The following is a 57,671-nucleotide window of genomic DNA, read 5'->3' on the forward strand; positions in this document are numbered from 1 at the left end:
GGCATAATGTATCCCTTAGGACAAGATTGTTCTTTGTTTATTATCATGTTGTTTGTTAGCGTATTTAAATCTTAAGGTGGTATGTATGCAGCATTCTTTAAATGAATGGCTCTCCTCCAGTGCATTAGGTGGGGCAAATCAATCTTATATTGAGGATCTTTATGAAAGCTATCTTGAAGATCCGAACAGTGTGGATGCCAGTTGGCAGGAAATTTTTAAAACGCTGCCAAAATCCACCGCACTTGAGCAACCCCATTCAACGGTGCGCGATTATTTCCGCCGTTTAGCGCGAGAAAATCATGGACAGAGCGTGAGCGTGATTGATCCGGAAGCGAGCGCGAAATTAGTTAAAGTTTTACAATTCATCAACGCATACCGTTCTCGTGGCTACATTGAAGCCACTCTCGACCCCCTCAATTATTACCGCTGGAAAACTTCCTCGGTGCCTGAATTAGACCATCACCGACATGGATTAACCGACGCTGATTTAGATGAAAGTTTCAATATCGACTATGCTGTTTATGGCAAGGAAAGCATGAAGCTCCGTGATTTAGCCCGTGATTTGAAAGCGACCTATTGTGGCAATATCGGTCTGGAGTTTATGCACATTCATGATATGGAACAGCGTAATTGGTTGCAAAGCAAACAAGAAAAATGGATTCAACAGCCGCTTTTCAGTAAAGATGAAAAAATCAATTTACTGAAAGAATTAACGGCAGCGGATGGCTTGGAACGTTATTTAGGCGCGAAATTCCCGGGTGCGAAACGTTTCTCTTTAGAAGGAAGTGATGCCTTTATTCCGATGATGAAAGAGATCATCCGTCATGCCAGCCGTAACGGTATAGACGATGTGGTCTTGGGTATGGCGCACCGTGGTCGTCTAAATATGTTGGTTAACGTGTTTGGTAAACGCCCAACCGATTTATTTGATGAATTTGCCGGTAAACATGCGGAAGATAATCGCACCGGTGATGTGAAATATCACCAAGGTTTCTCCTCTGATTTTGCGGTAGATGATAAAAAAGTACACCTGACACTTGCCTTTAACCCGTCTCACTTGGAAATTGTGAGTCCGGTTGTGATTGGTTCCGTCCGCGCAAGACAAACCCGTAAACAAGACACCGAACATAACAAAGTGTTGGCGGTCACCGTGCATGGTGACTCCGCGGTTACCGGTCAAGGTATCGTGCAAGAAACCTTGAATATGTCCAATGCACGGGGTTATAAAGTGGGCGGCACGATTCGTATTGTGATCAATAACCAAATTGGTTTCACCACCTCTAACCCGAACGATACCCGTTCTACCGAGTTTTGTACTGATATCGCCAAAATGATTCAAGCGCCGATTATTCACGTGAACGGCGATGATCCGGAAGCGGTTGCTTTTGCGGCCCGTATGGCGGTGGAATATCGTGCGGTCTTTAAACGGGATATTTTCATTGATTTGATTTCTTATCGCCGTCATGGTCATAACGAAGCCGACGAGCCATTGGCGACTCAGCCGATGATGTATGGCATTATCAAAAAACACCCAACACCACCGAAAGTGTATGCCAATCGTTTAATTCAAGAAGGCGTCATTACGGAAGAAGATGCCACTGAAATTGCCAATTTATACCGTGATGCCTTGGATAATGGTGAATGTGTTGTGCCGGAATGGCGTGCGATGGATATGGCAAAAGTGGACTGGTTGCAGTATCTCAACTATGACTGGACGGCGCCGTATGAAAGCAAATTCCCGGAAGAGCGATTTAAAATCTTAGCAAAACGAGTTTCTCATTATCCGGATTATGTGCAACCGCATCCTCGCGTTGAAAAAATTTATGCCGACCGCCAAGAAATGGGGCGAGGCGAAAAATTATTAGACTGGGGGATGGCGGAAACCATGGCGTATGCCACCTTATTGGATGAAGGCATTCATGTGCGTTTATCCGGTGAAGATGCCGGTCGTGGTACGTTCTTCCATCGTCATGCCGTCGTACATAACCAAAAAGACGGTACCGGCTATGTGCCATTAACCCAATTACACGCCAATCAAGGTCGCTTTGAAGTATGGGATTCCGTTTTAACCGAAGAAGGGGTGCTTGCCTTTGAATATGGTTATGCCACCACGGATCCGAAAACGTTGACCATTTGGGAAGCGCAATTTGGTGATTTTGCTAACGGGGCGCAAATCGTGATTGACCAATTCATCAGCTCCGGCGAGCAAAAATGGGGCAGAATGTGTGGCTTAGTGATGTTGCTACCACACGGTTACGAAGGACAAGGCCCGGAACACTCATCTGCCCGTCTGGAGCGTTATTTGCAGCTTTGTGCAGAACAAAATATGCAAGTTTGTGTGCCTTCAACACCGGCGCAGGTGTATCACATGTTACGTCGCCAAGCGATTCGTAAAATGCGCCGTCCGTTAATTGGTATTTCACCGAAATCCTTGTTACGTCATCCGTTAGCGGTGTCCAGTATGGATGAATTGCTTAACGGCACATTCCAAACGATCATTGGTGAAATTGACAACCTTGATCCGAAAAATGTGAAACGTGTGGTGATGTGTGCCGGTAAAGTATATTACGATTTATTGGAGCAACGCCGTAAAAATGAACAGGATAACGTGGCTATCATTCGTATTGAGCAACTTTATCCGTTTCCGCATGACGATGTGAAAGCCGCTTTAGCGCCTTATTCACATGTAACGGATTTTGTATGGTGTCAAGAAGAGCCACTGAATCAAGGCGCTTGGTATTGCAGTAAACATAACTTTGAAGCCGTGATTCCGAACAACGCCAAATTGTCTTATGCCGGCCGCCCGGCGTCTGCTTCACCGGCGGTAGGTTATTTGTCATTGCATGCCAAACAGCAAAAACAATTGGTGGAAGACGCATTGACGCTTTAATCCGTTAAAGTGCGGTGTATTTTTCGCTTGTTTTAAAAACACCTTGAAAAACGACCGCACTTTATGCTTAACAACATTGATACTTAGCTAAATGAATACAAAAAAGGAATGAAATTATGACTATTGAAATTCTTGTCCCGGATTTGCCTGAGTCAGTTGCTGATGCAACAGTCGCCACTTGGCATAAAAAAGCAGGCGATGCGGTGAAACGCAATGAAGTGATTGTGGAAATTGAAACAGACAAAGTGGTGCTTGAAGTGCCGGCGCAAGCAGACGGTGTGATCAGTGAAATCGTGCAGGATGAAGGCGCCACAGTCGTGAGCAAGCAGTTGTTGGGTAAATTGGAAGCTTCCGCAACAGCCGCTGCAGCAGCCATGGAAAAAACGGCAGAAGCGACACCGGCGGATCGTCGTACCGAAGTGCCGGATGAGCCTCATACCACGGATGCGTTAAGTCCGGGCGTTCGTCGTTTATTGGCGGAACACGATATTCAAGCTTCTGAGGTGAAAGGCACCGGCGTGGGCGGTCGTATTACCCGCGAAGACGTTGAAGCGGTTATCGCAAAACGTGTAACAGCCCCTAAACCGGCAGAAACAACTGTCAGTACGATGGCTTATTCAGCACGCAGTGAAAAACGCGTGCCGATGACCCGTTTACGTAAACGTATTGCAGAGCGTTTGTTGGAAGCCAAAAATAATACGGCGATGTTAACCACATTCAATGAAGTGGATATGCAACCGATCATGAAGTTGCGCAAACAATACGGCGAAAAATTTGAAAAACAACACGGCGTACGTTTAGGTTTTATGTCTTTCTACATCAAAGCCGTGGTGGAAGCCTTAAAACGTTATCCGGAAGTGAATGCCTCCATTGACGGTGACGATGTGGTTTATCACAATTATTTTGACGTGAGTATTGCGGTTTCCACGCCACGTGGTTTGGTCACTCCGGTATTGCGTGATTGCGATAACCTTTCTATGGCAGACATTGAAAAATCGATTAAAGCCTTAGCGGAAAAAGGACGTGATGGTAAGTTAACCGTGGAAGATTTAACCGGCGGTAACTTTACGATTACCAATGGCGGTGTGTTTGGTTCTTTGATGTCCACTCCAATTATCAACCCACCGCAAAGCGCGATTTTGGGTATGCACGCCATTAAAGAGCGTCCGGTTGCTGTGGATGGTCAAGTGGTGATTCGTCCAATGATGTATTTGGCATTAAGTTATGACCACCGTTTAATTGACGGCCGTGAGTCTGTCGGTTTCTTGGTCACCGTGAAAGAATTGTTGGAAGACCCAACAAGATTATTGCTAGAAATCTAAAGAAAGAAGAACCGCGTGTGCGTAAGGCAGGCGGTTCTTTGTTTCAACAGACGATAAAAATTAGGGCATTTAACAGAGGATTTTCTATGAATCTACATGAATATCAAAGTAAGCAAGTTTTTGCCGAATACAAATTGCCGGTGGGTAAAGGCATTGCCTGTAAAACCGCAGACGAAGCGGCAGAGGCGATTAAACAGTTAGACGGTGATGTTTGGGTGGCGAAATGTCAAGTGCATGCCGGTGGACGTGGTAAAGCGGGAGGCGTGAAACTTGTACGCAACGAAGCGGAAGTCAGAGAGTTTGCGAATAAATGGTTAGGGCAACGTTTGGTCACTTTCCAAACGGATGCCAATGGTCAGCCGGTAAACACGATTTATGTAGAAGAAGGTTCACAAATTGAACGTGAATTGTACCTAGGCGCGGTGCTCGATCGTGCTTCTCAACGTGTGGTGTTCATGGTGTCCACTGAGGGTGGGATGAATATCGAAGAAGTCGCGGCAAAAACACCGCACTTATTACACAAAATGGCGATTGACCCGCTGACCGGTGGTATGCCATACCAAGGGCGTGAGTTAGCGTTTAAATTGGGTTTAAAAGGCGATCAAGTGAAACAATTTGCCCATGTTTTTACCCAAATGGCAAAAATGTTCGTAGAAAGAGATTTGTCCTTATTAGAAGTGAACCCGCTGGTAGTCACGAAAGAAGGCAATCTTCTTTGTTTAGATGCCAAAATCGTGGTGGATGGCAATGCGTTATATCGTCAACCGGCTTTAGCGGCAATGCAAGATCCAAGCCAAGAAGACCCACGCGAAGCCTTAGCGGAAAGTTTCCAACTTAACTACGTGGCATTAGACGGCAATATCGGTTGCATGGTGAACGGCGCAGGGCTTGCCATGGGGACTATGGATATTGTGAAGTTGCATGGTGGTCAACCGGCGAACTTCCTGGATGTGGGCGGCGGTGCAACCAAAGAACGCGTTGCGGAAGCCTTTAAAATCATCCTTTCTGATAAAAATGTAAAAGCGGTACTCGTCAATATTTTCGGTGGCATTGTACGCTGCGATCTGATTGCAGAAGGGATTGTAGCGGCAGTGAATGAAGTGGGTGTCAACGTGCCTGTGGTGGTGCGTTTAGAAGGTAACAATGCCCCGTTGGGCCGTGAAATTTTAGCGAAGAGCGGTTTGAATATTATTGCTGCCCAAACGTTGACTGATGCGGCGGTAGAATCAGTGAAAGCGGCAAAGGCTAACGCATAAGGAGCAATAGCATGTCAATTTTAATTAATAAAGATACAAAAGTGATTTGCCAAGGTTTCACCGGCGGTCAAGGTACATTCCACTCCGAACAAGCATTAGCTTATGGCACTAAACTGGTGGGGGGCGTTTCACCGAACAAAGGCGGCACGACCCATTTAGGATTACCGGTGTTTGACACCGTACGCGATGCAGTCGAGGCAACCGGTGCCACAGCCACGGTGATTTATGTGCCGGCGCCGGGCTGTAAAGATGCGATTTTAGAGGCGATTGATGCCGGGATTAAATTGATTATTTGTATCACCGAAGGCATCCCAACCTTGGATATGTTGGTGGTGAAACAACGCTTGAACCAAACCGGTGTGCGCATGATTGGGCCAAACTGTCCGGGCGTGATTACACCGGAAGAATGTAAAATCGGCATCATGCCCGGCAACATTCATAAAAAAGGGAAAATTGGCATTGTTTCCCGCTCAGGCACGTTGACGTATGAAGCCGTGAAACAAACTACTGATGAAGGTTTTGGTCAATCCACTTGTGTGGGTATCGGCGGCGATCCGATTCCGGGTTCCAACTTTGTGGATATTTTGAAATTATTCCAAGAGGATCCGCAAACGGAAGCGATTGTCATGATCGGCGAAATTGGCGGTTCCGCCGAGGAAGAAGCGGCGGCGTTCATTAAAGAACATGTAACCAAACCGGTGGTGAGCTACATTGCCGGCGTGACAGCGCCGAAAGGCAAACGCATGGGGCATGCCGGTGCCATTATCAGTGGTGGAAAAGGAACTGCCGATGAAAAATTTGCGGCGCTTGAAGCCGCCGGTGTGAAAACCGTGAGAAGTTTGGCAGAAATCGGTTCAGCGTTAAGAGAAATGTTGAATAAATAATTGGGCTGAGCTAAAAAAAGTGCGGTTGGTTTTAAAAACGTTTTTAAAATAGACCGCACTTTTTCTTTTTATTATAGCCAGCCAAAGTCTAGCTATAAAAACCATACGCTATGCGTATGGAGTCCTTCCTCGTAGCGTGCAACTTGTTGCACGAATAATTAACCTCGATGCGTCATTCACGATTTCATGCGTACCGTACATCTTGATGCACGACTAAATTACGCACGGAACGTTATTTAACGCTTTCGGGCATTCATGATTTCGTGCAACAAGTTGCACGCTACGATTCTAAACCCTACTTAAATATTAGGCTCTGTGTTGCACAGAGCTTAAATTATTTAATTTGGGCATAAGACGAACTGTCTTCGCAAATTATACCTTCCATACCTTCCATACCTTCCATCATCGGCAAGCCTATAAGAACAGCCTTGGCCAGAGTAAATAATCGTTAAATCCGTTTCGTTTAATTGAGCCAATACTGTTTTACCACAGGGGAAAATCCTTTCACTATGTAACTTGCGTAGCATGATGGGGTAACCATCCAGCTTCTGATTTACTTAATAAAGTTCGGAGATACGCTGTCAAATTATGTAATGATCTGCTGTTTCCTGCGGAGTGTAATAGCATGTTAAGCGAGTCAACCCGATAATTTTTAGTAACAAGTGACAATCATGTGTATGAAATGTACTGGCATGTTGTTTTTTCGTCTTTTTCAGTATGTAAATTACCCACATAGTACAGATTACAAACAACAAAACCTCATTTTTTATGTGACTTAAATCACAGAACACCAAAAAAGTCATTTACTAATAAATACGCTACCTATATTTTGTTAACAATTATATAACAAAAGGAGGTTTTCTCATGCAATTCACACTATCAAAACAATATAGCCCTATTCGACAAGCGATCACTGCAAACTATCGTTTAGATGAGAAAAGTGCGGTCGATTCTTTAGTGAAAACATTAGATTTTTCTCCAGAACAAGAACAACGCATCACAGACAATGCTATTAAGTTAATTAAAAAATTACGCCAACTGAAACAAAAACAATATGGCGCAGATGCCTTAATGCAAGAGTTTTCATTAAGCAGTGAAGAAGGGGTCGCGTTAATGTGCTTAGCTGAAGCCTTGTTACGTATTCCTGATGCACAAACCCGCGATGACTTAATTTATGAGAAATTGCAAGAAGGGAACTGGAAATCTCACATTGGCAATTCCAATTCATTCTTCATCAATGCAGCCAGTTATGGCCTACTCTTTGGTAAAAAAATCAGCGAAACCCTGGATGAAAACAGTTTATCAAATGCACTCACCCGTAGTTTCTCCCGTTTGTCTGCGCCTATTATGCGTATGGCAATTATCAAATCTATGCAGATTTTGGGTAAACAGTTTGTTACCGGCGTGACCATGCAAGAGGCGCTGCAAAACATCAAACCACGCTACGAAAAAGGCTTTACGTTCTCTTTTGATATGTTGGGCGAAGCTGCCATGACAGAAGCCGATGCACAACGCTATTTCAACGACTATTTACACGCGATTGAAGAAGTGGGCAAAGACGCAGCCGGCAGAACCATTTATAACGGCAACAGTGTTTCCGTTAAACTTTCTGCGATTCACCCGAAATATAGCCGTTCCAAATATGATCGTACCATCAATGAGCTTTACCCTCGCTTAAAAGAACTCTTCTTATTAGCGAAAAAATACAACATCAGTATCAATATTGATGCGGAAGAGGCCAATCGTTTAGAGCTTTCCCTCGATCTTGTGGAAAAATTATTAGATGAACCGGAATTACAAGGCTACAAAGGCATTGGTTTCGTAGTACAGGCTTACTCCAAACGTTGTCCATTTGTCTTGGATTATTTGATTAATTTAGCCCGAGAAAAACAAGGCTATTTGATGATTCGTCTTGTTAAAGGCGCTTATTGGGACAGCGAAATCAAATGGGCGCAAGCGGACGGTTTGGACGGTTTTCCACTTTACACACGTAAAAATCACACCGATATTTCTTATATTGCTTGTGCGAAAAAATTATTTGCTGCACAAGATGTCATTTATCCGCAATTTGCCACCCATAACGTGCAAACTATGTGCACGATTCACGAATTAGGACAAGGTAAAAACTTTGAATTCCAATGCCTACACGGCATGGGGGAATCTCTTTATGACAATATTGTGGGGAAAGAAAATCTGAACCGACAAGTTCGTGTCTATGCACCCGTGGGCACACACGCCACCTTGTTAGCCTATTTAGTCCGCCGCCTCTTGGAAAACGGCGCAAACTCCTCTTTTGTTCACCAGCTGGTTGATGAAAACATTCCGGTCGAACAACTTGTTACGCCGCCATGGAAACTTTATGCCAAATCTCATGGCGAGCCGAATAAGTCGGTTCTTAAACCGTTAGAATTATTTAAAAACCGTAAAAACTCTGCCGGTTTCGATCTGAGCAATGAATTGGAATTAGCAAGATTAGAACAAGCGCTGAATGCGGCAACCATCGAAAACGCTACCTCTTTGGTTGCGTTTGAAAATGCTGAAAATGCGCCTGCGCATCAAGTCACCAATCCGGCCAACCTCAATGAAACTGTTGCAGAAGTCGCCTTTTTAGCTGTGAATCAGGCGGGAAAAGCGTTTGCCGCTGCCGACAATACCCAATGGAAAGCCAAAAGTGCGGTGGAAAAAGCTAACGTTTTACGCAATGCTGCCGACTTATATGAAGAACATTTTGGCTTGTTGATGAAACTCGCTGTGGTTGAAGCGGGTAAAACCTTGCCAAACGCCATTGCCGAATTGCGTGAAGCCGTGGATTTCTTACGTTATTACGCCGTTCAATTAGAGCTGCTCGCAACACAAAATCACCTTGCCGAGCCCCGTGGAAAAGTACTTTGTATTTCTCCATGGAACTTCCCATTAGCCATCTTTACCGGCCAAATTGCTGCCTCTTTAGCAGCAGGCAATGCAGTGATTGCAAAACCGGCAGAACAAACTTCATTAATTGCGTATGCCGCCGTGAAACTCTTACACCAAGCCGGTATCCCGAAAGAAACCCTACAACTGGTGTTAGGAGCGGGGGATTTAGGGGCTGCGTTAGTCCAACAAGCTTTTGATGGCGTCGTATTTACCGGTTCAACCGAAGTGGCCAAACTCATTGAGCAACGTCTGACATTAGCAGATAACGATCCTGTGTTGATTGCAGAAACCGGCGGTCAAAACGTCCTTGTCGTTGACTCTTCAGCCTTGCCGGAACAAGTCGTTGCTGATGTTCTCAGTTCAGCCTTTGACTCGGCAGGTCAACGTTGTTCTGCATTACGCATCTTATTGTTACAAGAAGATGTGGCAGATCACTATTACAAGATGATCACCGAAGCCATTAAAGAATTAAGTTTAGGCGATCCACGTTTATTGGAAACCGATATCGGTCCTGTGATTGATGAAGAAGCTAAACAAAATCTAGAAAACCACAAGGCAGCCATGCGCAAAGTCGCCCGCGCTTATGCGGAAATCGACACGCCGACTCAAGGGCATTTTGTGGCACCGAGTGTGTATTTGTTGGATAACCTCGATCAAGTACAGCGTGAAGTCTTCGGTCCGATTCTACACATCGTACGTTATAAAAAAGATAACTTACTCAATGTCCTCAAAGCGGTAAATGAAAAAGGTTATGCGCTGACCGGTGGTTGCCATACCCGTATCCGCAAACAGATGGATATTGTGGAACGCCACTTAAACTGCGGTAACTTCTATATCAACCGTAATATTGTAGGTGCGGTGGTTGGTGTTCAACCGTTCGGTGGACACGGATTATCCGGCACAGGGCCGAAAGCCGGCGGTGAATTCTATTTGCAACGCTTAACCCGTACACCTCGCTATTACAGCCAATTTGGTGATGAAAATACGCTAGGCACAACCAAACCGGTATTAGAAAGTATCACCGGTGAACACAACTCCCTAGCTTATCTGCCTTGTGAAGTAGCCATTCTCAACGGCGACTTAGCGGCAGCAGAAAAAGCGGCAGAAAAATTGCTTGCCAAAGGTTTTAGCATTTTGGTGGAACCGCAGCATCCATTAGCCGCCAAAGCCAAACCGGGCATTCGTGTTGATACGAAGTTAGGTCATTGTCAAAAAGGCATTTATTTGACCGCACTTGATAAAGCCAAACGTCAATGGTTGGCTGAAAACAGTAAAGCTATTTTCAAATGTTACGACTGGCAAGATACCCAAGATTTACTGCCATTGTATGATGAATTTTCCCGCAGTTATAACACCACTGCGGCAGGTGGAAACACCTCATTAATGTCCTCTCAAGAAGAATAAAAGGAGTGTTTTATGCAAATCTACATCACCTTTGGCCTCTATTTGGCAATTATTTTAGGCATTGGGTTATACGCCTATCGTTCCACCAAAAACTTTGATGATTACATTTTGGGTGGTCGAAAAATGGGAAGTTTCGTGACCGCCATGTCTGCCGGTGCTTCCGACATGTCCGGTTGGCTATTAATGGGGTTACCCGGCGCGATTTTCTTATCAGGCCTTTCCGAGGCATGGATTGCTGTCGGCTTAACCGTTGGTGCCTATCTGAACTATCGCGTTGTGGCAGGACGCTTGCGGATTTTCACTGAGAAATATAGCAATGCGCTGACCTTACCGGAATTTTTTGCACAACGTTTTCCGCGTCAGAAAAAAGCATTAAAGATTATTTCTTCAGGTATTATTCTCTTCTTCTTCACCATTTACTGTGCTTCCGGCGTGGTAGCGGGAGCGAAGTTATTCCAAAGCTTATTGGGCTTGGAATATTCCACCGCACTTTGGTTAGGGGCATTAGCAACCATTACCTATACCTTTATCGGTGGCTATTTAGCAGTTTCATGGAGCGACACCATCCAAGCCTCATTAATGATTTTCGCCTTGATTTTGGCACCGGTCATGGTATTGCTCAACATCAGCTGGGATGAAATCACAATGTCTTTGGAAGCGAAATCTGCTATCACCGGCATTCCTTACAGCAACTGGCTGCACAATGTTTCCGGTATCGGTGTTATCTCTGCATTGGCTTGGGGCTTGGGTTATTTCGGACAGCCACACATTCTTGCCCGTTTCATGGCAGCAGACTCTGTGGCCTCTCTCGAAAAAGCCCGTCGAATCGGAATTTCTTGGATGTTCCTCTGCCTTGGCGGCGCCGTTGCAGTGGGCTATTTCGGATTGGCCTATTTCACCACCCAAAATATTGAACTATACAATGCAGAAGCGGTTTTCATTGAGTTAAGTAAAGCCATGTTTAACCCTTGGATTGTCGGCATCGTCTTATCCGCAATCTTAGCCGCGGTGATGAGTACCCTGTCCGCTCAATTATTAATGTGTTCCGCCGCAATTACAGAGGATTTCTATAAAGGTTTCTTCCGTAAAGGCGCTTCCAGCCTTGAATTGGTCTGGGTCGGTCGTTTAATGGTATTGTTAATCTCTGTGGTTGCCATCGCTATCGCACAAGATCCAAACTCCAAAGTAATGGGCTTGGTTTCTTATGCGTGGGCTGGTTTTGGTGCCGCCTTCGGTCCGGTGGTGATTCTTTCCCTGTTCAACCGCAATATTAGCTCCAAAGCGGCATTATGGGGAATGTTATCCGGCGCTATCACCGTGGTGGTCTGGAGTCCATTAATGAAATACTTGGGCTGGGAAGATTTATCTCACCTCTATGAAATCGTCCCTGGTTTCTTGGTTTGTTCTTTCATTACCATTACCTCTTCCGTGTTCGCACCGGTACATCCGAAAGTGATGGAACAATTTGATGCCGCTTTAGCTGAATTTGAAGCACGACGCTAAAAAAGTGCGGTGATTTTTAAATGTAAAATAGGGCGGAATTTCCGCCCTATTTTTATACATTTCTTATTTAATTATGTAAATAAAAAATGATCTGCACCCCAAACGTTGGATTCAACATCCAACCATTGAGGTGCAGATTTTTTATGGCTAAATGCAATAATCTTCTTTTAACAGATGACGATAGGCATAAAGGTAAGAGGCACCGACAAATGCTGCGCCGCCGGCGACATTGCCTAGAAAGACCGGAATCATGTTAAAGAAAAATTGGTGCCAAGTAACATTGGCGCCGGCAAAAATGCCTGCCGGAATAATAAACATATTGGCGACAAAGTGTTGTAATCCAACAAGAACGAAGATCATCACCGGAAACCACATGGCAAGGATTCTGCCAGAGGTTTGTTTCGCGCCGAAATAGAACCAAATGCCCATACAAACCATCCAGTTACAGGCGATGGCGGAAAGAAAGGCTCGACCAAAATCCATTTGCACTTTGGCTTCGGCAATGGCGATAGTTTTTGCGGCAGCTACACCTTCTGAAAGCCCGACATAATGTCCTAAGAAATAGGCCATAAATAACGCACCGGCTAAATTTCCTAAGCTGACGACAATCCAGTTACGAAAGAGTTTCTTAAAGCTCACTCTTCTGGTTAAACGGCCTAATGCCATCATCATCATGTTGCCGGTGGCCAATTCACCGCCGCCGATTAAAATACAAATTAAACAAATTGGGAATACTGCCGCGCCTAGCAGGGTGGCTAATCCACTCCATTCTGGTGGAATGCCGCTCACCACTTTTAAATAGGCCATATAACCAAAACTGACATAGCCACCGCCTAAAAAGCTTAAAATCGCCAGCGTTTTTAAGCGTCCTTCTGATTTCGCATAACTTTTTTCAATGACATCTTGTAAGATTTCATGGGGGTAAAGATCACGGTGTTGCATAGGTTTTCCTCTAATGAAATAAGATGGTAAAAATCTAGCAAAGCAAAAGAAAAAAACGAAAGAATTGTTAAGTATATATACGGCGTTTTAGTTATAACGAAATTGAATAAGCGTTGGGCGTGTCATTGTGCGGTGAATTTTTAAAATGTTCGGTATTATGTAGCAGTTGCACAAAGGTTTAACCGATTAAAAATCTTAAAATTCCTATTGAAATTTTAACTCAATAGGGATGTAGTGATCAGCTAATTCAACAGTCCCCGATAGGTTGTTTTTGTTAAAACAGGTGGCAAACCTTGATTGTAACGATGTGGGCGAACAAAATTGTAATACACCACATAAACTCTCACATCGTCCATCGCTTGCCCAAGGTTATATAGTCGCCCTCTTTGCATCCATTCATATTTAAAGCTGCGAAACCAACGCTCCATTGGGGCATTATCCCAACAGTTACCTCGGCGACTCATACTTTGGGATAAAGCACTTCAGCATTAATCCAATTCACCCAAGTGTTTTCCAATAATGGAATTAAGGGGGTGCTATCTTCAACTACAGTATTTAAGGCAGATAATACCTCTTCTAAAGACGAAGGTTGTTCTTGTATATAACTTAATAGCCAAAAGTCAAGTTCAGATAAGCGTTGTTGCAGAATATTAAAATCGCTATCCCGCCATATAACAGCCTGTATAGGGTTTTCATCAAATTGTTTAAAATCGCTTGATAAAAAATCAACTTCATAGCGTTTTAAATAAGCAGCATCAGATAACTGCATTACGCTATGCTTATTCCACTCAAATTTTTTAGGTACTTTTGCTAAAGAAACTTCTGCAAGTAATTGTGTATTTTCAAAATCCATCAATGCCAGTATATTGGTATCAAAACTCTCTTTTTCTTGACAAAATAAGAGAAATTCTCCTGCAATATCTTGAAAATAAGGCGAATGTGGTTTTCCTGTTAATACAAACGCTTCTTTTGTCTGAGACCAACTCTCAGCAGAAACGTGTTTAGGTGCTTCAACAAAACAACGGTCAATAAAACCAAAGATGTTATTTCGAACTAAGCGAGCATAAACAGCAAGGCGATTCGGAGCATAACCATTTAGAGGTTGAGCATGAGCCAACCGAACTGCTGTGGCAAGTGCTTTTTGTGTTTCAATAAGCGAAGGTTTAGGCTGCATAGGATATCACCTCTTTTTGAGCATATTTTTGCTGTAGTTGTGCAATATGTTCAACTTCAGCATAAAGTTCTGCAAATGGAGGGAAATTGAAATCACGCTCTAATAATGTTGGCGGAATGACAGGTAGTCGTTGATAGGCATATTCTAATAAATCCCACACAGTACCTTTTACTGCCTCACCGTGCGTATCAATTAATAACTCTGGTAAATGGCGATATGCCCCTTTTATTTTATTAAATGATTCCCCTTCTAAATCCTCTACAACTTGTGCCGCAGAATGTTCTTCGTCGTGTCCGGCAATATGAATGTAATTGACACGTTTCACATCTACTTGATCTAAGAAAACATAAGGATCAAGTAAACCGTGATTGACGCCATTTACATAAATATTATTTACATCTAAATGAATACCACAATCCGCTTCTTGTGCAATAGCATTTAAAAATTCTACTTCATTCATTGTGCTGGTGGGAGAGTGTAAATAATAAGAGGTGTTTTCTAATGAAATTTGTAATCCTAAAAAATCTTGTACATAGCGGATTCTCTGTGCTACGTGTTTTACAGCTTCTTCTGTAAATGGCATAGGTAATAAATCATATAAATGCCCTTCACATTCACAATAACTCAAATGTTCAGAAAAAAATGTCGAATTATATTGAGTCATTAATGCTTTAGTATTTTTTAATAACTCGCGATCAAGAGGTGCTTGCCCGCCTAATGAAAGTGATAGTCCGTGTACCGCAAGTGGATATCTTTCTGCTGCCTGATCAAATTTATAACGAGCAGCTCCCCCCATTTTTACCCAATTTTCTGGAGCAACTTCCATAAACTGAATCGCATTATTTGATGATAAATTCAAAAAATCATCTGCTAAATCTCGGCGATACCCTAATCCTGCACCTTGTAACATAATTATTGACTCCTTTTAATACAACACTGGTGTAAATTTACACCAGTGTTATGTATGGCATCTAGATTTAAATACGATTATTTAGAACCGCATTTACCTTCACCACATTTACCTTCTGCGGCTTTTGGTTTGCTCGCACCGCATTTGCCTTCTCCGCATTTACCTTCTGCAGCTTTTGTTTTCACACATTTATCACCCACACAAGGTGTTGCAGCTTTATCTGTACTGCTTGATTTTGGCTCAGCGTGTGCAACAGTAGCTACTGTCATCGTTAATGCTCCTGCTAATGCGGCTAAAGTGGATAATTTTTTCATTTAAATCTCCTAGAGTTTGATATTGAATATATAGTTAGAGGAATTTCAACCAGCTTTTAGTTGGATAAACCTTCTTAATAAGCGTGTCTAAAGAGAGTTTCCCTGCTCCCTGCGTAATTAAGATTAATAAAGTTACCACATAAATTAAGGGTAATTTATAACCATTATCACAAACGTTATAACCTGAATCGGCGTGAATGCTATACCACGCGACAGAGATTAAAATCGTTAAACTTAATGCACTAAAACGTGTTAGCACCCCAAATATCAGCAAGAATGGGAAAATTAATTCAGATCCCATTGCAACGTGCCAATTAATATCGGCTGGAATAAGATTAAATGGAAAAGGAAAACGATCTTGTATTTCTGTAAACCAATTTTGACCATTCCATTTTTCTAACCCTGCCTCTAAAAACTCCCACGCAAGAAAAAGGCGTAAAATCAATAAACTCACGCCGCTGCTAATACCTTGCATCTTACAATCTTTCATTTTTTTCCTCTGATTGATTAGCTATTTTATGAAATTATTTAGTTCATTATGGTAGGAAATGCTTCCTTGTTATTCTATTAGTCGGAGATAAGCCTTTTTTCTTACACTTTTTTTTCAAAAAATTGAAAATATTATTTTTTGTAAAAATGCAGATAACATTAAGGGCAAAGATTCTAATAATCTTCGCCCTTTTATCTTTTACTAATTAATGTAGTAATCAGCTAATTCAACAGTCCCCGATAGGTTGTTTCTGTTAAAACAGGCGGAAAACCTTGATTGTAACGATGTGGGCGAACAAAATTGTAATACATCACATAAGCTCTCACATCGTCCATCGCTTGCCCCAAGGTTAGATAGTCGCCCTCTTGCATCCATTCATGTTTAAAGCTGCGGAACCAACGCTCCATTGGGGCATTATCCCAATAGTTACCTTGGCGACTCATACTTTGGGTTACCTGAATGAAGGTTGGGAGGAATAGCTACACCTTGAGTTTGAAAAAATGGAAAATTTATGCGGTAAATTAGTCAATTTTCGGACTTTGTGCAACTGCTACATAATACCGAAAATGTTTTTAAAATCCACCGCACTTTTTATGTGGGGAGAGGGGTGCATTTAGCGTCTAAACATTCCGCCTAATCCGCCGAGCCCGCCGCCCATTAAGCCTTGCATGCCGCGCATCATTTTTGCCATGCCGCCTTTACGCATTTTCTTCATCATGCGTTGCATTTCATCAAATTGTTTGAGTAGCTTGTTTACGTCTTGCACTTGCGTGCCGGAACCAAGAGCAATGCGACGACGGCGAGAACCTTTGATGATGTCCGGATTGGCGCGTTCTTTTAAGGTCATGGAATTGATGATGGCTTCCAGTTTGTTGAACATTTTGTCGTCCACCTGATTTTTTACATGATCCGGCAGGTTTTTCGCACCCGGTAATTTTTCCAACATGGACATCATACCACCCATTTTTTTCATTTCGCGTAATTGTTCGCGGAAATCTTCTAAGGTGAAATCATCGCCCTTTTTGAATTTTTGCGCCATTTTTTCCGCTTTTTCACGATCAACGGAACGTTCTAAATCCTCAATCAAAGAAAGTACATCACCCATGCCGAGAATGCGTGACGCCACACGATCCGGATGGAACGGCTCTAACGCATCGGTTTTTTCCCCCACCCCGAGGAATTTAATCGGTTTGCCGGTGATTTGGCGAATAGACAACGCTGCACCACCGCGGGCATCGCCGTCCACTTTGGTGAGGATCACACCGGTAAGCGGCAAAGCCTCATTAAAGGCTTTTGCTGTATTTGCCGCATCTTGACCGGTCATGGCATCCACGGTGAAGAGCGTTTCAATTGGATTTAACGCCGCGTGAACCTGCTTGATTTCATCCATCATTTCACTATCAACGTGCAAACGACCGGCGGTATCCACGATCAGCACATCGTAGAATTTTAATTTCGCGTCTGCCAACGCGGCTTTCGCAATATCTACCGGCTTTTGTTTCACATCTGACGGGAAGAAATCGACATTAACCCCTTGTGCGAGGGTTTCTAATTGTTTGATCGCCGCCGGACGATAGACGTCGGCAGAAACAACAAGCACTTTTTTCTTATGACGTTCACGCAGAAATTTGGCCAGTTTACCCACGCTGGTGGTTTTCCCCGCCCCTTGCAGACCCGCCATTAAAATCACGGCAGGCGGTTGGGTGGCTAGATTTAAACTTTCGTTGGCTTCACCCATTGCCGCTTCTAATTCGGCTTGGACGATTTTGACGAATTCTTGTCCCGGCGTGAGGCTTTTATTGACTTCCACCCCAATGGCACGTTCTTTTACATTGTTAATAAAATCGCGCACGACCGGCAATGCCACATCGGCTTCTAATAATGCCATGCGCACTTCGCGCAAGGTTTCTTTAATGTTATCTTCGGTTAAACGACCTCGACCGCTGATATTGCGTAAGGTTTTGGAAAGACGATCGGATAAATTCTCAAACATAATATTTCCTGTGGTTAAATCGGAAAGGTATCATCGGTAAAATGCCGTTCATTATACTGAAATTCCGCGCATTTTCACGTCAAATAAAGTCATGGCGATTTTCTCCTGATCTCGTTAGAATAAAACGCCAACAAAACAAAGGAAGCATCATTATGTGGTTTGCGGTTTTATCAATTCTTTTTTACCTCATTAGTGTATTACGCATTGCCCCGATTTTATTAACCTCGCAAGTGGCGGGCGCGGATGTGAAACGTCAAAAAACACCGTTTTTTTTGACCGCACTTTTGGCGGTGGTTTTTCACCTGATTAGCACTTTCCCACTATTGGGAGACTTGGCGGAAGGGCAGAATTTCAGCATTATGGAAGTGGCTTCGTTGATGAGCGTTATGATTGCTATACTCGCCACGATCGCCATGTTGCGCGTCAATACCATGTGGTTTGTATTACCGATTGTTTATTGTTTTTCCATTATTAACTTGATTTATGCGACTTTTCTACCAAGCCACATCATTCAATTGTTGAATCAAAATACATCAATGCTTTTTCATATCGGCTTGTCGATTTTTGCTTATGCCGTCTGCTGTATCGCGACCCTGTATGCGATTCAGTTGGTCTGGATTGATCGTCGTTTGAAAAGCAAGAAAATGACTTTTTCACCGATGGTACCGCCGCTTATGACAGTAGAACGACATTTTTTCCGTTTATTGGTCAGTGGTGAAGTATTGATGACATTCACCCTTATCTCCGGTACCTTTCATTTGGTTAATGCGATGACGCCGGATAATATTCATAAAGGTTTATTTTCGTTATTCGGCTGGGTTGTATTCGGCATTGCGATTTTAGGCTATAAGCACTACCGCTGGCGTGGAAAAAAGATGATTATTTACACAATTTCAGGTATGATTTTACTTACGGTTGCTTATTTTGGTAGTCGTCTGATTGTGTAATATCAGTAAATGAGAGAAAAGTGCGGTGAGTTTTTCCCGCCTTTTTTATTTTTAAATTAATGCAAGGATTTCGCTTTGGACAGTATTCCCCTTAGTACGTTATTTATCATTTTAATTGCCTGTTTAGTCCTTTCTGCCTATTTTTCCGGCTCTGAAACAGGTTTACTTTCTCTCAATAAATATCGCCTGCGTTTTTTAGCAGAGCAGGGCAATAAAGGCGCCAAAAAAGCGGAGATGTTGCTTGCTAAACCGGACAAACTACTGAGTTTTATTCTTATCTTTAATAACCTTGTGAATATTAGTGCTTCGGCGATTGCGACCGTAATTGGGATGCGATTATATGGCGATGCCGGTGTGGCGATTGCCACCGGTGCATTAACGTTCGTGATGTTGATTTTCTCTGAAATCTTCCCCAAAACGGTGGCAGCGATGCACCCGGAAAAAGTGGGATTGACCTCGAGCCATCTATTAACCCCATTACTCAAGGTTTTTGCTCCTTTAGTTTGGGTGATGAATGTGTTCACCAAATTTTTAATGCGTTTAGTGGGCTTAAAACCGGATCTGAAGAAACAAGTCATTAGCCGCGAAGAATTGCGCAGCATCGTTTCCGAAGCGGGAGAAGCCACACCGGATGAGCAACATCCGCAAATGTTGCTGTCTATTTTGGATATGGAAACCGTTACCGTGGATGACATCATGGTGCCGCGCAATGAAATCGGCGGCATTGATATTGATGATGACTGGAAATCTATCATGCGCCAGCTCAATCATGCGGCACATAACCGTGTGGTGTTGTATAAAGGCAGTATGGACGAAAACGTGCTCGGTATTTTGCGTGTTCGCGAAGCGTTCCGTTTGTTACTGGAAAAAAATGAATTTACCAAAGAAACCTTGATTCGTGCTGCCGATGAAGTGTATTTCATTCCTGAAGGCACGGCTTTAAAGACGCAATTAGCTAATTTCCGTAATAAAAAAGAGCGTATTGGCTTGGTGGTGGATGAATATGGCGATATTAAAGGTTTGGTGACGTTGGAAGACATTTTGGAAGAAATCGTGGGCGATTTCACCACCTCTAACACGCCGACCATTGATGAAGAAGTGATGACACAATCTGATGGTTCAATGATTATTGAAGGTTCTGCCAATTTACGTGATTTAAATAAAATGTTCCATTGGAATTTGGATACCGAAGATGCCCGCACATTTAACGGTTTGATTTTGGAACATTTAGAAGAAATCCCTGAAGAAGGCACCGTCTGTGAAATTAATGGCTTACGCATTACCATTTTAGAAGTGGGTGAAAATATGATTAAACAGGCAAAAGTCGTGAAATTATAGCGCGCCTTGATGAAGAAAAATCCGCACCTAAAACTATCTTAACAGAGAAGACAAGGTACGGATTTTTGTTTTTTTAAATCAATATGGCATGTCATCAGCCGCAGAATACGCGAGATTATTTTTCAATAATCTGCTTCACCAAGGCTTGTAATGTTGGAATAACTTCCTGTGCAAACCAAGGGTTTTTCGCCTGCCAGAGTTGATTTCGCGGGGAGGGGTGCACTAAGGGCAAAAAGTGCGGTAGAAATTCGCGGTAGTTTTTAACGGTATCTGTGACATTTAGGCGATTTTCAGGCAGGTAATAGCGTTGCGCATATTGCCCGATGAGAATGGTCAATTCAAGTTGGGGGAGTTGTGTCAAAATTTGAGGATGCCATTTTGCGGCAAAACCTTTACGTGGCGGTAAATCACCGGATTTGCCTTTGCCCGGATAATAAAAATCCATAGGAATCACGGCAAATAAACCGGAGTGATAGAACAGATCGCGATCCACGCCAAGCCAATGACGAAGTCGATCACCGCTTTGATCGTTCCAATACAAGCGGCTATTTTGTGCTTTCAATCCCGGTGCTTGCCCCACAATGTTAATACGAGCGGTGACAGGTGCCGCGAACAAGGGCGCAATACCTCTGTCGGTGAAAGAACGATTTGCCGGATCCGCCATGATGGCTTGGGTGATTTGCTCTAGTGTTTGCATACTTCCTTGAACCTCGTTAAAGACTACGCATGTTTCTTTTCTAATGCGTCTAACAATTTCTGATGAATGCCCCCAAAGCTGCCGTTGGACATCACCAAAATATGATCCGTTGGTTTGGCTTCCGCAACAATGAGATGAACAAAGTCATCCAAATTATCGCTGTCATACGCCGGCTGAGTTAAATGCGCAGCGATTTCTGCCACTTTCCATGGAATGGTGTCAGGTTGAAATAAAAATACTGCATCCGCTTTTTCTAAAGCTGGCGCGATTTCCTCTTTATGTACCCCCATTTTCATGGTGTTAGAACGCGGTTCCAGCACAGCCAAAATACGCTCATGAGGTCCGACTTTATCGCGAAGTGCGGTCAACGTAGCTTGTATTTCTGTTGGATGATGGGCGAAGTCATCGTAAACCGTCACGCCCTGAACATTGCCCTTCACTTCCAAACGGCGTTTTGCGTTAATAAATGTCCCCAGCGCCGCACAAGCATTTTCAATACTCACGCCCGCATGATGCGCCGCCGCAATCGCCATCAAACCGTTCCGCATATTGTGCTCGCCTACAATATTCCAATGTACTTCTGCCACTTTTTCACCATTATGGAACACAGCGAATTCCGTGCAATCGTGTTTAATGCGCTCCGCATACCATTCCTGATCGCGACCGATATATTGGCATTCAGACCAACAGCCCATTGCCAAGGTTTGTTGCACGCTTTCTTCGTTTGCAAAAGAGAGAATTCGCCCATTATTTGGAATGGTGCGAATCATGTGGTGGAATTGGCGTTGAATGGCTTTCAAGTCGTCAAAAATATCCGCATGGTCAAAACCGATATTATTAATAATCAACGTTCGCGGGTTGTAATGCACAAATTTAGAACGCTTGTCAAAAAATGCCGTGTCATATTCATCCGCTTCAATCACGAAATACGGGCTCTTACCTAAACGGGCGGAAATCCCGAAATTGCCTGCAATGCCACCGATTAAAAAGCCCGGTTGCAAACCGTTTTGTTCCAAAATCCACGTCAGCATACCGGTGGTAGTGGTTTTCCCATGAGTGCCTGATACCGCCAAAACCCAACGATCACGCAATAGATGATCATGCAACCATTGTGGCCCGGAGGTATAAGGCAGGTTGTTTGCCAACATATATTCAATACAAGGATTACCGCGTTTCATGGCATTGCCCACAATCACCATATCCGGCGCCGGTTGCAGTTGGCTTGGGTCAAAGTGCGGTATGATTTCAATGTTGTTTTCCGCAAGGAACGTGCTCATCGGCGGATAAACGTTCGTATCAGAGCCGGTGACGTGGTAGCCCATTTGTTTGGCGATCATGGCAATACCGCCCATAAACGTGCCGCAAATACCTAAAATATGAACATGTTTGGTTGTCATTTGGAGTCCTTATGCATTCCAATTTCTGATGTAAAGGCGAAAAATGTGTTGTGAATCACAGAAATAGGAATCTTTTTAATCATCTGAAAACGGAGCTGTTATAATAAGGCAAGTTACGATTTGAGTAAATTTATTCATCAAATAAGGAAAAAGTATGAAAACGTTAGGCGAATTTATTGTAGAAAAACAAGCGGAATACCCAAATGCTAAAGGGGAGTTAAGTGGCATTTTGTCCTCCATTCGCTTAGTGGCAAAAGTGATTCACCGTGATATCAACAAAGCCGGCTTAACTAATAACATTATCGGTAATTCCGGTGTAGAAAATGTGCAAGGCGAAGCGCAAATGAAATTAGACTTGTTCGCTCACAACACGATGAAACAAGCCCTTATGAGCCGCGAAGAAGTCGCCGGTTTTGCTTCCGAAGAAGAGGAAAATTTCATTGCCTTTGATACGGAGCGTGGTCGCAACGCGAAATACGTCATTTTAACTGACCCATTGGACGGCTCCTCCAACATTGATGTGAACGTTTCCGTTGGTACCATTTTCTCCATTTATCGCCGCGTTTCACCGGTAGGCACACCGGTCACCTTAGAAGACTTCATGCAACCGGGCAATCGTCAAGTGGCAGCAGGTTATATCGTGTATGGTTCCTCCACCATGTTGGTTTACACCACAGGACATGGTGTCAACGGTTTTACTTACGATCCATCACTCGGTGTGTTCTGCCTCTCCCATGAAAACATTCAAATTCCGCAAACCGGCAAAATTTATTCCATTAACGAAGGGCAATACCTCAAATTCCCGATGGGCGTGAAAAAATACCTGAAATATTGCCAAGAAGAAGATAAAGAAACTCAACGTCCTTACACTTCTCGTTATATCGGTTCTTTGGTGTCCGACTTCCACCGCAACATGCTTAAAGGCGGTATTTATATTTATCCAAGTGCCACAAACTACCCGAACGGCAAATTGCGTTTACTCTATGAAGGCAACCCAATGGCATTCTTGGCAGAACAAGCCGGCGGCGTGGCAAGTGACGGTTATAATCGCATTTTGGATATTCAACCGACTGCATTACACCAACGCGTTCCGCTTTTCATCGGTTCTAGAGAAATGGTGAAAAAAGCCGAACAATTAATGCGTGATTTTAAAGAGTAATCCATTAAGTGCGGTCAGAAAATGACGTATTTTATTTAAAGAAACGTTCATAAAAAAACCTCCTCAATTCTGAGGAGGTTTTTTCTTACCTAAATAACGCATTACATCAAATACGCAAAATTTGCCCACAATGGCAAGCTGGCCGTCATAAATAAGAGAATGAGAAGGCTGTTATAAGACAACGCCCATTTTTTGAAAACATGGATTGCCAACATGGCGGCCATCACTAAATGCAATAAGAGATAAAGTAACAAAGCAAATTCGTTGCTAAAAACCACCGCACTTTGTTGAGAAAGAATGAATAAATTCACACATACAAACAGCGCATTCAGTGCCAGAAAGGCAATCGCCGCCAACATCAACAATGCAATAAATCCTTTCAGACGATTGCGAGAAATCACTAAAGCTAAATTCGCCAAAATAATCCCTAATAGGATTTGTGCCACGGGGTTAAATTGAATGAAGTTTTCTTCGCTAGCCAGCATCAAGCCATAACCAATGACACCCAACATACCGATGAAACCGGCGATTTTTAATAAGAGATGACGTAATTTAACCTCAAACGGTTGCTTCCATGTGATGATAGTCATTGCCAAACCACAAAGACAAACCAAGTCCATGAATACATGGTGATAGCTTGCCCCTAAACCGAACAACAGCCACACCACCCAAAATAGACCAAAATAAAGGTTTACCCGCCCTAAACGGGAACGTTGTCCATTACAAATTTCACCTTTAATAAAGGCAAGCAAACAAATCAGCTGTGCCGTTAATACACCAAGCGCCAAATGCGACATCACATTGGGCTGCGGCTGCAATCCGAAAGCAAAAAAATCAATAACGAGTAACAAAAAAATGGGGAAGAAAGACGAAAGTGCGGTTAAAAATTTAGGTTGTTCTTCGGACATACGATTTCCTTGTGATAAACAAAGACAAAAATTGCCGTGCATTATGCAAGAATTCCCCAAAACGGTCAAAAGCTAGGACAAAAGTGCGGTTGAAAAACACAACGTTTTTTCAATTCTCACAAGGCAAAATAAAGTTATGATCTAAAACATGGTATTTTGCCTTTTCTCTCTCTAAAATAACGCAAAAATTCACCGCACTTTAAGGAACCTTATGCTGCTCAGCATTCTCTATATCATTGGTATTACCGCGGAAGCCATTACCGGAGCCCTTGCCGCAGGTCGAGAGAAAATGGATATTTTCGGCGTCGTTATTATTGCCAGCATGACCGCTATCGGTGGCGGCTCCGTACGCGATGTGCTCTTAGGGCATTATCCGCTTGGGTGGGTAAAACATCCCGAATATTTTATTATCGTGGCCTCGGCTGCGGTGTTAACGGTATTTATCGCGCCTTTTATTCGCCATTTCATGCGTTATTTTCACACCATTTTCTTGGTGCTGGACGCTGTCGGGCTTATCGTATTTTCCATTATTGGTGCCCAAATCGCGTTAGATATGGGGCATGGCACGACAATTGCCGTAATTGCCGCCATTATTACCGGCGCATTCGGCGGGGTATTGCGTGATTTATTGTGTAATCGTATTCCACTCGTTTTCCAGAAAGAGCTATACGCCAGCGTAGCATTATTGGCGACAGCTATTTACATCGGTCTACAACATCTACAGGTAGATCAAAACATCGTCATTATCATTACCTTGATTGTCGGCTTTATTACCCGCTTACTGGCAATTTACTTTGAATGGGGCCTGCCGATTTTTGATTATCAAGAACAAGATATTTCAAAGCATCATAAAGACGACAAATTACCGCAAAAAACGAAATAGGAGAAAAGATGTCCGTCAATTTAATTGAAATGGGAAAACAGGCGAAAGAGGCTGCCTTCATACTTTCCCAACTTTCCCAACGCGAAAAAAATCAAGCCTTAGCGTTTATCGCCGAGCAATTAAAACAAGAACAAGATCGTATTTTAGCCGCCAATGCGCAAGACATCGAAAATGCCAAACAAAACGGTTTATCCGACGCCATTATTGATCGTTTATTATTAACGCCTGAGCGCCTACAAGGCATCGCTAATGACGTGCGCCATGTGATTTCTTTGGCGGATCCCGTTGGGCAACTTATTGACGGTGGTGTGTTGGATAGCGGGATTAAGATTGAACGTATTCGCGTGCCTTTAGGGGTTATCGGTACGATCTACGAAGCGCGTCCGAATGTGACAATTGATGTGGCAAGTCTCTGCTTAAAAACCGGCAACGCCGTCATTCTACGCGGCGGCAAAGAAACACAACATTCTAATAAAATCTTGGTGGACGTGGTGCAAATCGCCTTAGAACGTGCAGGTTTGCCTAAAGCGGCGGTTCAAGCTATTACCGATCCCGATCGCGCATTAGTCATGGAATTGCTGAAATTAGACCAATATGTCGACATGATTATCCCTCGTGGCGGAGCAGCATTGCATCAATTAGTAAAAGAACATTCAACTATTCCGGTGATTGTTGGCGGTATCGGCGTTTGCCATATGTTCATCGAGGAAACCGCCGATTTGGAAAAAGCGCTGCCGGTAATTTTCAATGCAAAAACACAACGCCCAAGTACCTGTAACACCTTGGAAACGCTGTTAGTACAACGCAGCATTGCAAATGACTTTTTACCTAAACTGGCAGAAACGTTGAAAGAGAAAAACGTAAAATTACACGCAGATCCGACCGCACTTTTCCTGCTGCAAAAAGCCAGTGCCAATGTGGTGCCATTAGTGGAAGCTGAACTGAAACAGGAATGGCTGTCATTGGATTTAAATGTGGTTGTGGTCGAAGATTTAACAGAAGCCGTCGCCCATATTCGTCAATATGGCAGTCAACATTCCGACAGTATTTTGACCTCTTCGCAAAAGCAGGCACAGCAATTTATCGCCCAAGTGGATTCGGCGGCGGTTTATGTCAATGCCAGCACCCGTTTTACTGACGGGGGACAATTTGGTTTAGGCGCAGAAGTCGCGGTAAGCACACAAAAATTACACGCTCGCGGCCCAATGGGATTAGAGGCACTCACCACCTATAAATGGGTGTGCGTAGGCGATTATTCGATCCGTTCTTAAAAAAGAGAGTATTTTTTAAAAATTATTCAAAAATCAAAATTAATTGTTTGACAAAACTCGGGTAAATCAGTATTTGTAGAGTAAACACACTAATCATACTTATTTATCGGAGTTTTTTTATGTCTCATCTTTCAGTTGCTAAATTCGGTGGCACCAGCGTCGCCAACTACCCCGCCATGCAATCTTGCGCCAACATCGTGATTGCCGATCCCAATACTCGCGTTGTTGTTCTCTCTGCTTCCGCCGGTGTCACCAACTTATTGGTCGCCTTAGCAAACGGTTGTGAAGAACCGGAACGCAATAAATTGCTAAATGAAGTGCGTCAAATTCAAGAAAACATTTTGACAGAATTAAAAGACGACAGTCGCGTGCGACCAAAAATCGAAGCCTTATTAGCCAATATCACCTCATTAGCGGAAGCCGCAAATTTAGCCACCTCCTTGGCATTAACCGATGAATTAATCAGCCACGGTGAAATGATGTCTTCCTTGATTTTTGTGGAAGTGTTGCGTGAATTACAAATTGAAGCCACTTGGTTGGATGTGCGTACCATTGTTGCCACAAACAGCCATTTCGGCAAAGCCGCACCAAATGATGAACAAACCCGTCAAAACTGCGATAACCTCTTGAAACCGTTAATCGAACGCGGAGAGTTAGTCATTACTCAAGGTTTTATCGGCCGTGATGAACAAGGTAAAACGACCACCTTAGGACGTGGCGGTAGCGACTATTCTGCCGCCCTACTTGCTGAAGTGCTCAATGCGCAAAATGTGTTAATTTGGACCGATGTTGCCGGCATTTACACCACCGATCCTCGCATCGTGCCAAACGCACAACGTATTGATACTATGAGTTTTTCCGAAGCGGCAGAAATGGCAACCTTCGGTGCGAAAGTATTGCACCCGGCAACCTTACTTCCTGCCGTGCGTAGCAATATCCCGGTCTATGTCGGTTCCAGCAAAGCGCCACAAGACGGCGGCACTTGGGTGACCCGCAATCCGCAACCGCGCCCGACATTCCGTGCGATTGCCTTGCGTCGTGACCAAACCTTGCTCACACTCTCCAGCTTAAATATGCTGTATGCACAAGGTTTTTTAGCGAATATTTTCACGATTTTAGCCAAACACAAAATCTCCGTAGACACCATCACAACATCGGAAGTTAGCGTTGCCTTAACCTTGGATAAAACGGGTTCAGCCTCTTCCGGTAAAAGCTTACTCTCTCAGGAATTAATCGAAGAATTAAGCCAATTCTGCACGGTGAAAGTGGATACCGGCTTGTCTTTGGTCGCCTTAATCGGCAATGAACTCCACACAGCCTCCGGTGTCGCCAAACGTATTTTTGAAACCTTAGATGCGTACAATATCCGTATGATTAGTTACGGTGCCAGCACTAACAATATTTGCTTGTTGGCAGACAGCGATAAAGCCGATGACATTGTTCGTTCCTTACATCGCTCTTTGTTTGAGTAAAACGTATGAAAAAATGACCGCACTTTGCGGTCATTGATCCGTTGGAAAAACCTCACGTCTGTTTGATGTGGTAAAGGGGAGAAGATGAAATGTCATTTTCTCCTCTTTTTTATTGGATTCGGTGATTTTTTCTCGCCGGTTATTTTATTAAGAGGTGTTGTTTACGAAGACCCAAGACCAGCAACATGCCGCCATAAACGATTGTGGCTAAAACAATCAGCCATGCAAGCCAATGTACGCGGGTAAGAAAACTCATGGCATTCCATTCGATCAAGCTTGGGCTGTTATACCAAACCAATAGCCCCATCATGGCAGCGGCACAAAAAACTTTCAGAAAAAACACCGCACTTTGACGGCTAAAATGATAAACGTCCGCTTTTGCCAATCCACGATAAAGCAGATACGCGTTTAACGTTGCCGACATGGCAGAGGCTATCGCCAAACCCACATAGCTAAACGGAATGGCTAAGACATTAAATGCCATGTTGCTCACCATGGCAATAATGCCAATTTTCACCGGCGTTTTGGTGTTTTGACGGGCATAATAACCGTTCGCCAAAATCTTGATTAACATGAAACTCAGAAGCCCTGCGTTAAAGCCCCACAGGGAATAAGAGGCTGATTGCACATCGCTAAAAGTAAAACTGCCACGCATAAACAGCACCAACAACATAGGCTGAGCCAATACAGCGATACCAATCATTGCCGGCACACCGAGCAATAAAATCATGCGTACGCCCCAGTCCATTGTGTTGCGAAAATCCACCGCACTTTTAGCGTTATCATCACGGTTCACATGGTGCCGAGCAAGGGTTGGCAAAATCACCGTAGAAATGGCAATACCGAACAACCCAAGCGGAAACTCTAACAAGCGGTCGGAATAATATAGCCAACTGATGGAGCCCGTCATTAAAAAACTGGCGATAAAGGTATCAAGGAGCAAGTTGATTTGGCTTACAGAAACCCCGAATAAGGCGGGAATCATCAGTGTGCGAATTTTCTTCACACCTTCGTCATGCCACGCCCATTTGGGTTTTACTAATAATTTGGCTTGATATAAGAAAGGCAGTTGAAACAGAAATTGTAATAACCCGCCGAGAAAGATCCCGATCGCCAAGCCTAAATCCGGATTTTCCAACTGCGGAGCCAGCCAAAGTGCGGTGGCAATCATGGCAATATTGAGCAACACCGGCGAGAACGACATCACGCCGAATTTGCCGATGGTATTCAGAATTGCACCGGACAGCGCAACGAAGGTCACGAACCATAAATAAGGAAAGGTGATTTTGAGTAACAAGGAGGCTTGCGTGAATTTTTCCGCATTTGGCCCGTCATTCAACCAATCCACAAACCAACCTGTGCCGAAAATTGCTGCCACCACCGGCGAACCGATCATCGCTAATAACGTAACGACCGTGACCAAACCGCCCAAGGTGCCCGACACCTTACCGATAAATTCACGGGTTTTTGATAAATCTCCGGATTTTTGATATTCCGCTAACACCGGTACAAATGCTTGTGAAAACGCCCCTTCGGCGAATAATCGACGGAGAAAATTAGGAATACGGTTGGCGAATAAAAACACATCCGCCGCTGCGCCGGCACCGATTAAATTAGCAATCACTACATCGCGAACCAAGCCTAATACACGCGAAACAAGCGTCATCCCACTCACGATCATGCCGGATTTTAATAATCTTTTACTCAAAACGAATTACTCTGAATGATAAAATTTGCCTAATTGTATAGAAATTTCGTTTTTACGCTATATTCTAAGGGAAAAAACTGTTAAAATCCCGCGCACATCGTTTGTGTGAGCCCATTTAGGAAGCACTTGTTAAGAATAACGATGCTTACTTTCGGTTGTGTCTCACCGAAATCAAAACAAAATCCCCGTTGACAAATGTATAAGAAATCGGCATATTTACGCCCCTATTTTGTCACTATTAACTAACAGAAATTTTTAGGAGTTTGACCTTGGCTAATATCAAGTCAGCAAAAAAACGTGCGGTTCAATCTGAAAAACGCCGTCAACACAACGCAAGCCAACGCTCTATGATGCGTACTTACATCAAAAAAGTTTATGCTCAAGTCGCAGCGGGTGAGAAAGCAGCAGCTGAAGCAGCATTCGTTGAAATGCAAAAAGTTGTTGACCGCATGGCTTCTAAAGGCTTAATTCACGCTAACAAAGCAGCAAACCACAAATCTAAATTAGCTGCACAAATCAAAAAATTAGCTTAATTTTTGCCTTTTCATTGTTAAAAAAAACCGCTCATTTGAGCGGTTTTTTGTTATAGCCAGCCAAGGCCTGGCTATAAAAACCATACGCTATGCGTATGGAGCCCTTCCTCGTAGCGTGCAACTTGTTGCACGAATAATTAACCTCGATACGTAATTTACGATTTTGTGCGTAGCATACATCTTGTTGCACGAATAATTAACCTCGATGCGTAATTCACGATTTCATGCGTAGCGTGTATCTTGATGCACGACCAAATTACGCACGGAACGTTATTTAACTCTTTCGGGCATTCATGATTTCGTGCAACAAGTTGCACGCTACGATTCACTAAAATAGTGATATGAAAATAAACACGGTTACCGGTTTTCACAAGCTTCTTGAGGGGCTTGTGAAGTATAGGCTCTTATAGGGGAGCCTAAAAACCGAACGTTTTACGTGCGGATTGTTATTTTTCTTTTTTGATAGGATGAGAGGTAAAGTGCGGTGAAAAAACATTTCATTTTTCAACCGCACTTTCATCGCATTAATGTAGCTCTTTGCCTTTTAATTCCGGCACTAAACACACTGTTGCTAACATATCGATGACATAAATCACCGCTAAAAAGGCAATGGCAGTTTGGAAGGAATAAGCGGAAACCACTGCCCCCACGGCGACCGGGCCAAAGCCGCCCACCGCACGCCCCAAATTAAACAACACGTTTTGTGCGGTAGCGCGTGCTTGAGTCGGGTAAGCTTCTGCCATTAACGCACCATAACCGCCCATCATGCCGTTCACAAACATCCCCAAGAACGCACCGGCAATTAACATGGTATTCGGATCTGTTAATTGTGAATACGCAATGATGCTGACCACTGCCCCGGCTTGGAACAATAAGAAACTTGGTTTACGTCCAATGCGATCCGCCAAACGACCGAAAATCCAGATGCCCGCCATCATGCCGCAAACGGTGACAGCCGTCCATACACCGGATTTCGTCAAGCTAAAGCCAAGTTGTTTGGAAAGGAAATTTGGCATCCAAATCATAATGCCGTAATAACCGAAGTTTTGTACGGAGGTCAGGATAACCACGCCCAAACTGACTTTGGCGGTGGCTTTATCTTTCACTAATAATTTGAATGACTCCAATTTAGACGCCCAACGGCTTGTTGGTTTGGAAAGTGCGGTCTGTTTTTGCACAAAAATGTCAGGCTCATGCAAACGGGAGCGTAAATACCACGCCACAAATGCCGGGAAAATACCCACCACAAACATGCCACGCCAGCCAATTTGTGGCAATAATAATGGGGTTAACAATGCTGCCGCTAATACACCGACTTGCCAGCCAAGCGCCACATAAGAAGCCGCTTTCGCACGGTGACGTGCCGGCCAAGCTTCCGCCGCTAATGCCATGCCGATCCCGAACTCGCCACCTAAACCAATACCGGCAATGGTGCGATAAATCAGTAAATCCCAATAACCTTGCGCTAATGCGCATAAGCCGGTGAATACGGCAAAAAGAATGATCGTCCACGTTAACACGCGCACACGGCCATATTTATCACTTAATGCACCGAAAACGATACCACCAAAAACAGCACCAACTAATGTCCAAGTTACTAAAGAACCGCCTTGCGCCGGGGTTAATCCCAAATCGGCAGAGATGGCGCTTAACATAAAACCGAGGATAAGAAGATCGAAACCGTCCATCGCATAGCCGACGGCAGAGCCTAGCAAGGCTTTCCAGCCATAGCTATTTACTTTTGTAGTCATGTTGAATTGTCCTTCTGTTACTCACGGGTAACATTTAAAGTTTATTATAAAGAAGTGATTTTTTAGCTTGTATAAAACAAGGCCAAAAAATTGTGCGCTAGTTTACTGCTTTTTAAGAAAATTTCAATGAATGGCATGATAAAATCGGTAGAAGATTTGGCGTTCCTCTCGTTAAATTTCCTACACGGTGGTACAATCGCGACTTAATTTTATTCGCTAAGAGATACGTTATGTCCCGTCAGAAAAAGACCCGTCGCGTGACGGATATTATGCCGACCCGCAAAACCGATAAAAAACCGACCGCACCACGTTCAGGTCGTCAGTCAACGCGTTATGAACTTGATGCAAAGGCGCGTGAAGAGAAGAAAAAACGCAAACACAAAGGATTAGCCTCAGGTTCCCGCCATAGTGCGGTGAATGCGAAAGCCGAAAATCAAGCGTTGGAGATGAAAGATCCGCGCATTGGCAGTCGTAAAAAAGTGCCGTTGATGGTGGAGTTCGTCAATAAACCGCAAAAAGCGCAAGCAGAATCAGCTGCAAAATCTGAGCCAAAAGCAACCTTGGATCCGATGCTTGAATTAGAACAATTGGAGAATAATGAATGCTTAAATCACTTGTTGGATCAACTGGAAGAAGGCAAGCAATTGTCTCTCAAAGATCAGCAATTTGTGGATGAGTGCTTAGCACGAGTCGCGCAATTAATGGAAGAATTAGGTATTGTAGAAGACGAGGAAAACGCCGAAGATTTATACCGCACTTTTGAGACAATCAACATTAACCAATTCAAATAAACCCGTTATTTATTATGTGGAAGACAGTATTATTGCTTGTGGCAGTTTGTATCATTGTGGGGATGATAGGCTATGCCACCTATTTATTGCTTGCCTTGCAAAAGCAAAAAAAGGCGTTGCAACAAGCTCGCCGAAACCGAATCAATCGTATTAAGGAAAGCATCGAAATCATTGCCAAAGCCATGCTGAATGACGATTGCAATCTTTCCGAGGGCGTGTTGCGCCTGAAAATGCTATTAGAACCGGTGGGAATGAGCATTAAAAACCATGTTACCATGCTACAGTTATACGAAGTGGTTGAAACGATGCCGACACATGAGGCGCGCAACGCATTAAAAAAGAACGAACGTATGCGTTTAGATTTGCAACGTGAAAGTGCTGAAGCGGCACTTGAAAAAAACATTAAGTTGGAGTTACATCAGCTATTGGCTGATATTGAAAAATTATAAAAAATATTGGGGGAAATTTAATGTCCGAGATTATTTGGGATTTGGCATTAATTCAGAAATACAATCAATCCGGTCCGCGTTATACGTCTTATCCGACAGCATTGGAATTTAATGAACATTATACGAACGAGGATTTTATTGCTGCTACACAGCGTTATCCTGACCGCCCGCTGTCTTTATATGTACACATTCCGTTTTGTCATAAACTTTGTTATTTCTGTGGCTGTAATAAGGTCATTACCCGCCATCAACATAAAGCGGATATCTATTTAGATTTTCTTGAAAAAGAAATTAAAGCGCGGTCGAAATTATTTACAAACCGTGTGGCGACCCAAGTGCATTGGGGTGGTGGCACACCGACCTATTTAACGGAAGTTCAATCGGCACGTTTAATGAATATGCTACGTGAACACTTCAAGATCGCTGACAATGCAGAAGTGAGTATTGAAATGGATCCGCGTGAAATTGAGCTTTCCATGCTGGACCATTTGCGCAACATTGGTTTCAACCGTATTAGTATGGGCGTGCAAGATTTCAATAAAGACGTGCAAAAAGCGGTGAATCGTGAGCAAGATGAGGCATTTGTCAATGCTTTATTGGTGCGCGCCCGTGAGTTGGGTTTCCAATCGACTAATTTGGATTTAATTTACGGTCTTCCGTTGCAAACCGTAGAAAGTTTTATGTTCACATTGCAAAAAGTGATTGAGCTCAATCCTGATCGTCTCAGTGTGTTTAACTATGCCCACTTGCCTAGTCGTTTTGCCGGTCAGGCGAAAATTAAAGAATGGCAATTACCTAAACCGGAAACCAAGCTGGAAATTTTGCAAAAAACCATCGAAACCTTGGGCAATGCCGGCTATAAATTTATCGGTATGGATCACTTTGCGAAACCGGATGATGAGCTTGCCATTGCACAGCAAAAAGGCATTTTGCATCGTAATTTCCAAGGTTACACCACACAGGAAGAATGCGATTTGCTGGGATTGGGTGTGTCGGCTATTAGCTTGTTAGGCGACACCTACGCACAAAACCAAAAAGATCTGAAAACTTATTATGCCCATGTGGAGGAAAATGGCATTGCCTTACACAAAGGCTTGGCGATGACAGAAGAAGATTGCCTGCGTCGTGATATGATTAAACAATTAATTTGTAACTTTAAATTAGCGTATGCGCCATTAGAAAAACAGTACAACATTAACTTTAAACAACACTTTGCAGAAGATTTAGCGTTGCTAGCGCCTTTGGCAGCCGACGGTTTATTAGAGATTGGCGATGAACAAATTGTCGTTTCTCCGAAAGGCCGTTTGTTGATTCGTAATATTTGTTTGTGTTTTGACACTTACTCTCGCGTACAAGCCAAGCAACAGCAATTCTCGCGGATTATTTAAGAAAAGCCGACATCGTATTTCCGGCTTGCTTTTTGCCGGGAAAAGAGTAAAATCCACAGGCTTTTTGTCTATATATACAGAGAAAAAAGTAAGTTTAACTCTCATTTAACTTTCGATATTTGAGAGTTTTCTTTTTGTAATCAAATAATTAGAGGAAGGTTATGGTAACCATTCGTTTATCTCGTGGCGGAGCTAAAAAACGCCCATTTTACCAAATCGTAGTTGCTGACAGCCGTTCACCACGTGACGGTCGTTTCATTGAGCGTGTTGGTTTCTTCAATCCAATTGCACAAGGCAATGCAGAACGTGTTCGTATCAATTTAGACCGTGTTAACCACTGGGTTAGCCAAGGTGCTTCATTGTCTGATCGCGTTGCGACTTTAGTAAAAGAAGCGCAAAAAGCTGCGTAATTTTGCTTTTTTGAGGTGATGAATATGCAACAACAAAGAATCGAAACTGTCGGAAAATTAGGTTCGACTTATGGTATTCGCGGTTGGTTACGTATTTACTCATCCACAGAACAAGCTGAAAGTATCTTTGACTATCAACCTTGGTTTTTGAAAATCAAAGGGCAGTGGCTGCCAACCGAATTGGAAAACTGGCGTCATCATAATCACGAACTGATCGTTAAATTAAAAGGCGTGGATGATCGTGAGGCGGCGCAAACTCTTGCCAATGTGGAAATCGGTGTCGATTTATCGGTATTTCCAACCTTGGAAGAAGGGGATTACTACTGGCACGATTTAATCGGTTGTGCGGTGGTGAACCTAGAAGGTTATGCCATGGGAACCGTGACTGAAATGATGGAAACCGGTTCCAATGATGTATTGGTGGTAAAAGCCAATGTAAAAGATGCTTTCGGGAAACAAGAGCGGTTAATTCCGTTTTTGTATGAACAAGTAGTTAAAAGAGTCGATCCCGCCACTAAGACGATTACAGTGGATTGGGACGCTGGTTTCTAATCTCAGGTATGCCGTAGCGCTTTGCGGTAACATTAAACATAAGGCTCAAAAGTTAAGGCTAAATTATGTGGATTGGGGTAATAAGTCTGTTCCCTGAAATGTTTAAAGCAATTACGGAATATGGGGTAACCGGCAGGGCTGTTAAGCAAAACCTGTTACAAGTGCGGTGCTGGAATCCAAGAGATTTTACGCACGATAAGCATAAAACCGTGGATGACCGTCCTTATGGCGGAGGCCCGGGAATGCTGATGATGGTGCAACCGTTAAAGGATGCTATCGATTCAGCAAAAGAAGTCGCAGGTGAAGGTGCAAAAGTGATTTATCTCTCGCCACAAGGTCGTAAACTCGATCAACAAGGTGTAGAGGAATTAGCGCAGAATCAGAAATTGATTTTGTTATGCGGCCGATATGAAGGCATTGACGAGCGTTTGATTGAAACGGTTGTTGATGAAGAATGGTCAGTAGGTGATTATGTCCTCACCGGCGGTGAATTGCCGGCAATGACGTTAATTGACGCAGTTGCCCGATTTATCCCAGGTGTGCTTGGTAAACAAGCTTCCGCTGAGGAAGATTCGTTTGCCGACGGATTACTGGATTGTCCGCATTATACGCGTCCTGAAGTGCTTGATGGATTAACCGTGCCACCCGTGCTGATGTCGGGACACCATGAGGAAATTCGCAAATGGCGGTTAAAACAATCGTTATTGAGAACATGGTTACGACGCCCTGAGCTACTGGAAGGCCTAGCTCTGACTGACGAACAACGTAAGCTATTAAAACAGGTGAAAGCCGAATATAACAGTAAACTCAGTTAATTCTAGGATCAAAAAGGATCAAAAATGTCTAACATCATTAAACAACTTGAACAAGAACAATTAAAACAAAACGTACCAAGCTTCCGTCCAGGTGACACATTAGAAGTGAAAGTATGGGTTGTTGAAGGTAGTAAGCGTCGTTTGCAAGCATTCGAAGGCGTGGTTATTGCAATTCGTAACCGTGGCTTGCATTCTGCATTCACCCTACGCAAAATCTCTAACGGTGTTGGTGTTGAGCGTGTATTCCAAACTCACTCTCCGGCAGTGGATAGCATCGTAGTGAAACGTAAAGGTGCGGTACGTAAAGCGAAACTTTACTACTTACGCGCACTTTCCGGTAAAGCAGCTCGTATTAAAGAGCGTTTGGGCGAATAATTTCGTACATTTAGAAGAATCTGCACGCGAAACGTTAGATAACATAAGTAACGGACTAAGGTGCAGATTTTTTTATTTGTTACGTCCGACTATCGCCTCAGCCACAGGATTTTCTTTCTCTCTTTTCTTCCTATTCTCTCACTTGTTTTCTCCTTAAATCACGTCATTAATGCTTTTAACCTATTGATAAGTTTTGATTTACAAATCATTGAAGAGGGTTATAATAAATGCGACTTATTATCAGTTAAAGAAAATTCCTATTCACAGTTTTCTTTTACTTATTTTTTCGAGCCTATTCAAAGGAAAAACAAATGCCGCAGATTTTTGACTTTTTACAAAAGTACAGTGATTACATTATTATCGGTTTATTGCTTTTTATGAGCGTCTTAATGCTCGCCATGGTGATTGAGCGTTTTATTTTCTTAGCCCGCGTTAAAGTCAGTCAATATTCCACCATTCATGCACTTGAAATTGATTTAAACCGCAATCTCACTGTCATTTCCACCATCGGCGCGAATGCACCTTATGTTGGTTTGTTAGGAACCGTTATCGGTATTCTTTTAACCTTTTACCAAATCGGTCAAGCCGGTGGCGAAGTGAATGCCGGTGAAATTATGATGCATCTATCTTTAGCGCTAAAAGCGACCGCACTTGGTATCTTGGTGGCAATTCCGTCCATGATTTTCTATAACGCATTAGGGCGTAAGGTTGAAGTTAACCGTTTGAAGTGGAAAGTCTTAAATTCTCAAAAATATAAAGAAGAAACCGAAGCATAAGGAATTCCTGTGAAAAAGTTTGATGAAATCAACATTATTCCGTTTATTGATATTATGTTGGTGTTGCTTGCTATCGTGTTGATTACTGCTTCTTTTATTTCACAAGGAAAAATCCAAGTGAATGTACCGAAAGCAAGTGCTTCTGTGGCGTTTAAATCTAGCGAGCTGGCAAAATTATTAACCGTTACGGCAAAGGGTGAGCTGTTTTTTAATGACAAACCGACCACGCTTGAAGCGCTGGAGACTGAAATTGCCGGTTGGGATAAAACCCAAAAAGTGACCTTAAAGATTGATGCGGATGCCACATTCCAAGATTTTGTGTCTGTCACGGATTTATTGGCGAAAAATGACATTAAAGATGTCGCCATTGTGGCAACGAAAGATAAAGGTGGCGAGAAACCCAAAAACACGAATCCGCAGGCGCTCAAATCAGTGGAATCTCAAGGGACAAAACCTGCAGAACAAGCCGTCGGTGCCGGCAAGTAGGAGAATGTGAATGCAGAATGCAAAACGTTCACTCTTGAGCTTTCTCTTATCTGCTGCGATTCATATTGCGATAATAGTTTGGCTTTTTGGTAGCCATGTGAATACCACGGATACGAGTGCTAACAGTGCGACCGGTGAAATTTCAACCAGTATTTCCATGGAAATGATGATGGCCATGGTAGAGGCTGATCCGCCGCCGGTGGAAGAAAAAGCCCCGGAGCCGGAAAAACAGGAAACCGTTGAAGATCCAACCGTTAAACCGGAACCGCCAAAGGTTGAAAAACCAAAAGAACCGGAAAAACCGCAAGAGCCGAAAGAGAAGCCAAAAGAAAAACCTAAACAAAAGCCAAAAGAAAAACCGAAAGTTAAACCAAGCCCTGATGTGCCGATAGGTGACAGAACGGTTGAATCTAACGCTTCTGTGAATTCAAAGGCAACGACAACCGGTCCGGCAACGACGACGAATCCTAACTTAGTGGGAAATGGCGCCAGCGGCAGTGAGCTTGATGCTTATCGTTCTGCGTTGCGCCGTGAAATTGAACGACACAAACGTTATCCTGCTCGTGCGAAAATGATGCGTAAGCAGGGCGTGGTGACGGTTTCCTTTACTATTGGTGCAGATGGTTCTATCACCGGCGTAGCGATTGCGAAGAGTTCAGGGGTTGAAGATTTGGATAATGCAGCGTTAAGTGCGGTAAATAGCGCCAGATCGATTGGGCCTCGACCGGCAGGCATGGGCGCATCGATTTCTGTGCCGATTAGTTTTAAAATCGACTAGTTTTTCTGACGGATAAAAATATGCCTCAGGATTGTGTGACAACCTGAGGCGCATTTTTTTGCGGTTAGCCTTAAAAAGAAAAATAGGCTAAAATTAGGGCATTTTTAACCACGAGAAATTCCTTTATGTCAGTAAAAACTCTTGAAAATCAGACCGCACTTTTACAGCAACAAGAACAACAATTATGCGATGCGGTCAGTCTTGCCCTTGAAATCGCCCAAAAAGCCGGTGCGGCCGCCGAAGTGGGTGTGACGAAATCCGGAGGGTTATCGGTTTCTACCCGTTTAAAAGATATTGAAAACGTTGAATTTAATAATGATGGCGCATTAGGCATTTCAGTTTATTTAGGTCAACAAAAAGGCAATGCCTCCACTTCCGATTTAAGCCCTGAAGCCATTAAAAATACCGTAGAAGCCGCATTAGCGATTGCGAAATATACCTCACCCGATGATTGTGCCGGTTTAGCCGACAAAGCATTAATGGCATTTGATGCACCGGATCTAGATTTGTATCACGCGGCAGATATTGATGTGGATCGTGCTGCGCAGTTGGCATTAGAGACAGAAAACGCGGCGCTAGCATTTGACAAACGCATTGTTAACAGCGAAGGCGCGTCTTTCAATGCACATACCGGCGTGCGAGTGTATGGAAATAGCCATGGTATGTTGCAAAGTTATTTGTCTAGCCGCTATTCGTTGTCTTGCTCAGTTATCGCTGCACATGATGATCAACTGGAACGAGATTATGAATACACGGTTTCCCGTGATATTAATGCATTAGAAAATGCACAATGGGTGGGTGAAAATGCCGCACGAAAAACCCTTGCTCGTCTACAACCGCAAAAAATCGCCACGCAGCAAGCGCCGGTAATTTTCCTAAATGATGTGGCGACCGGCTTAATCAGCCATTTAGCTACGGCTATTAGTGGTGGCAGTTTATACCGTAAAGCCAGTTTCTTGCTAGATCATCTTGGCAAGCAAGTTTTGCCGGATTGGTTTCACATTAGTGAAAAACCGCATTTAATTGGCCGCCTTGCCTCAACGCCATTTGATAGCGAAGGCGTCAGAACGAAGGATTTGGAGATTATTCGTCAAGGGATTTTGCAAACCTATTTGCTCACCAGTTATAGCAGTCGTAAGTTGGGTATGCAAAGCACGGGACACGCCGGTGGCATTCACAACTGGTTGGTCCAGCCCAATTCGTCTGGAAAACTGACCGCACTTTTACGTGAAATGGGACGCGGGTTATTGGTAACAGAAGTGATGGGGCAAGGGGTAAATTTGGTTACCGGTGATTACTCACGTGGCGTCGCCGGATTCTGGGTGGAAAACGGTGAAATTCAATATCCGGTGGGTGAAATCACCATTGCTGGCAGATTGCAGGATATGTTACGTAATATTGTGGCAGTTGGGGATGATATTGAACATCGTTCAAATATCCAGACCGGTTCGATCCTGTTGGAAAATCTGAAAATTTCCGGAAATTAGATCCTATTTTATTAAATGATAATAATTCTTATTGAAAAAAATGAGATCTCTGATACAATGCATTCCATCTGTTAAGTATTGCAGTTAAGGTGATTGGTTTCATTTTAAAGTTTGCATCATGCTCCATAACAGGTAGAGTAAAAAGTAAATTCGTTAGGGTATTCAAAAGACTGAAGTTTAAACTTCAGTCTTTTTTTTGCTAAAATACCCGCACTTCACTCCCATTAAAAAGGCGATTATTTCATGAAAAAACATCACGTTGACATTCTTATTTCCGAACAGGATGTGCGCAGTCGCATTGCGGAATTAGGCCAAGAAATTACCAATTTTTATCAACATAAAAATATCCATACGCCATTGGTTGTTGTCGGCTTGTTACGTGGTTCTTTCATGTTTATGGCGGATTTAGTGCGCGAAATTCACTTGCCTGTGGAAATCGATTTTATGACTACATCCAGTTACGGTAATGCCATGAATTCCAATCATGATGTGCGTATCAGCAAGGATCTTGATGGCGACATTAAAGGCAAACATGTGCTGATTGTGGAAGATATTATCGATACCGGCTACACCTTACAAAAAGTGCGCGATATTTTAAATCTACGCGAGCCAAGTTCGTTGACCATTTGTACGTTATTGGATAAACCTTCACGCCGTGAAGTGGATGTGCCGGTTGATTGGGTAGGATTCACTATTCCTGATGAGTTTGTTGTCGGCTATGGTATTGATTACGCACAACGCCATCGTAATTTGGGTTACATTGGCAAAGTGATTTTGGACGAATAGATAAGACCAGCAGATGGGAACATCAACAGATGCTGATTTCCCATCTTCAATGAGGTGGATTAATAATCGCTATTATTGTCTTTAATCCCTTTCACAATAGCAATACCGGCACTGGCACCAATGCGTGTTGCGCCGGCTTCAATCATCGCAAGCGCTGTTTGCGTATCTCGAATCCCTCCGGAGGCTTTAACACCAATGTCTCCCACAACCTGTTTCATCAACGCGACATCTTCTACGGTAGCGCCGCCCCGATTAAAACCGGTTGATGTTTTAACAAAGGCGACCCCTAAGGCTTTACTGATTTCACAGGCTTTTACAATTTCCTCTTTTGTGAGCAAGCAGGTTTCTAAAATGACTTTTAACGGTTTACCCTGACAGGCAGTTAAGACGGCTTGAATATCTTCTTTTACAGCGACCCACTGATTTGATTTAATCCATCCAACATTGATGACCATATCAATTTCATCCGCACCGGCAGCAATGGCGGCTTGCGTTTCAAATACTTTGACCGAGGTTAGATTCGCGCCCAATGGAAAGCCCACGACAGTACAAATTTTTATCGGCGTGCCGGCCAATTTTTGTTTTGCCAAAGGAATATGACACGAGTTAATGCAAACAGAAAAAAATTGATATTCAATGGCTTCATCGCATAATGTCAGGATATCCGTTTCTGTTTTTTCTGCGGTCAGTGCAGTGTGATCAATGTAGTGAGCGAGGTGTTGTGCGTTCATTGTAAAAGCTCCTTTTATTGCAAAAAAATAGAAGTAAATTATAACGCAAAGACCTATCGGGGTTGTGATCTGGATGCTATTTTGTGTATTTAGCGATCATGAATGTGATGGTTCACATACACGTCAAAACGGTGATTCTTCGTTTCGCGCGAAAAGTGCGGTGCTTTTTGCGCGAGAAAATCAGCGTAGTCGGGGCGTTTGACCACGACGCGCTGACGGGCGAGTTGGAGTGCGGGCGCAAGTAGCTCGTCCGCGTCTAAATCGGCACCGACCAAATGTTGAAACACGCGCATTTCTTTTTTCACCAAGGCGCTTTTGGCTTTGTGTGGGTACATGGGGTCGAGATAGACCACATCCGCAAAATCCGTGTCAGGATTCAGTTGATTGATGTGTTGATAAGGCAACAGTTGCATATTTTGTTGTATCCACGGGCCGATTTCTTCGTCAGCATAAGCACGTTGCAAGCCATCTTGTAATAACAAACGTACGACCGGGTGGCGTTCAACCAGTTTCACTTGGCAACCTAGCGCCGCCAATACAAAGGCATCACGCCCTAAGCCTGCCGTCGCGTCAATCACCGTCGGCAAACTATCTTGTTTAATACCTACCGCTTTTGCCACCGCCTCACCGCGACCGCCACCAAATTTGCGGCGATGTGCCATAGCGCCTCCGACAAAATCCACAAATACCGCGCCTAATTTTGGCTCGTCTAATTTGCGTAATTCTAAGCGTTCCATGCCTTCCGTTTCCGTCCACACTAACGCCAATGGGCTGTTTGGATCGTGCATTAAGCCGGCTTCGGCAAAAAGTGCGGTGGGTTTTTGCGGTGTTTGGGTTTCGCAGAGCAGTTGGATGTTCATGTTTATCCCTTTCTCACTAACCACACGCCTGCTTCCATGTGTTCTGTGTAAGGAAACTGATCGAACAAGGCGGCTTTTTCAATGCGATGGGTTTGGCTGAGCGTTTTCAGGTTGTCGCACAACGTATGTGGATTGCAGGAAATATACAAAATGCGCTCATATTGTTGCACCAGTTTAACGGTCTCCACATCTAAGCCGGCGCGTGGCGGATCGACGAAAATGGTGTTGCATTCATAGGCTTTCAAATCAATGCCTTTTAAGCGATTAAATTCGCGCACGCCTTGCATCGCTTGCGTGAATTCTTCCGCTGACATTCGGATGATTTGTAAGTTGTTTATCTGATTTGCCGCGATGTTAAATTGCGCAGCGGCGACCGAAGGTTTGGCAATTTCTGTGGCCAACACTTTACGGAAATTTTGTGCCAGCGCGATAGAAAAATTGCCGTTGCCGCAATAAAGCTCCAATAAATCCCCTTGGCTATTGCGAGTGCAATCTACCGCCCATTCCAACATTTTGCTGTTTACTGCCGCATTTGGTTGCGTGAAGCTGTTTTCCACTTGGCGATAAATGTAGTCTTTGCCGTGCACGTGTAGGATTTCATCTACATAATCCTGTTCCAGACAAATTTTCTGTTTGCTGGCACGTCCGACAATTTGTACGTTAAAACCTTGCTGTTGGAGTTGTGAACGCAAGGTTTGCGCCGCGGTTTGCCAGTCTTCATCCAAGGTTTTGTGATACAACAAACTGACGATAATCTGTTGGCTTTGCGTGCTTAAATAATCGATTTGGAACAGTCTGTGGTGTAATATCATTTGCTGTTTTAACAACGGTAATAATGCCGTCATCATGCGATTAATCAGTTCGCTGGCGATAGGGAAATTATCCACCCGATAACGTTGTTTGCTCTGTTGATCGAACATGATGTGATAGAAATCATCGCCGTCATGCCAAATGCGAAATTCCGCACGCATACGGAAATGCTGCGTTGGCGAGGTGAACACCTGCAAATCAGGTGCAGCAAATGGTGATAAAAGTGCGGTCAGTTTTTGCTGCTTTTCAGCGAGCAATTCAGCATAACGATCAACGGGTAAATTAAGCATAGCATTCATGGAATTGGCAGTCGTAAAAACAAAAGGCTCGGAATCCCAAGCCTTCTGATTGTTATATTGGTGGTTTAGTCTGCGGCGTAATCGTCTAGATTATCTACGCCAACCACACCGGATAAGGTGTAAAGGCGTTTGTTGGTAGAGATACGATTGCGATATTTCTGCCAAGTTTTTTCGAAGAAAGTTTCCGCAGCACGTTCACCACGACAGAACGCCACAAAGTCTTTCTCTTCTTTGGTTGACGGTTTACGTTCGCCTGAATCTAATGCGCGGAAGGCTTGTCCGTATTGTTCTAAAGCTTGTGCTTCTTTGATGGTGTAATCACCGTGACGGGCAAAACCGCGCGGATAGTTTTTGTCGTCAAAAAAACGACGGGTTACGCTAAAACTCTCAGCCATATAATCCTCTAAAATGGGTATCGAAAATAAAATCGGCAGGCATTAAACCAATTTTTGTTTATTTTTGCAATAAACCTTTTACGGTTTGCACATATTCATCCACAAAACTGTTTTCATTATGGGCTAAGCCTTCCATATTCACGCGATATTTGCCGTTAACATAAAAATCCGGTACGCCGCGCACTTGGTATTTTGCTACTAAGTTTTGCTGTTTGCTGACCAAACCGTTGACGGCAAAGCTATTAATGCCACCATCGAATTGCTCAGCAGAAATGCCGTTATCAATGAAGATTTGACGAATGTCATCCATGGATTTTAATGCATTAGCCTGCGCCGCTTTAAATAATGGCATTCTGACTTTTTCTTCGGCGTTAATGGCTAAGGCTAATGCCCATGCGCGAGTGAGGTTTTCTGATTGACGACCTAAGAAGTCCACATGGTATTGTTTGAATGATGTGCCTTCAGGTAATGCCTCGGCAATTTTTTGCGGAATGTGATATTGCGTTTCAAAAGAATAGCAATGTGGGCAATAGAAAGAGAAAAATTCGATCACCTCAGGTTGTGCGGTGCGTTGTTGTCCTTCAATGACAAGATATTGTTTACCTTCCGTTAAATCCAACGCATGTGTAGAAAGCGAAAAGGCAGCAGCCATTGCTAAAAAGAACCATTTTTTCATGTGTCATCCTCAACTAATTGATTTATTTAATAATACCGCGTGCTTTTAATAACGCAGTTTTAAAGTCTTCTTCGTAATCTTTTTTAATGCCGGGAATCGGCTCGAATTTGTCTTTGCCGGCCATTTTTAAGTGATAAATAACGACTTCGTCAGGCAGTTCCGCAAGCGGTTTGTCAAACCCGGTTTCATCAGCGATTTTTTGTAAAATCTGCATTAATGAGAGATCGGCGTCTTTAGACCAATAAGGTTGTAAAAGTTCCAACACTTCATTCAGGCGATGACATTTCATACGCATTTCCTTATTATTGAAAAAATTAAGCAAGATCATACTGTAATTAACCTCGGAAGAAAATATGACAATGTCAATTAGTGCCGTCATTTTAGCCGGCGGACAAGCCAAGCGAATGGAGGGGGCGGATAAGGGATTGCAATTATTGCACGGTAAGCCGCTATTTCAATTTATTTATGATCGCCTACGTTTGCAGGTGGAACAGATTTCTATTAATGCTAATCGCAATCAGACAATTTATGCCACTGCAGGCGTGCCGGTGTTTGGCGATAATCTCGAAGGCTTTCAAGGGCCGTTAAGTGGGATTTTGACCGCATTGGAACGTGCTGACACGGATTTTGTCTTATTTGTTCCTTGTGATAGCCCATTCTTCCCGGATAATTTACTGGAAAAACTCAAAAGTGCGGTGGATTTTCACGGCGTTTCTATTGCGTATGTGCATGATGGCGAACGTGAACATCCTACGTTTTGTTTAATGGCGCGTAGCCTAAAAGACCAGTTGGCGACTTATTTAGCCTCCGGCGAGCGCAGAATGTTGCAGTTTATGCGTCAAAACGGGGCGGTGAGTGTGGACTTTTCCGAAAATAAACAGGCATTTACCAACATCAATACATTAGCGGATTTAACGTATTTTAACCAGCAGAAGGATTTTTCGGGGTTTATTGCTAAATAGGGGAGCTGCGTTATAGAATAACGGCTTATTTTTATTTATGGTTAAGTGAAATTTAAAGGTTTCTCATGTTAAAAAAAATTTCTGTTTGTTTTTTAATTGGCACGCTGAGTGCGTGTTCGTTTTCCTCTTATTTGCCTTTTTCTTCCGCGCATAAAAAAACGGTGATTAATTTAGAACAGTCGAAAATCGATAAAAAATCCTATGCCACGGCTTATGCGGCAACTGTTGAAACATATGAAGGTCGCGTTGATCGTGATTATTACGTTAATTCCTTTGCCAGTGGAGCAAACGACTGGTATTTAGGTCGAATTCTTGTGCCGGTGGAACAAATCAAAGAAAAATTACATAAAGGCGGACATGACTCGAATATCTATGCGTATTACAGCGGCGTGATCCATGCGGCGGCGTTACAAACCAATTTTGGTAAGCTGAATGCAAAATGCTGGAGCCATATTGACACACCAAGCGTGACCCAAGGTATTTATGATGCCATGTTAGATTTACAGCGTGGTAAAGTGCGGTCTGAAAATGACGAATATATCGTGCAAGGTTCCGAGGAATTACTCAAACTTTGCGGTGGCAAATAATCAAAAACTGTCGGTCTTTACCGGCAGTTTTTTGTATTTTAAACCTTGGCTGAAAGGTTTTTGCACTATTCAGCACCCGATTTATACCCTCGTAGAAACAAGGAGACAGAATGTTTAATTTACCCGAAAGTAACATTCATTTGGCGGCGAGTGCCGATAATAAACAGCAAGCCATTACGCTGGCGGCAAATGCCCTTGAACAGGCCGGTTATGTGGAAAGCGGTTATTTACAAGGCATGTTAGGGCGCGAACAACAAACATCGACCTTTTTAGGCAATGGCATTGCCATTCCGCACGGCACGTTAGAAACCCGTAGTATGGTAAAAAACACCGGCGTGCAGATTTTCCAGTTTCCACAAGGGATTGAATGGGGTGAGGGCAATATCGCTTATGTGGTGATTGGCATTGCGGCGCGTTCTGACGAACATTTGGCATTATTGCGTCAACTGACTCATGTTCTCGGCGATGAAGACACGGCTGCAAAATTAGCCACACTCACTGATGTGAAAAAATTTCGTGCGATTTTAATGGGTGAAGCGGACGAATTTAATGTGGTTGATGAAAATATCAGTTTAGATGTGGACACCAGCAGTTTGCTCACCTTAATCGCCATTAACGCCGGCAAATTAGAACAACAAAGTGCGGTCAATCATCAGTACGTTTCGGAAGTCATTGCCAATCCGGCATTGCCGTTGGCGCAAGGCCTATGGGTGACCGATGCCGCCGTAGGAAACCAAAAGAATGGGTTGGCGTTCAGTCGCGCAAAACAGGCGTTTAACTTAAATAATAAACTCGTGCATGGCGTGGTAACGGTGGCTTATGCCAACGAGCAAATTGACGAAGCTTTAGCCCGTCTGTTAGATGCCAAGGTACAGCAAATCTTGTTAAACGGCGACAGCGCACAGATTGCTGCAGCATTAAACGGCAAGGCGATTCCGCAAGCTACGACACAGGAGACATCAACTGCGTCTGCCGCGCCGTCTGTGGCTGCCGGTAGCGTCGTCGGCACCTTTACTATTCGTAACGAACACGGCTTACACGCCCGTCCAAGCGCTATTTTGGTTAACGAAGTGAAAAAATTCACCTCTAAGATTACCGTGGAAAATCTTACCCGAGCCAGCGCACCGGTGAGTGCCAAGAGCCTGATGAAAATTGTCGCCTTGGGCGTGACGCAGGGGCATCGTTTACGTTTTGTAGCAGAGGGCGAGGATGCGCAAGCCGCAGTGGAAGCTATTGGCAAGGTGATTGCGTCAGGACTTGGCGAAACAATTTCTGCCGTGCCACCAAGCGAACCGGACACTATTGAAGTGATGGAGCAAGTTGTACCAACCATTTCTGAGCCAACAACTTCTGCGCCAAGTGGTGAAAGTGCGGTGGAAAATCCGAGTGAATCCGTGGAAGGCATTTTTGAAGTAAAAAATGAACATGGATTGCATGCCCGTCCAGCGGCGATTTTAGTCAGTGAAGTAAAAAAATATAACGCCAATATTGCCGTACAAAATCTCGATCGCGATACGCCGTTGGTCAGCGCAAAAAGTCTGATGAAAGTGGTGGCGTTAGGTGTAGTGAAAGGCCATCGTTTACGTTTTTTGGCCACCGGGGAGCAAGCACAACAAGCTATTGAGGGTATCGGTGCAGCAATTAACGCAGGATTAGGGGAATAATGATGGCAAACGTCGCAACTATCACCTTAAACGCCGCTTATGACTTGGTCGGGCGTTTAAAACGTATCGAATTGGGCGAAGTCAACACCGTGGAAACCCTCGGGCTTTTTCCTGCGGGTAAAGGCATTAACGTAGCGAAAGTGTTAAAAGATTTGGGTATTGACGTCACGGTGGGCGGTTTTCTCGGTGAAGACAACCAAGGAGATTTTGTTGCCTTATTCGACAAACTGGGATTACAAGATAAATTCCAACGCGTGCCGGGCAAAACTCGTATCAACGTGAAAATTACCGAAACCGACGCGGATGTTACCGATTTAAACTTTTTAGGCTATGAAATTAGTGAAAGTGTGTGGCAACAATTTGTGGCGGATTCTCTTGCGTATTGCAAATCCTTCGACATCGTTGCCGTGTGTGGCAGCTTGCCGCGTGGCGTGACGCCGGACTTGTTTGCTGATTGGTTAAAACAATTGCATCAGGCAGGCGTAAAAGTCGTGTTAGACAGCAGTAATGCAGCGCTAACCGCAGGTTTAAGCGCACGGCCTTGGTTGGTGAAACCCAACCACCGCGAATTAGAAGCCTGGGTGGGTTATACCTTAAATTCACTGGAAGAAATTGTGTCTGCCGCCAAGAAATTAAAAGCACAAGGCATTGCCAATGTGATTATTTCCATGGGCGCCCAAGGTTCTGTTTGGTTGAGTGATGAGGCAATTATGCAGGCGCAACCACCGAGATGTGAACGTGTGGTGAGCACCGTCGGTGCCGGCGATTCTATGGTGGCGGGCTTGATTTACGGCTTAATCAACGGCTTTTCACAGCAAGAAACCTTGGCTTTTGCCAGTGCGGTTTCCGCTTTTGCCGTGTCGCAAAGTAACGTGGGCATTTCTGACCGCACTTTGCTTGAACCAATTTTAAACAATGTCAACATTACTGTCATTGAGGGATAATCTTATGCATATTTATTTGACTCCATCCGCTAATTTGGGTAACGCCAAAGCTTTTCTATTGCGTGAAATGCTAAGTAAAACTGCGCAAGCGCAACATGAAATCGTGGACAGTGCCGAGGCGGCGGATCTGATCATCGTTTTGGGGAATGTTTTACCCAATAATGCTCAATTCAATGGCAAAAAAGTGTTTTTGGCAAAAATTGACGAGCATTTCAACACACCCGAAAACCTGTTAGACACGGCCATTCAACAGGCGCAGGATTATGTTCCTCCTGCTGAAAGTGCGGTCGTTTCTAACGGTAAAATGAAAAATATTGTGGCGGTGACTGCTTGCCCGACAGGCGTAGCGCATACGTTCATGTCTGCCGAAGCCATCGAAACTTACGCCAAACAACAAGGCTGGCAGGTGAAAGTGGAAACCCGCGGACAAGTGGGTGCGGGCAATGAAATTACGGCAGAAGAAGTGGCGGCAGCGGATTTGGTGTTTGTGGCGGCAGATATTGACGTGCCGTTGGACAAATTCAAAGGCAAATTAATGTATCGCACCTCCACCGGACTTGCGTTGAAGAAAACCGCGCAAGAATTCGATAAAGCCTTTAAAGAAGCGAAAATTTACGAAGGCGGCGCAACGTCCGCGGCGAAAGCCGAAGAGCGCGGTGAGAAGAAAGGCGTCTATAAGCACCTGATGACAGGTGTATCACACATGTTGCCGTTGGTGGTGGCGGGCGGTTTGCTTATCGCCATTTCCTTCATGTTCGGTATTGAAGCGTTCAAAGACGAAAACATCGCGGGCGGCTTGCCGAAAGCCTTAATGGATATCGGTGGTGGCGCGGCGTTCCACTTAATGATCGCGGTGTTCGCAGGTTATGTGGCGTTCTCCATCGCCGACCGTCCGGGACTTGCCGTGGGGTTAATCGGCGGGATGTTGGCGACGACCGCAGGCGCGGGGATTTTAGGCGGAATTATCGCCGGCTTCCTTGCGGGTTATGTGGTGAAAGGGCTTAATAATGTGATTAAATTACCACCAAGCCTGATGTCCCTTAAACCGATCTTAATTTTGCCGTTATTGGGGTCTTTCATGGTCGGCTTATCCATGATTTATCTCATTAACCCGCCTGTCGCGAAAATCATGACGGCGTTGAGTGAATGGTTAAAATCCATGGGCGATGTGAATGCCATGGTGCTTGGCGTGATTATCGGCACCATGATGTGTATCGACATGGGAGGGCCGGTAAACAAAGCGGCTTATACCTTCTCCGTGGGCATGATCGCCTCTCAGGTTTACACCCCAATGGCAGCGGCAATGGCAGCAGGCATGGTGCCGCCAATCGGCATGGCGATTGCCACTTGGTTAGCGCGCAGTAAATTCACTTCTAATCAACGTGATGCGGGTAAAGCCTCTTTCGTGCTTGGCTTCTGTTTTATTTCCGAAGGGGCATTGCCATTTGTGGCGGCAGATCCACTACGCGTGATTATCAGCAGTGTGCTAGGTGGTGCAACTGCGGGCGCGATTTCCATGAGTTTAGGCATTACCTTGCAAGCGCCACACGGGGGGGTATTTGTGGTACCGTTTGTTTCTGAGCCGTTGATGTATCTTGCGGCTATCGCCATAGGTTCCGTCGTCACCGGTGTGATTTATGCGGTGATTAAACCGAAGGCGGAAGCATAACGTGGAACAAAGTGCGGTGGATTTTCACCGCATTTTTTATCTTATGAGGACATACTATGCCATTTAGTGAAGAGGAGAAACGTAGCCTTTTATCTGAAAAAGGTATCGGCGCAACGATCTTAAAGCGTTTAGAAGAAATGGGATTAGATGACGTCAAAATACTGGCGACAACTAACCCGGATTTTATTCTCCAAAGAGGCGCCGAAATCACAGGCTCAACCTGTTGGCGAAATAGCCCACAAGCCCGAAAGGCGATTGAAACAGCGGTAAATTGGGCGAAAGAACGCTCTCAAAAATAACCGCACTTTAGTGTCGGTTTCCAAAAGGCGGTTTAGCAAACCAAACCAAAATAAATAACACCAAAAACAGCACGGCGGATAACCAAAAAATCTCGTTGGCACCGAGGATAAACCCTTGCGATGTAATGTTACGGGCAAGCAGGGAAGAAGTTTGTTCTTCGCCCATGCCAAAACGCTCCATCATTTGGTAATACTGTTGTGCGGTCGGGTTATACGGCGTAATGGCTTCGGTCAGCTGTGAGTGGTGAACGGCTTCACGGTTATACCACAAGAATGTCGTAAGGGAAGTACCGATAGAACCGGCAAGGGTTCGTAAAAAGTTAAACAAACTGGAAGCGGAGGCCATTTTGTGTGCCGGTAAATCGGACAGCGTAATAGTCGTAAGTGGCATGAAAAAACAGGCGACGGCTAAGCCTTGTACCATTTGCGGCAGTGCTACATCGGCAAAACTCATACCCGGTTCAAAGGTAACGGCACGCCAATAAAAGGTAATAGCATAGACCACAAAACTGATTGTGACCAAAATACGCATATCGATTTTATGTCCAAACTTACCGATAAGAGGGGATAACAAAATCGGGAACAGTCCTACGGGGGCGGATGCTAAACCTGCCCAAGTGGCGGTGTAGCCAAAAACCTGTTGCAGCAACAAGGGAATTAACACCACGGAGCCGAGGTAAATTAAAAATGCCAAGCTGGTGGACAAACAGCCTACAGTGAAATTACGTTGCTTGAATAGGGAAATATCCACTACCGGGTTGTCGTCCGTCAGTTCCCAAATGACAAGTGCGGTTAAAGTAACGGCAGAAATAACGGCAAGAATAATGATTTCAGTGGAGTTGAACCAATCCTGCTCACGTCCTTGATCCAGCATTAATTGCAAGCAGCCTACGCCTAACACCAATAAGACTAGTCCAACCGTATCAATAGGTTGGTGCTGAATTTTACTTTCTCGTGGCATTAATATTTTCCAACTGGTACTGATAATGAACAGTCCAACGGGTACATTAATAAAGAAGATCCACCCCCAATGTAAATTATCACTGATCCAACCGCCGAGAATGGGACCGAAAATCGGTGCAACTACTATGGTCATTGCCCAAAATGCCAATGCCATGCCCCGTTTTTCCGGAGGATAGTTATTGAGTAGCAAACTCTGAGACAGCGGAATAATCGGGCCTGCTGCTAATCCTTGGAAAATACGGCACAGAATCAACATTTCCAAGCTATGGGAAATGCCGCATAACCAAGAGGCTAAAACAAAAAGTGCGGTGGAAATGAGGAATAATTTTACTTCCCCAAAACGTTTGGCAAGCCAGCCGGTAATAGGAATAGAAATCGCATTGGCGACGCCGAAAGAGGTAATCACCCAAGTACCTTGGCTGAACGATGCGCCAAGATCGCCCGAAATCGTGGGGATCGCCACGTTTGCAATGGTGGAATCCAATACTTGCATGAACGTGGCAAGAGACAGCGCCAACGTAATGATGCCAAGGGCAACACCTTCAATGGGTTTTTGCATGATGGGCAAGCCTTAGTTTGTGTTGTCGCGAATAATTTTTTCGATGAGATTTTCCACTGCACTTTGATCATAATTCAACGTATTGGTGGAATAGAGCGGCACAGTACGTTTTTGTTGCGATAACATTTCACCACGGGTATCTGAAATATTCACTTCAACCAAGGTAGATAAGCCCATACGCAACGGGTAGTTAGCGATTTGTTGTGCATCTAGGCTAATACGAACCGGCACGCGTTGCACCACTTTGATCCAGTTACCGGTGGCATTTTGAGCGGGGAGCAAAGAAAACGCGCTGCCGGTTCCCATTTCGATACCTTCTACTTTGCCATCAAATTTCACATCATGACCGTATAAATCAAAGGATAATTTCACCGGTTGACCGATTCGCATGTCTTTTAATTGTGTTTCCTTGAAATTGGCATCTACCCACATTTGTTCGTTGGAAACAATCGCCATCAGCGCGCTACCCACGGCAACTTTTTGTCCCACTTGTGTGCTTCGGCGCGCCACATAGCCATCGACCGGGCTGGTGATTTTTGTACGTTGTAAATTGAGCCATGCCTGTTTGACGGAACTGATGGCTTTTTGAATTTCCGGCTGTTCTTTCAGCGGCACATTCATTAATAAAGATTTATTAGCAGCAAGTTGGTTTTTCACGGCTTTTAAGTTGGCTTCCGCTGTCATTACCGCTTCTCTGGCGTGTTGTAGCGATTCTTTATCAATCGCTCCGCTTTTTCCTAACTGTTCACGACGCGCTAAATCGCCTTGTGCTTTTGTCAACGCCGTTTGGTTGGCTTGAACCGTTGCTTCCAGTTGTTTCACGGTGTAGCCAAGCTGCGACATTTGGCGTACTGCACTTGCCAAGGTATTTTGTGCTTGGCTGAAACTCAGTTGATAATCCGTGTCATCCAATTCAAGTAACACATCTCCCGCATGCACAAAATCCATGTTTTCTACGTTAATTTGTCGCACGTTTCCGGCAATTTGCGAAGAAATCATCACTTGGTTGCCGCTCACATAAGCGTCTTCAGTGGTTTGATAATTCTTAATAAAATAGAACCAATATAATCCGGCGAGGATCGCCATGAGAATAAGCAAAAAAAAGAAAATGCCTAAGGCTTTTTTGCGGGTCTTTTTAGACGTGGGGGCGGTTGGCTTGCTTGCGTCAGTCATTTATGTTCCTTTTTGATAGTTTTTAGAAATGATTATTAATAATTCCATCTTTATTATCTATCAATTCTATTCAATGTAACAATTAGCGCCATTATGTGCTTTTTTCTATACTTACGCCAACAAAAACGAACGAGATTAAGCATTGCATCGTTCATCTTTTATAAATTAACAAAGTAAAGTATAGGAGAACATATTATGTCAAAAACATTTATTGGTTTAGATACCACAAAATCTGAAGAATTAGCTGCAAAATTAAATGAATTATTAGCCACTTATCAAGTTTTCTACACCAACGTGCGTGGTTATCACTGGAACATTAAAGACGTGAACTTCTTTGAATTACACGCAAAATTTGAAGAAATTTACACTGATTTAGTGGAAAAAGTGGACGAAGTGGCAGAACGTATTTTGACCTTGGGCTACACCCCAAACAATGCGTTTAGCCAATATTTAAGCCATTCTCGTATTAAGGAAGATATTGCTGTGAGCACTGCAGTTGCTTGCTTAAGAGGCACACTAGAAGGCTTTAAAGTGTTACTGGCTCAACAACGTGAAATTCTTGCTTTGGCGGCAGATGCCGGTGATGAAGGCACCGTTTCACAAATGAGTGATTACATTAAAGCACAAGAAAAATTAGTTTGGATGTTCCAAGCCGCTTGCCAAACTTGTGCGAACTAATTTGCTCGATTAATTAAAGAAAACCTGCTTGATTGAGATTAAGCAGGTTTTTTTATGGACAAAAGTGCGGTGAAATTTTAGGACGGTTTATCAAATAAAAATCCTCTCATATTTCACCGCACTTTTTTGTTTCAATAAGTTGAATTGCGATTAAACGCATTGGGGAATGGTACTGTCGTTATTTGTGCGTTTGGATAAATTAAGGTTGGAAGGCGAAGAAAAGTTGATATAATCACGCCCTTATTCATTTTAACATTGTACAAGAAATAGACATTATGACGAAATTCACTTATTGGCAACGTGCGAAAGTTGCTTTTCAATACATTATGCCGCAACTGTATTTAACCCAATTAGCCGGTTGGTTTGCCCAACAAAAATGGGGTGCGGTAACACATTTCGTGATCAAGGCTTTCGCGAAGAAATACAACGTAGATATGAGCGAAGCAAAAAAAGAGAACTTTAGTGATTATGAAAGCTTCAACCAATTTTTTATTCGTGAGTTAAAAGACGACGCGCGAAAAATCAATGAAAATCCGACCGCACTTTGTTTGCCGGCGGATGGTCGCGTGAGCCAAATCGGGCATATCGACGATGAACGTTTATTGCAAGCTAAGGGGCATTTTTTCAGCCTATCTGATTTATTAGCCGGCGATGAAGAATTAGTTAACACCTTTAAAAACGGCGAATTTGCCACGATTTATTTATCACCGCGTGATTATCATCGTGTCCACATGCCGTGCGATGCGACCTTGCGCAAAATGATTTATGTACCGGGCGATTTATTCTCGGTCAATCCGTTCTTAGCGGAACACGTGCCAAATTTATTCGCTCGCAATGAACGCGTTATTTGTGTTTTTGATACAGAATTCGGCCCAATGGTACAAATCCTCGTGGGCGCGACCATCACTGCCAGTATGAGTACGGTTTGGGCAGGCGTCATTAATCCTCCGCGCACCGGTGAAGTCAAAGTCTGGACATATCAAGAGGACAACGGCATTAAACTTACCAAAGGTCAAGAAATGGGCGCATTCCAATTGGGCTCAACCGTCATTAACTTATTCCCGGCGAATTCCGTGACTTTAGCTGAACATTTAGAGGTGGACGTTCCGGTAAGAATGGGTGAAATCTTAGCCACGATGAAATAGTTTTATCAACAGAAAGGAAAACAACATGACAGCAGAATTTTTCAATCAAGTGACATTAGACGATACCGAAGCCAAAGGCAGTTACGGTATCGGTTTGCAAATCGGTCAACAATTATTGGATAGCCAATTAGCGGTGAAAGCAGAAGCGGTAGCAAAAGGGATTTACGATGTGTTAAATCAACAGGCGCCGGCATTAGATTTCAATGAAATCAGCCAAGCGTTGCAACAATTGCAACAACAAGCTGCGGAAGCCCAACAAGCGCAATTCAAAGAAATTGAAGCCGCAGGTAAAGCGTTCTTAGAGGCGAACAAACAAAAAGACGGCGTGAAAGTCACCGATTCCGGCTTACAATATGAAGTGTTAGTTGAAGGCAACGGCAACGTGCCATCGACAACCGATAAAGTACGCGTTCACTACACCGGCACATTACCGGACGGTACCGTATTCGATAGTTCCGTCGCACGCGGTCAACCGGCAGAATTCCCGGTTAACGGCGTGATCAAAGGTTGGATCGAAGCGCTTTCCATGATGCCGGTCGGTTCCAAATGGCGTTTGGCAATTCCTCACGAATTAGCCTATGGCGAACGTGGCGCAGGCGCAGCCATCCCACCATTCAGCCCATTAGTGTTTGAAGTGGAATTGTTAGAGATTCTTTAATTTATCCCTCTTATAAAAAAGCCACACGCGATATTGACGTGTGGCTTTTTTTATTCCTATTTGACGACGGTTCCCACAATACTTCGGGTAGTTTCCCGCACTTCAGTGAGTTGTACGCGAATTCGGTCGCCGATTTTGTATAACCGCTGATCTTTCACATAAAAAGCGATTTCATCAGGATTAATCACAACCTCTTCTTTATTGTCGTGCAGCGTTGAGGCGGGAATAAACATGGAAGCACCGTTTTCCAGCAATAACACGCGTAAACCGCCGCGGCTCACATCTTGCACTTCCGCGTCAAATTCCGGTTTTTCAGTGACTTTATCTGCCAAATAACGGCAATATAACCAATCGGCAATATCTCGTTCCACCAAACGATTTTGGCGACGAGCTTCCTGCAAGCGGGCAAGTACACTTTCTTCCGGTTTGGTGAAATCGCGGTTGGCTAAATGGGCTTTGATTAAGCGATGGTTCACCATATCCGAATATTTACGGATTGGCGAGGTCCACGTGGCATAGCCGTTTAAGCCCAGGCCAAAGTGCGGTGCCAATTCCACTTTAAATTCTGCAAAAGTGAGGAAACGGCGTAAACGGAATTCCAAATAATCTTCTTCAATCGGTTCAATATCATGGCGCATTTGGCAATAGCCGTTTAAGGTTGCCAGATTTTCAAGCGCATAACGGCTTTGTAATTCCGCTTTGTTTTCCTCATTGGCTAAATTGGCTAACAAGAAATGGTGGGCGTTTTCCAAGAACTTTTTATCGAATCCGCTGTGCGTGTTGAAGATGCCGCATTGCAAGTTTTCATGTAAAAATTGGGCAGCGCAAATATTGGCGATAATCATGGATTCTTCCACGATTTGGTTGGCAATACGACGGTATTCCGCTTTAATTTCTTGCACTTTGCCATTTTCTGCCAGCACGAAAGAATAATCCGGTTTTTCTTTAAAAAGTAGGGCGTGGGTTTTACGCCATTGCGTTCTGGTTAGGGTAAATTGGTGTAGCCAGTGAATTTGCTGTGCTGTTTCCGGATTTTCCGGCTGCCAAGCATTGTCTTTGCCTTCTAGGTAATCGGAAACATTGTTATAGGCTAATTTGGCTTTAGATTGCACTTCTGCCAATACAAATCGTGAAGGCGCGGTGATGTTGCCGGCTAAATCCGTTTGAATATAACACACCAATGCCGGACGGGTTTCGTGAGGTTTTAAAGAACAAAGTTCATCGGAAAGTTCGCGCGGCAACATCGGAATATTGAAGCCGGGCAAATAATTGGTGAAACAACGTTGTTTGGCGTCTTTTTCGATTTGTGAATTTAAACTGATGTAAGCCGTCGGATCGGCAATGGCCACCACTAATTGCCAGCCGGTTTGTTCACTGTTTGAGGTGATAGGTTCAATGTACAAGGCATCGTCCATGTCCCGCGTGGTTTCAGAGTCGATGGTGATGA

The 57,671-nt window shown here is 43.8% G+C and carries 55 protein-coding genes and 1 pseudogene (1 of these 56 running past the window's edge); 34 read left to right on the forward strand and 22 right to left on the reverse strand.

What is annotated here, in order from left to right; all coding sequences use genetic code 11:
- Positions 1–85 precede the first annotated feature (85 nt).
- The 6 genes from sucA (at position 86) to putP (ending at position 12,172) form a co-directional block, all read left to right on the forward strand.
- Positions 86–2,890, forward strand: coding sequence for a 2-oxoglutarate dehydrogenase E1 component (gene sucA, locus QZ106_RS00420; RefSeq protein WP_295972854.1), 2,805 nt, complete (start codon positions 86–88; stop codon positions 2,888–2,890).
- 116 nt (positions 2,891–3,006) lie between these two features.
- A complete protein-coding gene (odhB, locus tag QZ106_RS00425) occupies positions 3,007–4,212 on the forward strand; it encodes a 2-oxoglutarate dehydrogenase complex dihydrolipoyllysine-residue succinyltransferase (protein WP_295972856.1) in 1,206 nt (401 codons plus the stop codon).
- A gap of 86 nt (positions 4,213–4,298) precedes the next feature.
- A complete protein-coding gene (gene sucC, locus QZ106_RS00430; RefSeq protein ID WP_295972858.1) occupies positions 4,299–5,468 on the forward strand; it encodes an ADP-forming succinate--CoA ligase subunit beta in 1,170 nt (389 codons plus the stop codon).
- Positions 5,469–5,479: 11 nt separating this feature from the next.
- Positions 5,480–6,352 (forward strand): succinate--CoA ligase subunit alpha, encoded by an 873-nt coding sequence (gene sucD / locus QZ106_RS00435; RefSeq protein WP_109432890.1) that lies wholly within the window; start codon positions 5,480–5,482, stop codon positions 6,350–6,352.
- Positions 6,353–7,216: 864 nt separating this feature from the next.
- A complete protein-coding gene (gene putA, locus QZ106_RS00440; RefSeq protein ID WP_295972866.1) occupies positions 7,217–10,669 on the forward strand; it encodes a bifunctional proline dehydrogenase/L-glutamate gamma-semialdehyde dehydrogenase PutA in 3,453 nt (1,150 codons plus the stop codon).
- 12 nt (positions 10,670–10,681) lie between these two features.
- A complete protein-coding gene (gene putP / locus QZ106_RS00445; RefSeq protein WP_295972869.1) occupies positions 10,682–12,172 on the forward strand; it encodes a sodium/proline symporter PutP in 1,491 nt (496 codons plus the stop codon).
- Between the two features lie 147 nt (positions 12,173–12,319).
- Here putP and QZ106_RS00450 read toward each other — a convergent pair whose 3' ends face one another.
- The 8 genes and pseudogenes from QZ106_RS00450 to ffh all read right to left on the reverse strand — a co-directional run bounded on the left by QZ106_RS00450 (position 12,320) and on the right by ffh (position 17,995).
- Complete coding sequence (locus QZ106_RS00450) at positions 12,320–13,114, reverse strand: formate/nitrite transporter family protein (RefSeq protein WP_295972872.1); 795 nt, start codon at positions 13,112–13,114, stop codon at positions 12,320–12,322.
- A 242-nt stretch (positions 13,115–13,356) separates the two neighbouring features.
- A complete protein-coding gene (locus QZ106_RS00455; protein ID WP_367259882.1) occupies positions 13,357–13,578 on the reverse strand; it encodes an integrase core domain-containing protein in 222 nt (73 codons plus the stop codon).
- Positions 13,575–14,288, reverse strand: coding sequence for a DUF2063 domain-containing protein (locus tag QZ106_RS00460; protein WP_295972874.1), 714 nt, complete (start codon positions 14,286–14,288; stop codon positions 13,575–13,577). Before QZ106_RS00460 ends, QZ106_RS00455 begins: the two co-directional genes overlap by 4 nt.
- The gene (locus tag QZ106_RS00465; RefSeq protein ID WP_046953480.1) at positions 14,278–15,198 is read right to left on the reverse strand and encodes a DUF692 domain-containing protein; all 921 of its coding nucleotides are present in this window, start codon (positions 15,196–15,198) and stop codon (positions 14,278–14,280) included. Before QZ106_RS00465 ends, QZ106_RS00460 begins: the two co-directional genes overlap by 11 nt.
- A gap of 77 nt (positions 15,199–15,275) precedes the next feature.
- Positions 15,276–15,512, reverse strand: a complete 237-nt coding sequence (locus tag QZ106_RS00470) for a hypothetical protein (protein ID WP_295972879.1) — start codon at positions 15,510–15,512, stop codon at positions 15,276–15,278.
- Positions 15,513–15,546: 34 nt separating this feature from the next.
- Entirely contained in the window at positions 15,547–15,987 is a 441-nt protein-coding gene (locus QZ106_RS00475; protein ID WP_295973015.1) for a DoxX family protein, read from the reverse strand.
- A gap of 236 nt (positions 15,988–16,223) precedes the next feature.
- A pseudogene (locus QZ106_RS00480) lies at positions 16,224–16,460 on the reverse strand (integrase core domain-containing protein); the annotation flags it as partial.
- A gap of 155 nt (positions 16,461–16,615) precedes the next feature.
- Positions 16,616–17,995: a signal recognition particle protein gene (gene ffh, locus QZ106_RS00485; protein WP_111295664.1), complete on the reverse strand. Its 1,380-nt coding sequence runs from the start codon at positions 17,993–17,995 to the stop codon at positions 16,616–16,618.
- A gap of 152 nt (positions 17,996–18,147) precedes the next feature.
- Here ffh and QZ106_RS00490 point away from each other — a divergent pair, with 152 nt between their 5' ends.
- Together QZ106_RS00490 and QZ106_RS00495 are read left to right on the forward strand one after the other, a co-directional pair.
- Positions 18,148–18,942 carry an inner membrane protein YpjD gene (locus tag QZ106_RS00490; RefSeq protein WP_295972887.1) on the forward strand — a complete coding sequence of 265 codons (795 nt, stop codon included), beginning with the start codon at positions 18,148–18,150 and terminating at the stop codon, positions 18,940–18,942.
- Positions 18,943–19,017: 75 nt separating this feature from the next.
- Positions 19,018–20,280: an HlyC/CorC family transporter gene (locus tag QZ106_RS00495; protein WP_033002484.1), complete on the forward strand. Its 1,263-nt coding sequence runs from the start codon at positions 19,018–19,020 to the stop codon at positions 20,278–20,280.
- Positions 20,281–20,395: 115 nt separating this feature from the next.
- Here the strand turns inward: QZ106_RS00495 and QZ106_RS00500 are convergent, their stop codons facing one another.
- Both QZ106_RS00500 and mpl read right to left on the reverse strand, forming a co-directional pair.
- Positions 20,396–20,977, reverse strand: a complete 582-nt coding sequence (locus tag QZ106_RS00500; RefSeq protein ID WP_295972894.1) for a uracil-DNA glycosylase family protein — start codon at positions 20,975–20,977, stop codon at positions 20,396–20,398.
- Positions 20,978–21,000: 23 nt separating this feature from the next.
- Entirely contained in the window at positions 21,001–22,374 is a 1,374-nt protein-coding gene (gene mpl / locus QZ106_RS00505) for a UDP-N-acetylmuramate:L-alanyl-gamma-D-glutamyl-meso-diaminopimelate ligase (RefSeq protein ID WP_295972896.1), read from the reverse strand.
- A gap of 154 nt (positions 22,375–22,528) precedes the next feature.
- Between mpl and fbp the strand changes: the two genes are divergently transcribed.
- Positions 22,529–23,533, forward strand: coding sequence for a class 1 fructose-bisphosphatase (gene fbp / locus QZ106_RS00510; RefSeq protein WP_295972898.1), 1,005 nt, complete (start codon positions 22,529–22,531; stop codon positions 23,531–23,533).
- A gap of 101 nt (positions 23,534–23,634) precedes the next feature.
- Here fbp and QZ106_RS00515 read toward each other — a convergent pair whose 3' ends face one another.
- A complete protein-coding gene (locus tag QZ106_RS00515; RefSeq protein WP_295972899.1) occupies positions 23,635–24,441 on the reverse strand; it encodes a hypothetical protein in 807 nt (268 codons plus the stop codon).
- 211 nt (positions 24,442–24,652) lie between these two features.
- On the opposite strand from QZ106_RS00515, the gene QZ106_RS00520 reads away from it, so the two are divergent.
- The 3 genes from QZ106_RS00520 to lysC all read left to right on the forward strand — a co-directional run bounded on the left by QZ106_RS00520 (position 24,653) and on the right by lysC (position 28,067).
- The gene (locus QZ106_RS00520) at positions 24,653–25,324 is read left to right on the forward strand and encodes a trimeric intracellular cation channel family protein (protein WP_295972901.1); all 672 of its coding nucleotides are present in this window, start codon (positions 24,653–24,655) and stop codon (positions 25,322–25,324) included.
- Positions 25,325–25,332: 8 nt separating this feature from the next.
- Positions 25,333–26,595, forward strand: a complete 1,263-nt coding sequence (gene proA / locus QZ106_RS00525; RefSeq protein ID WP_295972905.1) for a glutamate-5-semialdehyde dehydrogenase — start codon at positions 25,333–25,335, stop codon at positions 26,593–26,595.
- Positions 26,596–26,714: 119 nt separating this feature from the next.
- Entirely contained in the window at positions 26,715–28,067 is a 1,353-nt protein-coding gene (lysC, locus tag QZ106_RS00530) for a lysine-sensitive aspartokinase 3 (RefSeq protein WP_295972908.1), read from the forward strand.
- A 139-nt stretch (positions 28,068–28,206) separates the two neighbouring features.
- On the opposite strand, the gene murJ is transcribed toward lysC, so the two are convergent.
- A complete protein-coding gene (murJ, locus tag QZ106_RS00535) occupies positions 28,207–29,775 on the reverse strand; it encodes a murein biosynthesis integral membrane protein MurJ (RefSeq protein ID WP_295972911.1) in 1,569 nt (522 codons plus the stop codon).
- Positions 29,776–30,044: 269 nt separating this feature from the next.
- Here murJ and rpsT point away from each other — a divergent pair, with 269 nt between their 5' ends.
- Positions 30,045–30,308, forward strand: a complete 264-nt coding sequence (gene rpsT, locus QZ106_RS00540; protein WP_005548279.1) for a 30S ribosomal protein S20 — start codon at positions 30,045–30,047, stop codon at positions 30,306–30,308.
- A gap of 524 nt (positions 30,309–30,832) precedes the next feature.
- Here the strand turns inward: rpsT and QZ106_RS00545 are convergent.
- The gene (locus QZ106_RS00545) at positions 30,833–32,059 is read right to left on the reverse strand and encodes an MFS transporter (RefSeq protein WP_295972931.1); all 1,227 of its coding nucleotides are present in this window, start codon (positions 32,057–32,059) and stop codon (positions 30,833–30,835) included.
- A 230-nt stretch (positions 32,060–32,289) separates the two neighbouring features.
- Between QZ106_RS00545 and yihI the strand changes: the two genes are divergently transcribed.
- The 12 genes from yihI (at position 32,290) to hpt (ending at position 41,152) form a co-directional block, all read left to right on the forward strand.
- Positions 32,290–32,850, forward strand: coding sequence for a Der GTPase-activating protein YihI (gene yihI, locus QZ106_RS00550; RefSeq protein ID WP_295972934.1), 561 nt, complete (start codon positions 32,290–32,292; stop codon positions 32,848–32,850).
- A 14-nt stretch (positions 32,851–32,864) separates the two neighbouring features.
- Entirely contained in the window at positions 32,865–33,299 is a 435-nt protein-coding gene (locus tag QZ106_RS00555; protein ID WP_290521024.1) for a DUF2489 domain-containing protein, read from the forward strand.
- A 20-nt stretch (positions 33,300–33,319) separates the two neighbouring features.
- The gene (hemN, locus tag QZ106_RS00560; RefSeq protein WP_295972938.1) at positions 33,320–34,687 is read left to right on the forward strand and encodes an oxygen-independent coproporphyrinogen III oxidase; all 1,368 of its coding nucleotides are present in this window, start codon (positions 33,320–33,322) and stop codon (positions 34,685–34,687) included.
- 161 nt (positions 34,688–34,848) lie between these two features.
- Positions 34,849–35,097, forward strand: coding sequence for a 30S ribosomal protein S16 (rpsP, locus tag QZ106_RS00565; RefSeq protein ID WP_006719370.1), 249 nt, complete (start codon positions 34,849–34,851; stop codon positions 35,095–35,097).
- A 24-nt stretch (positions 35,098–35,121) separates the two neighbouring features.
- Complete coding sequence (gene rimM / locus QZ106_RS00570) at positions 35,122–35,649, forward strand: ribosome maturation factor RimM (RefSeq protein WP_295972946.1); 528 nt, start codon at positions 35,122–35,124, stop codon at positions 35,647–35,649.
- Positions 35,650–35,714: 65 nt separating this feature from the next.
- Complete coding sequence (trmD, locus tag QZ106_RS00575; protein WP_295972949.1) at positions 35,715–36,464, forward strand: tRNA (guanosine(37)-N1)-methyltransferase TrmD; 750 nt, start codon at positions 35,715–35,717, stop codon at positions 36,462–36,464.
- A gap of 24 nt (positions 36,465–36,488) precedes the next feature.
- Positions 36,489–36,839, forward strand: a complete 351-nt coding sequence (gene rplS / locus QZ106_RS00580) for a 50S ribosomal protein L19 (RefSeq protein ID WP_021615897.1) — start codon at positions 36,489–36,491, stop codon at positions 36,837–36,839.
- A 311-nt stretch (positions 36,840–37,150) separates the two neighbouring features.
- On the forward strand, positions 37,151–37,615 hold the full coding sequence (gene exbB / locus QZ106_RS00585) for a TonB-system energizer ExbB (protein ID WP_209364349.1): 465 nt from the start codon (positions 37,151–37,153) through the stop codon (positions 37,613–37,615).
- 9 nt (positions 37,616–37,624) lie between these two features.
- Positions 37,625–38,101, forward strand: coding sequence for a TonB system transport protein ExbD (gene exbD / locus QZ106_RS00590; protein ID WP_295972958.1), 477 nt, complete (start codon positions 37,625–37,627; stop codon positions 38,099–38,101).
- Positions 38,102–38,111: 10 nt separating this feature from the next.
- Positions 38,112–38,879 (forward strand): energy transducer TonB, encoded by a 768-nt coding sequence (locus QZ106_RS00595; protein WP_209364351.1) that lies wholly within the window; start codon positions 38,112–38,114, stop codon positions 38,877–38,879.
- Positions 38,880–39,004: 125 nt separating this feature from the next.
- On the forward strand, positions 39,005–40,366 hold the full coding sequence (gene pmbA, locus QZ106_RS00600) for a metalloprotease PmbA (protein ID WP_295972962.1): 1,362 nt from the start codon (positions 39,005–39,007) through the stop codon (positions 40,364–40,366).
- Between the two features lie 243 nt (positions 40,367–40,609).
- Positions 40,610–41,152, forward strand: coding sequence for a hypoxanthine phosphoribosyltransferase (gene hpt / locus QZ106_RS00605; protein WP_021615902.1), 543 nt, complete (start codon positions 40,610–40,612; stop codon positions 41,150–41,152).
- A gap of 59 nt (positions 41,153–41,211) precedes the next feature.
- On the opposite strand, the gene deoC is transcribed toward hpt, so the two are convergent.
- The 6 genes from deoC to QZ106_RS00635 form a co-directional block, all read right to left on the reverse strand.
- Entirely contained in the window at positions 41,212–41,883 is a 672-nt protein-coding gene (deoC, locus tag QZ106_RS00610) for a deoxyribose-phosphate aldolase (RefSeq protein WP_295972968.1), read from the reverse strand.
- 89 nt (positions 41,884–41,972) lie between these two features.
- Positions 41,973–42,743, reverse strand: a complete 771-nt coding sequence (locus tag QZ106_RS00615) for a class I SAM-dependent methyltransferase (RefSeq protein ID WP_295972969.1) — start codon at positions 42,741–42,743, stop codon at positions 41,973–41,975.
- 2 nt (positions 42,744–42,745) lie between these two features.
- The gene (gene trmA / locus QZ106_RS00620) at positions 42,746–43,852 is read right to left on the reverse strand and encodes a tRNA (uridine(54)-C5)-methyltransferase TrmA (protein WP_295972972.1); all 1,107 of its coding nucleotides are present in this window, start codon (positions 43,850–43,852) and stop codon (positions 42,746–42,748) included.
- A gap of 65 nt (positions 43,853–43,917) precedes the next feature.
- The gene (locus QZ106_RS00625; RefSeq protein WP_295972973.1) at positions 43,918–44,247 is read right to left on the reverse strand and encodes a DUF413 domain-containing protein; all 330 of its coding nucleotides are present in this window, start codon (positions 44,245–44,247) and stop codon (positions 43,918–43,920) included.
- A gap of 58 nt (positions 44,248–44,305) precedes the next feature.
- Positions 44,306–44,923, reverse strand: a complete 618-nt coding sequence (locus QZ106_RS00630) for a DsbA family protein (protein WP_295972974.1) — start codon at positions 44,921–44,923, stop codon at positions 44,306–44,308.
- 22 nt (positions 44,924–44,945) lie between these two features.
- The gene (locus tag QZ106_RS00635; RefSeq protein WP_295972980.1) at positions 44,946–45,212 is read right to left on the reverse strand and encodes a YihD family protein; all 267 of its coding nucleotides are present in this window, start codon (positions 45,210–45,212) and stop codon (positions 44,946–44,948) included.
- A gap of 64 nt (positions 45,213–45,276) precedes the next feature.
- On the opposite strand from QZ106_RS00635, the gene mobA reads away from it, so the two are divergent.
- The 6 genes from mobA (at position 45,277) to QZ106_RS00665 (ending at position 51,048) form a co-directional block, all read left to right on the forward strand.
- A complete protein-coding gene (mobA, locus tag QZ106_RS00640) occupies positions 45,277–45,885 on the forward strand; it encodes a molybdenum cofactor guanylyltransferase MobA (RefSeq protein ID WP_295972983.1) in 609 nt (202 codons plus the stop codon).
- 65 nt (positions 45,886–45,950) lie between these two features.
- Complete coding sequence (locus tag QZ106_RS00645; RefSeq protein WP_295972986.1) at positions 45,951–46,472, forward strand: hypothetical protein; 522 nt, start codon at positions 45,951–45,953, stop codon at positions 46,470–46,472.
- 110 nt (positions 46,473–46,582) lie between these two features.
- A complete protein-coding gene (gene fruB, locus QZ106_RS00650) occupies positions 46,583–48,136 on the forward strand; it encodes a fused PTS fructose transporter subunit IIA/HPr protein (protein ID WP_295972988.1) in 1,554 nt (517 codons plus the stop codon).
- Between the two features lie 2 nt (positions 48,137–48,138).
- On the forward strand, positions 48,139–49,080 hold the full coding sequence (gene fruK / locus QZ106_RS00655; RefSeq protein WP_295972991.1) for a 1-phosphofructokinase: 942 nt from the start codon (positions 48,139–48,141) through the stop codon (positions 49,078–49,080).
- 4 nt (positions 49,081–49,084) lie between these two features.
- Positions 49,085–50,749, forward strand: coding sequence for a fructose-specific PTS transporter subunit EIIC (locus tag QZ106_RS00660; RefSeq protein WP_295972993.1), 1,665 nt, complete (start codon positions 49,085–49,087; stop codon positions 50,747–50,749).
- Between the two features lie 56 nt (positions 50,750–50,805).
- A complete protein-coding gene (locus tag QZ106_RS00665; RefSeq protein ID WP_295972995.1) occupies positions 50,806–51,048 on the forward strand; it encodes a recombinase RecA in 243 nt (80 codons plus the stop codon).
- A 7-nt stretch (positions 51,049–51,055) separates the two neighbouring features.
- Here the strand turns inward: QZ106_RS00665 and QZ106_RS00670 are convergent, their stop codons facing one another.
- On the reverse strand, positions 51,056–52,570 hold the full coding sequence (locus QZ106_RS00670; RefSeq protein ID WP_295972998.1) for a DHA2 family efflux MFS transporter permease subunit: 1,515 nt from the start codon (positions 52,568–52,570) through the stop codon (positions 51,056–51,058).
- Between the two features lie 12 nt (positions 52,571–52,582).
- Positions 52,583–53,743: an EmrA/EmrK family multidrug efflux transporter periplasmic adaptor subunit gene (locus QZ106_RS00675; protein WP_295973001.1), complete on the reverse strand. Its 1,161-nt coding sequence runs from the start codon at positions 53,741–53,743 to the stop codon at positions 52,583–52,585.
- 195 nt (positions 53,744–53,938) lie between these two features.
- On the opposite strand from QZ106_RS00675, the gene QZ106_RS00680 reads away from it, so the two are divergent.
- From QZ106_RS00680 to QZ106_RS00690, 3 genes are all read left to right on the forward strand, one after another.
- Positions 53,939–54,421: a Dps family protein gene (locus QZ106_RS00680; RefSeq protein WP_295973003.1), complete on the forward strand. Its 483-nt coding sequence runs from the start codon at positions 53,939–53,941 to the stop codon at positions 54,419–54,421.
- 275 nt (positions 54,422–54,696) lie between these two features.
- A complete protein-coding gene (gene asd / locus QZ106_RS00685; RefSeq protein WP_295973005.1) occupies positions 54,697–55,566 on the forward strand; it encodes an archaetidylserine decarboxylase in 870 nt (289 codons plus the stop codon).
- A 25-nt stretch (positions 55,567–55,591) separates the two neighbouring features.
- Complete coding sequence (locus QZ106_RS00690; protein ID WP_295973008.1) at positions 55,592–56,224, forward strand: FKBP-type peptidyl-prolyl cis-trans isomerase; 633 nt, start codon at positions 55,592–55,594, stop codon at positions 56,222–56,224.
- A gap of 56 nt (positions 56,225–56,280) precedes the next feature.
- Here QZ106_RS00690 and rnb read toward each other — a convergent pair whose 3' ends face one another.
- Positions 56,281–57,671: the 3' portion of an exoribonuclease II gene (gene rnb, locus QZ106_RS00695; protein ID WP_295973010.1), read on the reverse strand. It continues 589 nt past the right edge of the window; the window shows 1,391 of its 1,980 coding nt (coding positions 590–1,980); its start codon lies beyond the right edge, outside the window; the stop codon is at positions 56,281–56,283.

The sequence above is a fragment of the uncultured Aggregatibacter sp. genome (assembly GCF_901873365.1).
Taxonomy (GTDB): domain Bacteria; phylum Pseudomonadota; class Gammaproteobacteria; order Enterobacterales; family Pasteurellaceae; genus Aggregatibacter.

Excerpts from the sequence above, each read along its gene's own strand:
- sucA (WP_295972854.1), top strand. The coding sequence starts at position 86 with ATGCAGCATTCTTTAAATGAATGGCTCTCCTCCAGTGCATTAGGTGGG.
- odhB (WP_295972856.1), top strand. The coding sequence starts at position 3,007 with ATGACTATTGAAATTCTTGTCCCGGATTTGCCTGAGTCAGTTGCTGAT.
- sucC (WP_295972858.1), top strand. The coding sequence starts at position 4,299 with ATGAATCTACATGAATATCAAAGTAAGCAAGTTTTTGCCGAATACAAA.
- sucD (WP_109432890.1), top strand. The coding sequence starts at position 5,480 with ATGTCAATTTTAATTAATAAAGATACAAAAGTGATTTGCCAAGGTTTC.
- putA (WP_295972866.1), top strand. The coding sequence starts at position 7,217 with ATGCAATTCACACTATCAAAACAATATAGCCCTATTCGACAAGCGATC.
- putP (WP_295972869.1), top strand. The coding sequence starts at position 10,682 with ATGCAAATCTACATCACCTTTGGCCTCTATTTGGCAATTATTTTAGGC.
- QZ106_RS00450 (WP_295972872.1), bottom strand. The coding sequence starts at position 13,114 with ATGCAACACCGTGATCTTTACCCCCATGAAATCTTACAAGATGTCATT.
- QZ106_RS00455 (WP_367259882.1), bottom strand. The coding sequence starts at position 13,578 with ATGAGTCGCCGAGGTAACTGTTGGGATAATGCCCCAATGGAGCGTTGG.
- QZ106_RS00460 (WP_295972874.1), bottom strand. The coding sequence starts at position 14,288 with ATGCAGCCTAAACCTTCGCTTATTGAAACACAAAAAGCACTTGCCACA.
- QZ106_RS00465 (WP_046953480.1), bottom strand. The coding sequence starts at position 15,198 with ATGTTACAAGGTGCAGGATTAGGGTATCGCCGAGATTTAGCAGATGAT.
- QZ106_RS00470 (WP_295972879.1), bottom strand. The coding sequence starts at position 15,512 with ATGAAAAAATTATCCACTTTAGCCGCATTAGCAGGAGCATTAACGATG.
- QZ106_RS00475 (WP_295973015.1), bottom strand. The coding sequence starts at position 15,987 with ATGCAAGGTATTAGCAGCGGCGTGAGTTTATTGATTTTACGCCTTTTT.
- ffh (WP_111295664.1), bottom strand. The coding sequence starts at position 17,995 with ATGTTTGAGAATTTATCCGATCGTCTTTCCAAAACCTTACGCAATATC.
- QZ106_RS00490 (WP_295972887.1), top strand. The coding sequence starts at position 18,148 with ATGTGGTTTGCGGTTTTATCAATTCTTTTTTACCTCATTAGTGTATTA.
- QZ106_RS00500 (WP_295972894.1), bottom strand. The coding sequence starts at position 20,977 with ATGCAAACACTAGAGCAAATCACCCAAGCCATCATGGCGGATCCGGCA.
- mpl (WP_295972896.1), bottom strand. The coding sequence starts at position 22,374 with ATGACAACCAAACATGTTCATATTTTAGGTATTTGCGGCACGTTTATG.
- fbp (WP_295972898.1), top strand. The coding sequence starts at position 22,529 with ATGAAAACGTTAGGCGAATTTATTGTAGAAAAACAAGCGGAATACCCA.
- QZ106_RS00515 (WP_295972899.1), bottom strand. The coding sequence starts at position 24,441 with ATGTCCGAAGAACAACCTAAATTTTTAACCGCACTTTCGTCTTTCTTC.
- QZ106_RS00520 (WP_295972901.1), top strand. The coding sequence starts at position 24,653 with ATGCTGCTCAGCATTCTCTATATCATTGGTATTACCGCGGAAGCCATT.
- proA (WP_295972905.1), top strand. The coding sequence starts at position 25,333 with ATGTCCGTCAATTTAATTGAAATGGGAAAACAGGCGAAAGAGGCTGCC.
- lysC (WP_295972908.1), top strand. The coding sequence starts at position 26,715 with ATGTCTCATCTTTCAGTTGCTAAATTCGGTGGCACCAGCGTCGCCAAC.
- QZ106_RS00545 (WP_295972931.1), bottom strand. The coding sequence starts at position 32,059 with ATGACTACAAAAGTAAATAGCTATGGCTGGAAAGCCTTGCTAGGCTCT.
- yihI (WP_295972934.1), top strand. The coding sequence starts at position 32,290 with ATGTCCCGTCAGAAAAAGACCCGTCGCGTGACGGATATTATGCCGACC.
- QZ106_RS00555 (WP_290521024.1), top strand. The coding sequence starts at position 32,865 with ATGTGGAAGACAGTATTATTGCTTGTGGCAGTTTGTATCATTGTGGGG.
- hemN (WP_295972938.1), top strand. The coding sequence starts at position 33,320 with ATGTCCGAGATTATTTGGGATTTGGCATTAATTCAGAAATACAATCAA.
- rpsP (WP_006719370.1), top strand. The coding sequence starts at position 34,849 with ATGGTAACCATTCGTTTATCTCGTGGCGGAGCTAAAAAACGCCCATTT.
- rimM (WP_295972946.1), top strand. The coding sequence starts at position 35,122 with ATGCAACAACAAAGAATCGAAACTGTCGGAAAATTAGGTTCGACTTAT.
- trmD (WP_295972949.1), top strand. The coding sequence starts at position 35,715 with ATGTGGATTGGGGTAATAAGTCTGTTCCCTGAAATGTTTAAAGCAATT.
- rplS (WP_021615897.1), top strand. The coding sequence starts at position 36,489 with ATGTCTAACATCATTAAACAACTTGAACAAGAACAATTAAAACAAAAC.
- exbB (WP_209364349.1), top strand. The coding sequence starts at position 37,151 with ATGCCGCAGATTTTTGACTTTTTACAAAAGTACAGTGATTACATTATT.
- QZ106_RS00595 (WP_209364351.1), top strand. The coding sequence starts at position 38,112 with ATGCAGAATGCAAAACGTTCACTCTTGAGCTTTCTCTTATCTGCTGCG.
- pmbA (WP_295972962.1), top strand. The coding sequence starts at position 39,005 with ATGTCAGTAAAAACTCTTGAAAATCAGACCGCACTTTTACAGCAACAA.
- hpt (WP_021615902.1), top strand. The coding sequence starts at position 40,610 with ATGAAAAAACATCACGTTGACATTCTTATTTCCGAACAGGATGTGCGC.
- deoC (WP_295972968.1), bottom strand. The coding sequence starts at position 41,883 with ATGAACGCACAACACCTCGCTCACTACATTGATCACACTGCACTGACC.
- QZ106_RS00615 (WP_295972969.1), bottom strand. The coding sequence starts at position 42,743 with ATGAACATCCAACTGCTCTGCGAAACCCAAACACCGCAAAAACCCACC.
- trmA (WP_295972972.1), bottom strand. The coding sequence starts at position 43,852 with ATGAATGCTATGCTTAATTTACCCGTTGATCGTTATGCTGAATTGCTC.
- QZ106_RS00625 (WP_295972973.1), bottom strand. The coding sequence starts at position 44,247 with ATGGCTGAGAGTTTTAGCGTAACCCGTCGTTTTTTTGACGACAAAAAC.
- QZ106_RS00630 (WP_295972974.1), bottom strand. The coding sequence starts at position 44,923 with ATGAAAAAATGGTTCTTTTTAGCAATGGCTGCTGCCTTTTCGCTTTCT.
- QZ106_RS00635 (WP_295972980.1), bottom strand. The coding sequence starts at position 45,212 with ATGAAATGTCATCGCCTGAATGAAGTGTTGGAACTTTTACAACCTTAT.
- mobA (WP_295972983.1), top strand. The coding sequence starts at position 45,277 with ATGACAATGTCAATTAGTGCCGTCATTTTAGCCGGCGGACAAGCCAAG.
- QZ106_RS00645 (WP_295972986.1), top strand. The coding sequence starts at position 45,951 with ATGTTAAAAAAAATTTCTGTTTGTTTTTTAATTGGCACGCTGAGTGCG.
- fruB (WP_295972988.1), top strand. The coding sequence starts at position 46,583 with ATGTTTAATTTACCCGAAAGTAACATTCATTTGGCGGCGAGTGCCGAT.
- fruK (WP_295972991.1), top strand. The coding sequence starts at position 48,139 with ATGGCAAACGTCGCAACTATCACCTTAAACGCCGCTTATGACTTGGTC.
- QZ106_RS00660 (WP_295972993.1), top strand. The coding sequence starts at position 49,085 with ATGCATATTTATTTGACTCCATCCGCTAATTTGGGTAACGCCAAAGCT.
- QZ106_RS00665 (WP_295972995.1), top strand. The coding sequence starts at position 50,806 with ATGCCATTTAGTGAAGAGGAGAAACGTAGCCTTTTATCTGAAAAAGGT.
- QZ106_RS00670 (WP_295972998.1), bottom strand. The coding sequence starts at position 52,570 with ATGCAAAAACCCATTGAAGGTGTTGCCCTTGGCATCATTACGTTGGCG.
- QZ106_RS00675 (WP_295973001.1), bottom strand. The coding sequence starts at position 53,743 with ATGACTGACGCAAGCAAGCCAACCGCCCCCACGTCTAAAAAGACCCGC.
- QZ106_RS00680 (WP_295973003.1), top strand. The coding sequence starts at position 53,939 with ATGTCAAAAACATTTATTGGTTTAGATACCACAAAATCTGAAGAATTA.
- asd (WP_295973005.1), top strand. The coding sequence starts at position 54,697 with ATGACGAAATTCACTTATTGGCAACGTGCGAAAGTTGCTTTTCAATAC.
- QZ106_RS00690 (WP_295973008.1), top strand. The coding sequence starts at position 55,592 with ATGACAGCAGAATTTTTCAATCAAGTGACATTAGACGATACCGAAGCC.